This window comes from Streptosporangium longisporum, assembly GCF_039534895.1.
Classification (GTDB): Bacteria; Actinomycetota; Actinomycetes; order Streptosporangiales; family Streptosporangiaceae; genus Streptosporangium; species Streptosporangium longisporum.
The window spans coordinates 1-55,666 of the sequence record NZ_BAAAWD010000032.1; the positions used below are offsets into that span (position 1 = coordinate 1).

The 55,666-nt window shown below is 72.6% G+C and carries 52 protein-coding genes and 1 pseudogene (1 of these 53 cut by a window edge); 30 read left to right on the forward strand and 23 right to left on the reverse strand.

Annotated features, from left to right (window positions below; genetic code table 11):
* Window positions 1-124: 124 nt before the first annotated feature.
* From ABD832_RS40845 to ABD832_RS40860, 4 genes are read left to right on the forward strand one after another with little or no spacing between them, the layout of a single operon-like run.
* The gene (locus ABD832_RS40845; RefSeq protein ID WP_344907939.1) at window positions 125-922 is read left to right on the forward strand and encodes an SDR family NAD(P)-dependent oxidoreductase; all 798 of its coding nucleotides are present in this window, start codon (window positions 125-127) and stop codon (window positions 920-922) included.
* Window positions 923-965: 43 nt separating this feature from the next.
* A complete protein-coding gene (locus tag ABD832_RS40850; RefSeq protein ID WP_344907942.1) occupies window positions 966-2,153 on the forward strand; it encodes a cytochrome P450 in 1,188 nt (395 codons plus the stop codon).
* Window positions 2,154-2,185: 32 nt separating this feature from the next.
* Window positions 2,186-2,386, forward strand: a complete 201-nt coding sequence (locus tag ABD832_RS40855) for a ferredoxin (RefSeq protein WP_344907945.1) — start codon at window positions 2,186-2,188, stop codon at window positions 2,384-2,386.
* A gap of 33 nt (window positions 2,387-2,419) precedes the next feature.
* Window positions 2,420-3,421, forward strand: coding sequence for an NAD-dependent epimerase/dehydratase family protein (locus tag ABD832_RS40860; protein ID WP_344907948.1), 1,002 nt, complete (start codon window positions 2,420-2,422; stop codon window positions 3,419-3,421).
* Window positions 3,422-3,493: 72 nt separating this feature from the next.
* On the opposite strand, the gene ABD832_RS40865 is transcribed toward ABD832_RS40860, so the two are convergent.
* From ABD832_RS40865 to ABD832_RS40875, 3 genes are read right to left on the reverse strand one after another with little or no spacing between them, the layout of a single operon-like run.
* Entirely contained in the window at window positions 3,494-3,697 is a 204-nt protein-coding gene (locus ABD832_RS40865) for a ferredoxin (protein ID WP_344907951.1), read from the reverse strand.
* Window positions 3,694-4,893, reverse strand: coding sequence for a cytochrome P450 (locus ABD832_RS40870; RefSeq protein ID WP_344907956.1), 1,200 nt, complete (start codon window positions 4,891-4,893; stop codon window positions 3,694-3,696). The genes ABD832_RS40865 and ABD832_RS40870 overlap by 4 nt, the downstream gene beginning before the upstream one ends.
* 23 nt (window positions 4,894-4,916) lie before the next feature.
* Window positions 4,917-5,969 (reverse strand): methyltransferase, encoded by a 1,053-nt coding sequence (locus ABD832_RS40875; protein ID WP_344907959.1) that lies wholly within the window; start codon window positions 5,967-5,969, stop codon window positions 4,917-4,919.
* Between the two features lie 206 nt (window positions 5,970-6,175).
* Between ABD832_RS40875 and ABD832_RS40880 the strand changes: the two genes are divergently transcribed.
* Complete coding sequence (locus ABD832_RS40880; RefSeq protein ID WP_344907964.1) at window positions 6,176-6,574, forward strand: SchA/CurD-like domain-containing protein; 399 nt, start codon at window positions 6,176-6,178, stop codon at window positions 6,572-6,574.
* On the opposite strand, the gene ABD832_RS40885 is transcribed toward ABD832_RS40880, so the two are convergent.
* Window positions 6,551-7,558 carry a methyltransferase gene (locus tag ABD832_RS40885; protein WP_344907968.1) on the reverse strand — a complete coding sequence of 336 codons (1,008 nt, stop codon included), beginning with the start codon at window positions 7,556-7,558 and terminating at the stop codon, window positions 6,551-6,553. The genes ABD832_RS40880 and ABD832_RS40885 overlap by 24 nt on opposite strands.
* Before the next feature lie 226 nt (window positions 7,559-7,784).
* On the opposite strand from ABD832_RS40885, the gene ABD832_RS40890 reads away from it, so the two are divergent.
* From ABD832_RS40890 to ABD832_RS40925, 8 genes are all read left to right on the forward strand, one after another.
* Complete coding sequence (locus tag ABD832_RS40890) at window positions 7,785-8,495, forward strand: SDR family NAD(P)-dependent oxidoreductase (RefSeq protein WP_344907971.1); 711 nt, start codon at window positions 7,785-7,787, stop codon at window positions 8,493-8,495.
* A 66-nt stretch (window positions 8,496-8,561) separates the two neighbouring features.
* The gene (locus ABD832_RS40895; RefSeq protein ID WP_344907974.1) at window positions 8,562-9,419 is read left to right on the forward strand and encodes an LLM class flavin-dependent oxidoreductase; all 858 of its coding nucleotides are present in this window, start codon (window positions 8,562-8,564) and stop codon (window positions 9,417-9,419) included.
* A gap of 26 nt (window positions 9,420-9,445) precedes the next feature.
* Window positions 9,446-9,826, forward strand: a complete 381-nt coding sequence (locus tag ABD832_RS40900) for a SchA/CurD-like domain-containing protein (protein ID WP_344907977.1) — start codon at window positions 9,446-9,448, stop codon at window positions 9,824-9,826.
* Window positions 9,823-10,713 (forward strand): NAD(P)-dependent oxidoreductase, encoded by an 891-nt coding sequence (locus tag ABD832_RS40905; RefSeq protein ID WP_344907980.1) that lies wholly within the window; start codon window positions 9,823-9,825, stop codon window positions 10,711-10,713. The genes ABD832_RS40900 and ABD832_RS40905 overlap by 4 nt, the downstream gene beginning before the upstream one ends.
* Window positions 10,710-11,162 carry an anthrone oxygenase family protein gene (locus ABD832_RS40910; protein ID WP_344907983.1) on the forward strand — a complete coding sequence of 151 codons (453 nt, stop codon included), beginning with the start codon at window positions 10,710-10,712 and terminating at the stop codon, window positions 11,160-11,162. Before ABD832_RS40905 ends, ABD832_RS40910 begins: the two co-directional genes overlap by 4 nt.
* 100 nt (window positions 11,163-11,262) lie before the next feature.
* Window positions 11,263-11,523, forward strand: coding sequence for an acyl carrier protein (locus ABD832_RS40915; RefSeq protein ID WP_344907987.1), 261 nt, complete (start codon window positions 11,263-11,265; stop codon window positions 11,521-11,523).
* Between the two features lies 1 nt (window position 11,524).
* Window positions 11,525-11,980 carry an SRPBCC family protein gene (locus ABD832_RS40920; protein WP_344907990.1) on the forward strand — a complete coding sequence of 152 codons (456 nt, stop codon included), beginning with the start codon at window positions 11,525-11,527 and terminating at the stop codon, window positions 11,978-11,980.
* Window positions 11,981-12,032: 52 nt separating this feature from the next.
* Complete coding sequence (locus tag ABD832_RS40925; protein WP_344907993.1) at window positions 12,033-12,494, forward strand: anthrone oxygenase family protein; 462 nt, start codon at window positions 12,033-12,035, stop codon at window positions 12,492-12,494.
* Between the two features lie 33 nt (window positions 12,495-12,527).
* Here ABD832_RS40925 and ABD832_RS40930 read toward each other — a convergent pair whose 3' ends face one another.
* On the reverse strand, window positions 12,528-15,116 hold the full coding sequence (locus ABD832_RS40930; protein ID WP_344907996.1) for an FtsX-like permease family protein: 2,589 nt from the start codon (window positions 15,114-15,116) through the stop codon (window positions 12,528-12,530).
* A 4-nt stretch (window positions 15,117-15,120) separates the two neighbouring features.
* Window positions 15,121-15,876, reverse strand: a complete 756-nt coding sequence (locus ABD832_RS40935; protein ID WP_344908000.1) for an ABC transporter ATP-binding protein — start codon at window positions 15,874-15,876, stop codon at window positions 15,121-15,123.
* A gap of 292 nt (window positions 15,877-16,168) precedes the next feature.
* Here ABD832_RS40935 and ABD832_RS40940 point away from each other — a divergent pair, with 292 nt between their 5' ends.
* The 4 genes from ABD832_RS40940 (at window position 16,169) to ABD832_RS40955 (ending at window position 20,040) form a co-directional block, all read left to right on the forward strand.
* Window positions 16,169-16,684, forward strand: coding sequence for a MarR family winged helix-turn-helix transcriptional regulator (locus tag ABD832_RS40940; protein WP_344908004.1), 516 nt, complete (start codon window positions 16,169-16,171; stop codon window positions 16,682-16,684).
* A gap of 202 nt (window positions 16,685-16,886) precedes the next feature.
* Entirely contained in the window at window positions 16,887-17,720 is an 834-nt protein-coding gene (locus ABD832_RS40945) for a hypothetical protein (protein ID WP_344908008.1), read from the forward strand.
* A gap of 100 nt (window positions 17,721-17,820) precedes the next feature.
* Complete coding sequence (locus ABD832_RS40950; protein ID WP_344908011.1) at window positions 17,821-19,431, forward strand: alkaline phosphatase D family protein; 1,611 nt, start codon at window positions 17,821-17,823, stop codon at window positions 19,429-19,431.
* 42 nt (window positions 19,432-19,473) lie between these two features.
* Window positions 19,474-20,040 carry a hypothetical protein gene (locus ABD832_RS40955; protein ID WP_344908014.1) on the forward strand — a complete coding sequence of 189 codons (567 nt, stop codon included), beginning with the start codon at window positions 19,474-19,476 and terminating at the stop codon, window positions 20,038-20,040.
* 26 nt (window positions 20,041-20,066) lie between these two features.
* Here ABD832_RS40955 and ABD832_RS40960 read toward each other — a convergent pair whose 3' ends face one another.
* Both ABD832_RS40960 and ABD832_RS40965 read right to left on the reverse strand, forming a co-directional pair.
* Entirely contained in the window at window positions 20,067-21,287 is a 1,221-nt protein-coding gene (locus ABD832_RS40960) for an ROK family transcriptional regulator (RefSeq protein WP_344908019.1), read from the reverse strand.
* 84 nt (window positions 21,288-21,371) lie between these two features.
* Window positions 21,372-22,940: an FG-GAP repeat protein gene (locus ABD832_RS40965; protein ID WP_344908023.1), complete on the reverse strand. Its 1,569-nt coding sequence runs from the start codon at window positions 22,938-22,940 to the stop codon at window positions 21,372-21,374.
* A 94-nt stretch (window positions 22,941-23,034) separates the two neighbouring features.
* On the opposite strand from ABD832_RS40965, the gene ABD832_RS40970 reads away from it, so the two are divergent.
* Window positions 23,035-24,264, forward strand: coding sequence for a cytochrome P450 (locus ABD832_RS40970; protein WP_344908026.1), 1,230 nt, complete (start codon window positions 23,035-23,037; stop codon window positions 24,262-24,264).
* A 184-nt stretch (window positions 24,265-24,448) separates the two neighbouring features.
* Here ABD832_RS40970 and ABD832_RS40975 read toward each other — a convergent pair whose 3' ends face one another.
* Window positions 24,449-25,876, reverse strand: coding sequence for an MFS transporter (locus ABD832_RS40975; protein WP_344908030.1), 1,428 nt, complete (start codon window positions 25,874-25,876; stop codon window positions 24,449-24,451).
* A gap of 114 nt (window positions 25,877-25,990) precedes the next feature.
* On the opposite strand from ABD832_RS40975, the gene ABD832_RS40980 reads away from it, so the two are divergent.
* Genes ABD832_RS40980 through ABD832_RS41000 form a run of 5 tightly spaced genes read left to right on the forward strand, consistent with a single transcriptional unit; the run spans window position 25,991 to window position 31,314 of the window.
* On the forward strand, window positions 25,991-26,947 hold the full coding sequence (locus ABD832_RS40980) for an STM4015 family protein (RefSeq protein WP_344908035.1): 957 nt from the start codon (window positions 25,991-25,993) through the stop codon (window positions 26,945-26,947).
* Window positions 26,944-28,248 carry an STM4014 family protein gene (locus tag ABD832_RS40985; RefSeq protein ID WP_344908038.1) on the forward strand — a complete coding sequence of 435 codons (1,305 nt, stop codon included), beginning with the start codon at window positions 26,944-26,946 and terminating at the stop codon, window positions 28,246-28,248. Before ABD832_RS40980 ends, ABD832_RS40985 begins: the two co-directional genes overlap by 4 nt.
* On the forward strand, window positions 28,245-29,051 hold the full coding sequence (locus ABD832_RS40990; RefSeq protein ID WP_344908041.1) for an STM4013/SEN3800 family hydrolase: 807 nt from the start codon (window positions 28,245-28,247) through the stop codon (window positions 29,049-29,051). Before ABD832_RS40985 ends, ABD832_RS40990 begins: the two co-directional genes overlap by 4 nt.
* A complete protein-coding gene (locus ABD832_RS40995) occupies window positions 29,042-30,373 on the forward strand; it encodes an STM4012 family radical SAM protein (RefSeq protein WP_344908044.1) in 1,332 nt (443 codons plus the stop codon). Before ABD832_RS40990 ends, ABD832_RS40995 begins: the two co-directional genes overlap by 10 nt.
* Before the next feature lie 5 nt (window positions 30,374-30,378).
* On the forward strand, window positions 30,379-31,314 hold the full coding sequence (locus ABD832_RS41000; protein ID WP_344908521.1) for an STM4011 family radical SAM protein: 936 nt from the start codon (window positions 30,379-30,381) through the stop codon (window positions 31,312-31,314).
* Window positions 31,315-31,597: 283 nt separating this feature from the next.
* Here the strand turns inward: ABD832_RS41000 and ABD832_RS41005 are convergent, their stop codons facing one another.
* The 4 genes from ABD832_RS41005 to ABD832_RS41020 form a co-directional block, all read right to left on the reverse strand.
* Complete coding sequence (locus tag ABD832_RS41005; protein ID WP_344908049.1) at window positions 31,598-32,671, reverse strand: DUF6745 domain-containing protein; 1,074 nt, start codon at window positions 32,669-32,671, stop codon at window positions 31,598-31,600.
* Between the two features lie 127 nt (window positions 32,672-32,798).
* A complete protein-coding gene (locus ABD832_RS41010) occupies window positions 32,799-33,125 on the reverse strand; it encodes a hypothetical protein (protein ID WP_344908053.1) in 327 nt (108 codons plus the stop codon).
* Between the two features lie 399 nt (window positions 33,126-33,524).
* Window positions 33,525-34,136, reverse strand: coding sequence for a TetR/AcrR family transcriptional regulator (locus tag ABD832_RS41015; protein ID WP_344908056.1), 612 nt, complete (start codon window positions 34,134-34,136; stop codon window positions 33,525-33,527).
* Between the two features lie 45 nt (window positions 34,137-34,181).
* Window positions 34,182-34,835 carry a biliverdin-producing heme oxygenase gene (locus ABD832_RS41020; protein ID WP_344908060.1) on the reverse strand — a complete coding sequence of 218 codons (654 nt, stop codon included), beginning with the start codon at window positions 34,833-34,835 and terminating at the stop codon, window positions 34,182-34,184.
* Between the two features lie 156 nt (window positions 34,836-34,991).
* Here ABD832_RS41020 and ABD832_RS41025 point away from each other — a divergent pair, with 156 nt between their 5' ends.
* The gene (locus ABD832_RS41025; RefSeq protein ID WP_344908063.1) at window positions 34,992-35,420 is read left to right on the forward strand and encodes a hypothetical protein; all 429 of its coding nucleotides are present in this window, start codon (window positions 34,992-34,994) and stop codon (window positions 35,418-35,420) included.
* Window positions 35,421-35,439: 19 nt separating this feature from the next.
* Here ABD832_RS41025 and ABD832_RS41030 read toward each other — a convergent pair whose 3' ends face one another.
* From ABD832_RS41030 to ABD832_RS41045, 4 genes are all read right to left on the reverse strand, one after another.
* Window positions 35,440-36,702 carry an acyltransferase family protein gene (locus ABD832_RS41030; RefSeq protein WP_344908066.1) on the reverse strand — a complete coding sequence of 421 codons (1,263 nt, stop codon included), beginning with the start codon at window positions 36,700-36,702 and terminating at the stop codon, window positions 35,440-35,442.
* On the reverse strand, window positions 36,695-37,435 hold the full coding sequence (locus ABD832_RS41035; protein ID WP_344908069.1) for an alpha/beta hydrolase: 741 nt from the start codon (window positions 37,433-37,435) through the stop codon (window positions 36,695-36,697). The genes ABD832_RS41030 and ABD832_RS41035 overlap by 8 nt, the downstream gene beginning before the upstream one ends.
* A 280-nt stretch (window positions 37,436-37,715) precedes the next feature.
* Window positions 37,716-38,372, reverse strand: coding sequence for a response regulator (locus tag ABD832_RS41040; RefSeq protein ID WP_344908072.1), 657 nt, complete (start codon window positions 38,370-38,372; stop codon window positions 37,716-37,718).
* The gene (locus ABD832_RS41045) at window positions 38,369-39,667 is read right to left on the reverse strand and encodes a sensor histidine kinase (protein WP_344908074.1); all 1,299 of its coding nucleotides are present in this window, start codon (window positions 39,665-39,667) and stop codon (window positions 38,369-38,371) included. Before ABD832_RS41045 ends, ABD832_RS41040 begins: the two co-directional genes overlap by 4 nt.
* A gap of 263 nt (window positions 39,668-39,930) precedes the next feature.
* On the opposite strand from ABD832_RS41045, the gene lon reads away from it, so the two are divergent.
* The 4 genes from lon (at window position 39,931) to ABD832_RS41065 (ending at window position 47,187) form a co-directional block, all read left to right on the forward strand.
* Window positions 39,931-42,318: an endopeptidase La gene (gene lon / locus ABD832_RS41050; protein ID WP_344908077.1), complete on the forward strand. Its 2,388-nt coding sequence runs from the start codon at window positions 39,931-39,933 to the stop codon at window positions 42,316-42,318.
* 257 nt (window positions 42,319-42,575) lie between these two features.
* Window positions 42,576-43,172, forward strand: coding sequence for a hypothetical protein (locus tag ABD832_RS41055; RefSeq protein ID WP_344908081.1), 597 nt, complete (start codon window positions 42,576-42,578; stop codon window positions 43,170-43,172).
* 156 nt (window positions 43,173-43,328) lie between these two features.
* On the forward strand, window positions 43,329-44,870 hold the full coding sequence (locus ABD832_RS41060; protein WP_344908084.1) for an acyl-CoA synthetase: 1,542 nt from the start codon (window positions 43,329-43,331) through the stop codon (window positions 44,868-44,870).
* A gap of 910 nt (window positions 44,871-45,780) precedes the next feature.
* The gene (locus tag ABD832_RS41065; RefSeq protein ID WP_344908087.1) at window positions 45,781-47,187 is read left to right on the forward strand and encodes a S1C family serine protease; all 1,407 of its coding nucleotides are present in this window, start codon (window positions 45,781-45,783) and stop codon (window positions 47,185-47,187) included.
* Between the two features lie 81 nt (window positions 47,188-47,268).
* Here ABD832_RS41065 and cydC read toward each other — a convergent pair whose 3' ends face one another.
* The 4 genes and pseudogenes from cydC to ABD832_RS41085 form a co-directional block, all read right to left on the reverse strand.
* Entirely contained in the window at window positions 47,269-48,972 is a 1,704-nt protein-coding gene (cydC, locus tag ABD832_RS41070; protein WP_344908090.1) for a thiol reductant ABC exporter subunit CydC, read from the reverse strand.
* Window positions 48,969-50,985 (reverse strand): annotated as a pseudogene (gene cydD, locus ABD832_RS41075) (thiol reductant ABC exporter subunit CydD). The gene cydC and the pseudogene cydD overlap by 4 nt, the downstream one beginning before the upstream one ends.
* A gap of 17 nt (window positions 50,986-51,002) precedes the next feature.
* On the reverse strand, window positions 51,003-51,770 hold the full coding sequence (locus ABD832_RS41080) for a cytochrome d ubiquinol oxidase subunit II (RefSeq protein WP_344908093.1): 768 nt from the start codon (window positions 51,768-51,770) through the stop codon (window positions 51,003-51,005).
* An 11-nt stretch (window positions 51,771-51,781) separates the two neighbouring features.
* Window positions 51,782-52,966, reverse strand: coding sequence for a cytochrome ubiquinol oxidase subunit I (locus tag ABD832_RS41085; protein ID WP_344908096.1), 1,185 nt, complete (start codon window positions 52,964-52,966; stop codon window positions 51,782-51,784).
* A gap of 166 nt (window positions 52,967-53,132) precedes the next feature.
* On the opposite strand from ABD832_RS41085, the gene ABD832_RS41090 reads away from it, so the two are divergent.
* Window positions 53,133-53,462 (forward strand): PadR family transcriptional regulator, encoded by a 330-nt coding sequence (locus ABD832_RS41090; protein WP_344908099.1) that lies wholly within the window; start codon window positions 53,133-53,135, stop codon window positions 53,460-53,462.
* A gap of 4 nt (window positions 53,463-53,466) precedes the next feature.
* Here the strand turns inward: ABD832_RS41090 and ABD832_RS41095 are convergent, their stop codons facing one another.
* The gene (locus tag ABD832_RS41095; RefSeq protein WP_344908102.1) at window positions 53,467-54,147 is read right to left on the reverse strand and encodes a TetR/AcrR family transcriptional regulator; all 681 of its coding nucleotides are present in this window, start codon (window positions 54,145-54,147) and stop codon (window positions 53,467-53,469) included.
* Window positions 54,148-54,214: 67 nt separating this feature from the next.
* Here ABD832_RS41095 and ABD832_RS41100 point away from each other — a divergent pair, with 67 nt between their 5' ends.
* Window positions 54,215-54,979, forward strand: a complete 765-nt coding sequence (locus ABD832_RS41100; protein WP_344908105.1) for an SDR family NAD(P)-dependent oxidoreductase — start codon at window positions 54,215-54,217, stop codon at window positions 54,977-54,979.
* 99 nt (window positions 54,980-55,078) lie between these two features.
* Here ABD832_RS41100 and ABD832_RS41105 read toward each other — a convergent pair whose 3' ends face one another.
* Window positions 55,079-55,666 carry the 3' end of a family 43 glycosylhydrolase gene (locus ABD832_RS41105; protein WP_344908109.1) on the reverse strand. It continues 813 nt past the right edge of the window, so only the last 588 of its 1,401 coding nucleotides appear in the window; its start codon lies beyond the right edge, outside the window; the stop codon is at window positions 55,079-55,081.

Sequence of the window (55,666 nt, forward strand, 5' to 3'; positions counted from 1 at the left end):
CCAGGTGGTCCAGAGCGCGACCGTCGGGACCCGTTACTGACGCTGTTCGCGGATCACCTGTTCCAGCCGGACTCAAGCCGACGTCGACGCCCGGCCGCGACGCTTCACCCTGAAGGGAGCCAGTATGGAACTCGGACTCGTCGACAAGGTCGTCCTGGTCACCGGTGGCAGCGGATCCATCGGAGCCGCCATGGCCGAGGCGTTCGCAGCAGAGGGTGCCCGCGTCGCACTGACCTTCCGGAACAACGCCGGACGCGCGGAAGAGCTGGCGCGCGCCATCGGCGATCGAGGCGGCCGGGCACTGGTGGTGAAGTACGACCTCACCGACCCGGCGGCCATCCGCTCCGCCGTGGGCACGGTGATCGACGAGTGGGGACGGCTCGACGTTCTCGTGCTCAGCGCGTCCGCGCAGGACGGGACCCGCACGACCCCCGTGCCCTTCGAGGACATCCCGCCCGAGGAGTGGTCGCCGCTGCTGCGCGCGGACGTCGAGGGCACCTTCCACACCGTGCAGGCCGCCCTGCCGGCCATGCGGCGCCAGGGATGGGGCCGCATCGTCCTCATCTCGGCGAACATCGTCACCCGCGGGGCCACCGGCGACGAGGCGTTCGTGTCGAGCAAGATGGCGCTGCACGGCCTCGGCCGCACCCTGGCCACCGAACTGGCCGGCGACGGGATCCTCGTCAACGTGGTGGCTCCCGGGGCCACGGTGAGCAGGGGCTTCCTGCGCCGCTTCCCGGAGGAGAGGCAGGCGAGCTTCGCCGGCCTCGACGACACGCAGATCAAGCGGATGCTCAACCAGGACCGCCCCGTCGGCAAGGTGTCGACACCCGCGGACGTCGCCAACACCGTGCTGTTCCTGGCGTCGGAGGCCAACGGGAACGTCAGCGGCCAGGTGATCCATGTGGCCGGGGGGCACTGATGCGCCCGCCGGCCGGTCGTTCGGGACACGAGCAGGAGAAGCGATGACGACAGCACCACCCGCCTTTCCCCAGCCCCGCGTCTGCCCTCACCTCCCGCCCCCGGCGTACGCGGAGTTGCGGCAGGGCCCGGCGCTACGCCGGGTGACGACCCACGCCGGGCAGCTCGCCTGGCTGGTGACCAGATACGACCAGGCCCGGACGCTGCTGAAGGACCCGAGGCTGTCCTCCGACCGCAGGCGTCCGGGCTTCCCGGTCATCTCGGTACAGGTGAGGCTGCTGACCGAGCGCAAGCGCCAGGCGCTGATCGGGATGGATCCGCCCGAGCACGACGTCCAGCGGCGGATGTTCCTGCCGGACTTCACGGTGAAGAAGGTGGGCGAGCGGCGGGCCGACATCGAGCGCATCGTGCACGAGGCCCTTGACGACATGACGGAGCACGGCCCGCCGGCCGACCTGTACCGGGACTTCGCCCTGCCCGTGCCCTTCCGGGTCATCTGCCGCCTGCTCGGCGCCCCCTGGGAGGATCGCGACTTCTTCCAGGACGCCATCCGCCGGCTGGTGCGGACCTTCGACACCGCGGAGGGCCGCCAGGCGGGCGCCGAGCTGCTGGCCTACTTCGAGTACCTGGTCACCGAGTGCAAAACAAGACCGGACGCCGCCGGCCTCATCGGACGGCTGGCAGGCACCGGCCGGATCTCCGACGACGACCTCGCGTTGGCGGCCATGTCGCTGCTCATCGCCGGACACGAGACCACCGCGGCCATGATCTCTCTTGGCGCGGTCACCCTGATGGAGAACCCCGAGCAGCTCGCCGCGATCCGGGCCGATCCCGAGGCGATCAAGCCCGCCGTGGAGGAGCTGCTGCGCTTCCAGTCGATCGCCGACAGCGCGAACCTCCGGGTCGCCACCGCCGACATCGAGCTGGACGGAGTGGTGATCAGGGCGGGGGAGGGCGTCCTGGTCCCCGGCTCGCTCGCCAACCGGGACGCGGAGATCTTCGAGGACCCCGACACGTTCGACGTCCGCCGCGACGCCGGCGGTCACATCGCCTTCGGCTACGGCCGCCACCAGTGCCTCGGCCAGAACCTCGCGCGGCTGGAGCTGCAGATCGCGCTGACGGCGTTGTGGCAGCGGATCCCGACGCTGCGCATGACCGTGTCCGCGCAGGAGCTGACCGCGCGCCCGCCGGGCGCGATCCAGGGCATCGACGCGCTGCCGGTCACCTGGTGAGCGCGGGGGAGGCTCCGGAAAGGGGCGCGGAGATGAGTGTCGAGGCGGACCAGCGGGTGTGCGTCGGCGCCGGCCTGTGCGCGCTGACCGCGCCCGGCGTCTTCGACCAGGACGAGAACGGCCTGGTGGTCGTGCTGGAGGGGACGCCCTCGGGGAAGGCACGGGACGAGGCGCTCCGCGCGGAGCGCCTCTGCCCGTCCGGAGCGGTGCGGGTCGGCCGCTCTCACGGATGAACCGGTTCGACTGCCCGGAAAGGTAGGGATCAGATGCGCGTTCTCCTGCTCGGTGGCACGGAATTCGTCGGCCGCGCCGTGGCCGAGGCGGCGGTGGCCAGAGGCTGGGAGGTGACGGTGTTCCACCGGGGACGGCACGCGCCGCCGCCCGGCGTGCGTGTGCTCACGGGCGACCGGAACCTGCCCGACGGCATGGCGTCCCTCGCCGAAGGCGAGTGGGACCTGGCGGTGGACACCTGGAGCGGCCCGCCACGGGTGGTCCGTGACACGTTGCGGCTGCTGGACGGCCGCATCGGCCACTACACCTACGTCTCCAGCCGCGGGATCTACGACTTTCCCGTCCCGGCGCCGCTCACCGAGGAGCGGTCGGTGGTGATCGGCTCACCGGACGACGGCGCCACCGACTACCGGGGCGCCAAGGCGGGCGGGGAGGTGGCCGCGGAGCAGGCGCTCGGCGACCGGGCACTGCGCGTGCGGCCAGGGCTGATCTTCGGCCCCCGGGAGAACTCCGGGCGGGTGCCGTGGTGGCTGCGCCGCGCCGCCCGCGGCGGCCCTCAGCTCGCGCCGGGGCCGCGGACCGCTTCCCTGCAGTACGTCGACGTCCGCGACCTGGCCACCTGGATCCTGGACGCCGCCGGGCAGGGGCTGCACGGCGCCTACAACCTGGTGTGCCCGCCGGGTCACGCCACGATGGAGGGCTTCCTCACCGCCTGCGCCGAGATCACCGGCGCCGGCGCCGAGCTGCGCTGGATCGACCCGGAGCCGATCCTGGCCGCGGGGGTCCGGCCGTGGACCGGCCTGCCGGGGTGGCTGCCGCCCGGTGAGATGTACGAGTTGCTGCACCGGACCGACGTGTCCAGGGCGGTGGCCGCCGGGCTGCGCTGCCGCTCCGTCGAGGAGACCGTGGCCGACACCTGGGCCTGGCTGCGCGAGGTGGAGGGCGAGGTGCCCCAGGGGTCCCAGGAGGGCTACCGCACGGCCCCTGAGCTGGTCGGACTGGATCCGGACGTGGAGGCGAAACTCCTGGCCGGCTGAGCACGGGCCCGGCGCGAGGAGGCCGCCGCCTGCGGATCGGCCGCCGGCGGTCTCCTCGTGCCGGGCATCGGCTCACGCGTCGTCGAGCAGCCGGATCGTCCCTGTCGGGCAGCGCCGGGCCGCCTGGCGGACGAGGTCCGCGAGCGCGGCCGGAGGCTCCGGCTCGTTCACCACGACGACGGTCTCGTCGTCCTGGCCGAACACCTGCGGCACCGCGACCACGCACAGACCGCTGCCGCAGCAGGTGTCACGGTTCACCGTCACGCGCACGCTCACCACTCCACGGGGATCTGGAGCAGCCCGCCGATGAGCGTGCCCTCGCTGCGCCCCAGTTCGTCCGCGGGGACGGCCAGCCGCAGGCCGGGGAACCTGCGCAGCAGCGTCTCCAGGACGATCTGAAGCTCCAGGCGGGCCAGCGAGGCGCCGATGCAGAAGTGCGGCCCCACGCTGAAGGTCAGGTGGTGGTTGAAGGCCCGTGCGACGTCGAACTCGTGCGGACAGGAGAACACGTTCTCGTCCCAGTTGGCCGACTCGAGGGCCGGGATGACGCTGGTCCCCTTCGGCACCGTGACCCCGCCCACCTCGATGTCCTCGGTGACGTAGCGCAGCATCGACAGCGAGCCGTTCAGCAGCTTCCAGCGCAGCACCTCCTCCACGGCGGACGGCACCAGGGACAGGTCCGCGCGCAGCCGGGCGAGCTGGTCGGGATGGGCCAGCACCTTCGCCACCGTGTAGCCGATCTGGCCGGCCGTGGTCTCGTAACCGACCAGCAGGAGCAGGCGGCACCACCAGTGCAGCTCGTACTCGCTCAGGCGGGTGTCGTCGTCCTCGTGGACCTGGGTCAGCGCGCTGATCAGGTCGTCACCGGGGTGTGCCCGCCTGGTCTCGATCAGCCGTCCCATGTAGGCACTGATCTCGGCCATCGCCGCACCGATCTCCGGCCCGGAGTACCTGCCGGTGGACAGGAACCGGTCGGTCCAGCCGCGGAAGCGGTCCTGGTCCTCCGCCGGCACCCCCAGCAGATCGCAGATGACCCGGATGGAGAGCGGGAACGCGACGGCCTCCGACACGTCCGCCGGGCACGGCCCGTTCGCCATCTTCGTCACGAGCTCATCCGCGATCTCCTGTACCTTGGGGCGCAGGTTCTCCACCATCGTGGCCGTGAACGCCTTCATCACCAGCCGCCGGACCCGGGTGTGCTCCGGTGGGTCCGGATCCATCCTCTCGTCCTGGAACATCTTGTTGTTGGAGGTCATGCGGGCCGCGTCCGGGCGGTTGAGGTTGCGGCTGACCCTCAGGTCCGTCAGCACGGACCGCACGTCCTCGTACCGCGTCACCAGCATCGCCCGGTCGCCGCTCGGCAGCACCACGGGGATCACCGGCCGATCGCGCAGGTCCTGCACCTCGGCGGGTACGCCGAGGGCGGACGGACGCGGGAACGGGTACGGTACGGGCTGTTCGCTGCTCATCATGTCGCCTTCCCCTCACGCTCTGCTCATACCGGGCGGGCCTCGATGATGCTGTGGGGCGGCTCCGTCGGGTGGATCGCGACGACCTCGAAGCCCGACTCCTCCACGAGGCCCGTCCAGTCGGCGACGGTCCGCTCGCGGCCCCCGTTGGTCACCGCCATCGAGATGTCCATCAGCTTGATGTAGTGGGGGGCGTTGCCCTCGGGGACCACCCCGTCGACGATCAGCACGCGGGCGTTGGCGTCGTCGCCGATCGCCTGCCGGATCCGGCCGAGCACCTTGCGGCACTCGGCATCCGCCCAGTCGTGCATGACGGCCTTGAGCGTGTACGCGTTCGCGCCGGCCGGCACCTCGTCGAAGAAGCTGCCGCTGACCAGCTCGACCCGGTCGGCGACACCCTGCGCGGCCAGGACGGGCGGCGCCGACGCGATGGCGGTCTCGATGTCGAACAGGATGCCGCGCGAAGCGGGGTAGCGCCGCAGGATCGCCGACAGGAACCGACCCTGGCCGCCGCCGATGTCGGCGATCCTGGCGAACCGCCCGAAGTCGAAGGAGTCGGCGATCTTCGGCGCGCGGCTCTCGTTCAGCGCGGACATGGCCTTGTGGAACGCCGCGGCGAACTCCGGGGCCTCCTGCTCCAGGTACTCGAAGAAGTTCTTGCCGGCCCGCAGCCTGCGGCCGTTCGGCTCGCCCGTGCGTACGGTGTCGAAGGCGTAGCCCCAGCAGTTCCAGACGGTGGTCTCGCCGTAGAAGTAGGCAAGGTACCTGAGCGATCCCGGCACGTCGCTACGCAGGTACTGCGCCTTCGGTGTGAGCTCGAAGCGCTTGTCCTCGCGTTCGGCGAAGACGCCGACGGACGCGGCGGCGCGCAGGAACCGGTGCAGCGTCGGCGCGTGGGTGTGCGTCTCGGCGGCGAGATCGCCGACGCTGCGGGGGCCGTCGGCGAGCAGGTCGGCGACACCGAGGCGGGCGAGCACGTTCAACGTGCCCGCCACCCACTTGCCGGCCAGCATCATGAGCAGTTCCTGCTGCTCCTCACCGGGATCCTGCTCCAGGACATGGTCGGTCGAGGTGGTCATCCCGAATCCTCCTTTGGGTGACTGGTCGCTTCGGCCGCCCTTGAGCCGGTCAGGGTCCTGCCGCTCCCGGCAGGCTCCCACCGACGGCTCAAGGGCGGATCAAACCGGTATGGGGCGGGGACCGCTTCACGGCCGAGCGGTCCCCGAGCTCTTCTCGAGCCCCGCTGCGCATCCTGGGACGACGTTCGCGATCCCGAGGAGTTGCCATGCCGTACACGGCGATCACTTATGACATCAAGAGCGGACACGAGGACGAGGTCGCCGAGGTGTTCAACAACTTCCGCCGGCCTGCGGGGAACGTGGTCCCCGCGGCCGACGGCGCCCAGGCGGGCCGCATCCTCGCCACGGCGGTGTTCATCCGGGACAGCACACTGGTGCGGTTCATCGAGTACGAGGGTGACCTCGACGCGGTGATCCGGTTCATGGCCGTCCAGCCGGGGGTGGCGGAGGTGGAGCACAAGCTCGCCCCTTACCTGAACAAGCCACGCGATACCGGCACGGTCGAGGGGTTCCTGCGGACCTTCAACGCCAGCCGGCTGCGCTGCGTGACCCAGTTCGCGGTCCCCCGGCACCCGGACGCCTCAGCCTCTGCGGCAGATCAGTAGGGTGTCGAAGTCTCCGAGCCGCTTCTCCTCCAGCGCGGTGAAGCCGGCCAGTGCGGCGTGCTGCCGAAGCTCTTCGACCGGATACTCCGAGCCGCCCTCGGTGACCAGCAGCATGTCCAGGCTGATCACCAGGTTCTCCACCTGGGCCGGCCCCTCGTCCAGCATCCGGTCGTAGATCAGCAGCGCGCCGCCGGGGCGGACCGCCGCGCCGGCCTTCTGCACCAGGAAACGGCGGCTGTCGGCGTCGTAGTCGTGCAGCACGTGCCCCAGGATCACGACGTCGGCCTGCGGCAGCGGGTCCTGGAAGAAGTCGCCGCCCTCGAAGCGCAACCTCCCGGTCAGGCCGAGGCCGGCCGTGTGCTCGGTGAAGAACGGCTCCATCTGCGGGAGGTCGAACACGCTGCCGGTCAGCTCGGAGTGCGCCTTGACGATCTGACCGGCGAGGTTACCCCGGCAGCCGCCCACGTCGAGCAGCGTCGAGTGGCCGGAGAAGTCGAACGCCTCGATGAGCTGGGGCCCCAGGATCTGGGTCAGCGCGTCCATCATCTGGATGAAGCGGCCCAGCGCCTGCGGGTTGCGCAGGACGTCCTGGAAGGTGCCGCGCGACTGCGGCAGGCCGGTGCGCAGGGCGTCGGACAGCTTGCCCCACGCCGGATAGAGGTTGTCGCCGGCCCGGCGCATGAACCCGCCGATGTAGGTCGGCCGTTCCCGCACCAGGTACTGGTCGGCGCCGGAGGCGTTGCGGTAGCCGTCGCCCTGCCGCTCGAGCAGGCCGAGGGCGGTCAGTAGGAGCAGGAAGTCGCGCAGTCCGCGGCCGTGCAGCCCGAGCCGCTCCCGGATCTCCTCCTCGGTCGCCGGGTTGTCGTGCAGCTCGGTGAACAGGTCGAGTTCCACCGCGGTGAGCAAGGCCTTGGCCTCGCAGAAGGCGTTGCACAGCCGGATGAGTCCGGTGGGGGTGGTGACGTCCGGAGCGATGCCCGTCATTCGTGACTTCCTTTCTCGCACCCGTGGCCGACGGTCGTGCCGGGTCGCTGGCGACGCTTCCACCGGGGGGTGGAGACAGGCTCGAAGCCGGTTGGAGGCGTGGGCCGGGGTGTCGCTTCTCGACCGGGATTCGAGGGACGGACCAGCCGGTGCCTGCACGATGAGCCGAGCCGTACGTCGCAGCGAGAGGAACGGTCTGGTGGATCAAGGACTACGTGGAAAGCGCGTGCTGGTGACCGGTGGGACCAGGGGCATCGGCCGTGCCACCGTCCTGGCCTTCGCGCGGGCTGGCGCCCACGTTCTGGCATGTCATCACACCGAGGGAGAGGACGCCGACAGCCTCGCCAGGGAGCTGAAGAAGCTCGGTGACCGCAACCAGGTGGTGCGGGCGGACGTGACCGACCCCGCGGACGACCAGCGGCTGGCCGGCACCGTGGAGACCACGCTCGGAGAGCTCGACGTCCTGGTCAACAACGTCGGTGTGGACGGCGCCGCACCTTTCGCGGAGATCTCGGGCGAGGAGTGGCGGCGGCTGCTCGACCACAACGTGACCTCCGCCTACCTGGTCGCACAGGCGATGCTGGGCCTGTTGGCCGAAGGCGCCTCGGTGGTCAACATCGGGGCGTCGGCGGCGCTTCGCGGGCGGGTCAACGGCGTGCACTACTCCGCCTCGAAGGCGGCGCTGATCGGGTTCACACGCGGGCTGTGCAAGGAACTGGGCCCGCGCGGGATCAGGGTCAACCTCGTCGCGCCCGGCCTCACGGAGACCGAGCCGGGGGCGGGGCTGCCACCGCAGGTGGTGGAGCGCGTCGTCGCGATCACGTCGCTGGGACGGCTCTGCCGGCCCGACGACGTGGCCGGTGCGGTGCTGTTCCTGGCCGGGGACACCTCCCGGTACATCAGCGGCGTGACGCTGAACGTGGACGGCGGGATCTGAGCCGTCACCGGCATCGGAGCGGTTGCGGGCGGACGCGGGCCATCGCAGGCGCGGACTGGAGGCTACATGGACATCGGAGTCGGTTTGCCGAGCACCGTCCCCGGGACGGGCGGCCGCGAGCTGGCCGAGTTCGCCCGGCGGGCCGACCGGCTCGGCTTCAGCACGCTGGCCGTGCTGGACCGGCTGGTCTACGACAGCTACGACACCGTGGTGACGCTGGCGGCCGCCGCGGCCGTGACCGAGCGCATCACGCTGGCCCCCACGATTCTGCTGGCCGCCTACCGGCCGAGCGCGGTGCTCCTGGCCAAGCAACTGGCCAGCGTGGACCGGCTGGCCGGCGGCCGGCTGGTGGTGGGCGTCGCCGCGGGCGGACGGGAGGACGACTTCGTCGCGACCGGCGTGCCCTACGGCGGACGCGGGCGACGGCTCGACGAACTGCTGGAGGAGATGGAACGCGTGTGGTCGGGGGAGGGCGCGGTTCCCGGCGTCGGTCCGCGTCCGGACCGCGGACGGATCCCGCTGTGGGTCGGGGGCAATTCGGCCGCTTCCATGAAGAGGGCGGCCAGGTACGGCATCGGCTGGATCTCCGGAAGCACCCCCCTGCACCGGTACGCGGAGGTGGCCGCCCAGGTGCGGCAGGCGTGGACGGACGCGGGCCGGACCGATACGCCGAAGCTGGGCGCCCTCGCCTACGTCGCCCCCGGCGCGGACCGCAGACAGGCAGGCGCCCGCTACCTGCTCGACTACTACGCCTACACGGGCCAGAAGGCTCGCTTCCTGGCCGACGCTGTGATCGCCGACGACGCCCGGCTGCGGGAGACGATCGACGGTTACGCCGCGGCGGGTTGCGACGAGCTCATGTTGATTCCCTGCACGTCCGATGCCGACCAGCTCGATCTGATCGCCGAAGTGGCCTTCGGTTGAGTCTTCGGCGAACCAAGGAGGATGCCATGCCGTACGCGGCCATCACCTACCGGGTCAAGCCCGGGCACGAGGACGAGATAGCCGAGATCTTCGCCGGCTTCCAGCGGGTCGACACCCCGGTGTTCACCGGAGACGACGGCGCCGCGGCCGGCCGGCTGCTCGGCACGGCCGTCTTCGTCAAGGACGACGTGCTGGTGCGGGTCATCCACTACGAGGGCGAGTTCGCCGCCATCGCCCGCCACATGGCCGGCCAGCGCGGGGTGCACCTGATCGAGGAGCGGCTCGCCCCCTACCTGCAGGAGCAGCGGGACACCGGTGACGAGGCCGGGTTCAGCCGGTACTTCCGCGACGCCATGATGCGTTGCGTCTCGCACCTGTCCGTACAGACCCATCCCGCGGAGAGGTGAACGTGCAGCCCACGTCGATCGCCGTGCTCGGGCTGGGCGGCATGGGAGCCGGTATGGCGCGCGCCCTGCTTGCCGCGGGTGCCGCCGTCACCGCCCACAACCGCACGCCGGACAAGGCCGTGCCGGTGGGCGAGGCCGGCGCGACGATCGCCGCCTCGGCGGCCGAGGCGGTGGCCGGCGCCGAGGTCGTGCTGCTCAGCCTCGCCGACGAGGCCGCCGTGGAGCAGGTGCTGTTCGGCGAGCTCGAAGGGCGGCTGCCGCCCGGCGTGATCGTCGTGGACACCTCGACGGTCGCGCCCACATTCGCCGTGGCCGCCGCCGAGCGGCTGGCCGAGGCCGGGGTGCGGCGGGTCGAGGCATGCGTGCTGGGCAACCCCGCCATGGCCGCCAAAGGTGAGTTGCGCGTCTTCGCCGCCGGTGAGGGGCAGGCCGTGGATGACGTGCGCGAGGTGCTTCACGCGATCGGCCAGGACGTCCGCGACCTCGGCCCGACGGGCAACGCCAGCGCGCTGAAGCTGGCGTTCAACCTGATGCTGGGCGTCCACATCCTCGGGCTGGCCGAGGCGGTGCGGTTCGTCGAGACCATGGGCATCGACCGCGGAGTGCTGCTGGACGCCTTCGACAGCAGCGGCTGGCGGTCGCCGGTGCTGTCCTTCCGCGCGCGGTTCATGCGTGAGCGGACATACCGGCCGGCGGCCTTCCGCGCCGCGCTCATGCACAAGGATCTCGCCCTGGCGAACCGGGAGGCGCTGGCGCGCGGGACCGAGTTGCCGGTGACCGGTTGCGCCCTCGACAGGTACGCCGACGTGCTGGCCGGCGGCCGCGGTGACGACGACGCGGCGACCGTGGCCGAGCCGCTCCCGCGCGGAGAGGGGCCGGCGAGGTGATCACGGATCTGCTGTCCGTCGCGGCGCTGGTGGGCAGCGGGATCGTGGCCGGGGTGCTGTTCGCGGTCTCGCTGAGTGTTCTGCCCGCGCTCTTCGCCATGCCGGCCGACCGCTATGTCTACACCCACCAGCTCGTCGGCCGCCGGTGGGATCCCACCATGCCGATCCTCGTGCTCTCGTCGGTGATCGTCGATGTCGTCCTCGCGGTGCTGACGAGAGCCGAACCCGCCGTGCTCTTCGCCACGGCCGCCGTCCTGCTGCTCGGGGTCTCGGTGGTCTCGCACTTCTGCAACGTCCCGATCAACCGGGCGGTCAAGTCCCTCGATCCCGACGAGGTGCCGCCCGACTGGCGCGACCCCCGGCCGCTGTGGCGTCGATGGCATCTGCTGCGCACCGTGCTCGCCGTGCTGGGGGTGACGGTGAACGCCGTCGCCGTGGTGCTCGGCTGAGGGGTCGAGCGTGAATCGAGAAGCTCTCCAGACGGAGAGACGAACCTGAAGCTGTCTGAAATGCCGGATTCCGGCGTTGTCAACAGAATGGAGATCTGGAATGAGCACCTTCGACCTGGACGAGCTGCGGGGCATCCTGCGCCGCATGGGAGGTGTCGACGAGGCGGCCCTCGACGGCGACATCGCGGAGACGGAGTTCAGCCACCTCGGTTGCGACTCGCTGGCCCTGCTGGAGCTGTGCAACCAGGTGGAACGCCGCTACAGCGTCCAGATCAGCGATGACGCGGTGTCGGACATGCCGACGCCGGCCAGGGCGGTCGCGTACATCAACTCGCTGCTGACGGCGAAGGCGGGGACGTGACATGGCCGGGCACACCGACAACGAGATCGTCATCGCCGCGCCGATGCAACTCGTCTGGGACATGACCAACGACATCGAGTCATGGACGGAGCTGTTCAGCGAATACTCCGAGGCCAAGATCCTCTCGGACCGGGACGGCACGATCCTCTTCCGGCTCGCGCTGCACCCCGACGAGAACGGCAAGGTGTGGAGCTGGGTGTCGGCGCGGCGCCCGGACGAGGCAAGCCGGACCGTCCGCTCGCAGCGGGTGGAGACCGGGCCGTTCAAGTACATGTGGATCTACTGGGAGTACGTGCAGGAGGGCGACGGCGTGCGCATGCGCTGGGTGCAGGACTTCGAGATGAAGGCGGAGGCACCGGTCGACGACGCGACGATGCAGGCACGCCTCAACCGCAACACGCCTATCCAGATGCAACTGATCAAGCAGAAGGTGGAGGCCGCCGCGGCCCGTCGCTAGGCGACGGTGCCGGGACATGACTCGGTGGCAGGCTGACCGACCGGAGAGGCTCATGCTGGAGATCGTCGTCTCGCTCGTCCTGCTGGCCAACGGCTTGGCCGCCGGGGTGCTGCTGGGCACCCAGATGGGCGGCTGGCCGCTGCTGGACAGCCTGCCACCGGACCGGTACGTGCACGCACACGCGTTTTTCTCCACCCGTTTCGACCCGTTCATGCCCATCTGCTTGATCATCACCACGCTTGGTGACCTCGCTCTCGGCCTGCTCGCCGGGAGTACGGTGGCCCGTGTGCTGTATCTGACGGCGGCCGCGCTCTGCCTGGGCACGATCACGATCTCGCTGGTCAAGAACGTGCCGGTGAACCGGTGGGTGCGAACGCTGGACCCGGACGACCTTCCCGAGGACTTCGCCGAACGGGATCCGCGGCGGCACTGGGGCACCTGGAACCGCGTCCGCACCGCCCTGTCCACTCTCGCCCTGCTCGTCAATTGCGGCCTCGTCGGCCTGACCCTGTGAGCGCCCGGTCCCGGTGCCCGCGTCCGCGGTGACTCACTCCGCCTTGGCGGCCTCCAGGACGGGCACGCCCGCCGCCCGGCGCGCGGGCAGCGCCGAGGTCGCCAGCGTCGCCACCGCGGCACCCGCCGCGAGCGCCAGGAACAGCCACCACGGCGGGTCCGGACGCAGGAACGAACTGCCGGTCGTCACATGCAGAAGCGCCAGCGTGCCGATCCCGATCGCGAGGCCGAGGATCGTGCCGAGGAGGACCACGGTGGCCGCCTCCCAGCGGACGATCGAGCGGATCTGCCTCGTGGTCGCGCCCACGGCGCCCAGCAGCCCGAACTCACGGGTGCGTTCGACGACGCTCATCGTCACCGTGGTCGCCATCCCGAACAGCGCCAGCAGCAGTGCCATGCCGACGAAGCCGTACGTCGAGCGCAGGGCCCGGGTGAGCGACTGCGACGCCGCGGTCACGTAGGCGTCACGATCGAGGACCCGCACCCCGGACACCCCGGCCACGGCGTGCGCCAGGGCCTGCGGCGAGCCGCCCCGCACGAGCACCGCCAGGGTGGCGGCGTTGGCGTCGAGCCGGTCCATCGTCTCCGAGGCCACCAGCGCCTGATCGGCGAACAGGTGGGACGGGTCGTGGTACGAGCCCGCGACGGTGAGCGTGGTGCGGCCCTGCGCGCCGCGCACGATGATGTCCTCGCCGCGCCGGAGCCCCCGTTCCTTCATGACGGCCGACGACAGCGCGATCTCCCCTGCCCCCAGCGCGGGTGGCCGGCCGCCCAGCCGCAGGACGTCACGCAGCCCCCTCTGCTCGGCACCGCTGACCAGGAAGCGGAACGGCCCGGCCGCCGCTTTTGCCGGCTCGGACGGCACCAGCGTGACCTCGGTCTGTGTCAGGGCGGTCGTCCGGGACACCCCTGGCGCACCCGTGGCCTTCGCCGCGACATCGCGGCTCAGCGGCGCGGGCGCACCCTCGGCGGTCCTGGCGGTCGAGGCGATCGCGTGTTCGGCCGCCATCACCTCCCGTCCCGCCTCACGGAACCGGTCGTTCACCGACATCGTGACCAGCACCAAGGAGGCGACCAGTGCGACACCGAGCATCAGCGACGAGGCGGACGAGGAGACCCGGCGCGGGCTGCGCGTGATGGTGGCGTGCGCCAGGCGTCCGGTCTCCCCGCTGACCAGCGTCCCGATGCGGCCCACCAGCCCGCCCAGCGGCCCGACGAAGAACGGGGCGAGCACGGCCAGCCCGGTCACCGCCAGCATCGACGCGAAAAGGATCATCAGCGTGATGGCGAACGTACGATCCGGGCCGGGGGGATCGCTGACGCGGACCGTCACCGCCACCGCGCACAGGAAGCATGCGGCGACGAAGATCGCGGATGCGGACAGCAGCCGCGGCCAGCGGCGTTCCCGGGGTTCGGTGACCGTGCTGCGCAACGCCTCGATGGGTGAGACGTTCCCGGCGCGATACGCCGCCCGCCAGGCGGCGGCCTGGGTGACCAGGAGCCCGGCCACGACCGGGACGGTCAGCGCGATCCAGCCCACCTGGGGAGCGGAGGCGGACACGTCGAAGCCGTCCCGGGCGAACAGCCAGATGATCAGCTCGGCCAGTGGGAAGCCCGCGGCCACGCCGCCCACCGAGGCGACCGCGCCCAGCACCAGCGCCTCCAGCCGGATCAACCGGCCGATCTGCCGCGGTGTGGCGCCGATCGCGCCCAGCAGTGCGAGACGGCGGGTGCGCTGCCGGACGAGGGTGCCGAAGGTGTTGGCCACCACGAACAACCCGACGAAGATCGCGACGGAGGCGAGCATGCCGACGACACCGGCGATCGAGGCGCCTTCCCCCGAAGCGGCGGTGGTCTGCGCGTTCCGTACGGACTCCGCGGTACGTACCGTGGCGGCGTCATCCAGGTCGCGGGCCAGCTCACCGCGCAGCCGATCGGCGGGCACGCCGGGAGCCGTCTTCAGCCAGACGCTCTGCCAGCTGCCCGCGGGCAGCATCGCGGCGCGCCGCGCGGTCTCGGGCGGAGCCAGCACCAGGTCGCCGGCGGCCACCGCGCCGCGGCCCTGGACAGTGACGATCCCGGCGATCCGCACCTGGCGCGTCTGACGGGGCAGCGTCAGCGTCATGGTGTCGCCGACGCGCAGATCCCCGGCGAGCGACATGTGCCGGACGATCGCCACCTCGCCGTCCGCGGCAGGGGCACGTCCCGCCTCCAGGCGATAGGGGTTCAGCTTCGGATCGGAGACCCAGGAACGGAGCAGCGTACGGCCCTCGGCCGCCGCCATGATCGCCTGCCCGTCGCTCCGGGAGGCCGTCACCGCCGTCGTGGCGTCCCCGGCGGCCGCCGCCACCCCCGGGCGGGAGGCGACCTGATCGAGCCGGATCCGACCGTCGGGTGGCGCGAACGGGTCGCCCGGATCGACCGTCCCGCCCTGCACCAGCACGTCCACGTGGACGTACTCGCTGGCGTCGCTGCCGGCCACCGCCTCCTGTGCGCGCAGTGCGAACTGCAGCGAGCCCGCGATGAGCGCGATCGATCCCAGCGCCGCCAGCAGGGTGGCGATCAGCCGCAACCAGCCCTCGGCGAACGTCCGGCGCGCGATGAGCCACAAGGGGTTTCCCATGGTCTCAGCCCTCGATCCTGCGCATGCGGGCATGCACGGCGTCGATGGTGGGCTCGGCCAGCTCGTCCACGATCACCCCGTCGGCCAGGAACAGCACCCGATCGGCGTATGCGGCGGCCACCGGATCGTGCGTCACCATGACCACCGTCTGCCGGTAGTCGTCGACGGCCGCACGCAGGAAGCCCAGCACCTCCGCGCTGGAACGGGAGTCCAGATTTCCGGTGGGCTCGTCGGCGAACAGCACGTCCGGCCTGGTCAGCAGCGCCCGAGCCACGGCCACCCGCTGCTGCTGGCCGCCGGACATCTCCGCGGGCCGATGGGTCAGCCGCTTGCGCAGCCCCAGCGCGTCCACGACCGTGTCGAACCATCCCTGATCCAGGTCGCGGCCCGCCAGCCCTCCCGTGAGCCGGATGTTCTCCTCCGCGGTCAACATCGGCAGGAGGTTGAACGACTGGAAGACGAAGCCCATCCGATCGCGGCGCAACTCGGTGAGCCGGGTGCGCGACAGGCCGGTGATGTCGACCTCGCCGACGACGATGCTGCCGGACGTCACGGTGTCCAGACCGGCCAGGCAGTGCATGAACGTCGACTTCCCCGACCCCGACGGCCCCATGATCGCGGTGAACTCGTCCTGGACGAACGATGCGGAGACGCCGCGCAACGCGCTCACCGCGCCATCGCCGGAACCGTAGGTCTTGATCACATCCGTCGCCGTCATGACCCGGTCGGAGACACGCTCGCCGGGCGGAGCCTCGATCATCGACGTCCTCCCGCGCGAGGAGAGAGCGCGTGTGGCGTGTCCTCCCGAGCCCCGGCCCGGTGTGTGCGGCGCGCCGGACCGGGGTCACGGCCGCGGCACGGGCTCGCGGCCGTACCGCGCATCGGCGGTGGTGCAGGTGAGATGGCCGGCGCCGCCATGCCGGTCGCGACGATCACCTTGCGCATGCGCCGACGGGGCGACTCGGGCACGCTCTCCTCTGATCGACGATGTATAGGTCCACTAAGAGATAGTCTCACCCTGAGATTTTATCAGGTGGTAGTAGAGTGGGCGCATGCTCCAAGATCTGCTCGAGCGCTTCCTGGCCGGCGACGGCGGCCCGGCCGCCGGTCAGGTGGGGCTCGGCATGCTGCTGGCCGAGGTGCACAACCAGAGCCGGGAACGGCTGAACCAGGTGCTGCGCCCGCTGGGCCTCAACGTCCGCGGATTCGCCCTGCTGCTCGCGCTGCCGATGTACGGCCCCGTCAGCCAGCGGGAGCTGATGGACCGTACGGGCATCGACAAATCCGCGATGGTCCGGCTCATCGACGAGTTGGAGGAGGGTGGGCTGGTCTCCCGCCGGCGGGCGCCGCAGGACCGGCGCGCGTATTGCATCGTGCTGACACCTCATGGCGAGCGAACTCTGGCGGAGGCGCGGCAGGCCACCGAACAGGTGGGGGAGCACATCTTCGGCTGGCTCACCGAGCCCGAGCGCCGGCACCTCGTCGATCTGCTACGCGGCGTGGCCGAACGCGCCGCCCCGCTCCGGCCCGAGGCCTCTGGCGCTACGGCCAGGGTCTGTGAACGCTGAGACCCGGGAAATCCGGGGTCGGACGCGGTTCTGGTGAGCAGGGTGGGCCTTGAACCCACGGCCCACGGATGATGAGTCCGTCAACGGGTTTCGCCGGTGCAGCCGTGGTCTTGTGGCGCGGGGCTCGCTTCCGCCACAGTTGCCGGGGAAATGTCACCGGCACCCGTGAAAGCCGGGCATCGGACGCAGAGGGCGGGGACGCATGGGCACGATCGTCGGTGTGCACGGCATCGGCAAATACCGGTACTACCGCGAGGCGGGCGACTCGGTCACCGGTGCCGCCACGGCGATGCGCGACAAGTGGGACCGCTACCTGCACATGGGCCTGACCGGGGGCAGGCCGTACGCGAAGGAGCGCTACGTCACCGAGATCGCCTACTACGCCCACCTGCTCGGGGAGAGGAAGGACGAGACGGCGCGCGCGGTGCAGAGCATGGACGCCGGGGCCCAGAAGGTCCTCGTCGCCTGGGCCGGGCAGCTCGACGCGGTGGGGGAGGGGGTGACCGGGGCCCTGAACCGGGTGGCCGGCTGGCTGCTGGGCCGCCTTCAGGGCAACGCCGCCGACTTCGCCAGGCTCTTCTGCCCCGAGGTCGCCGCCTACATGGCCGCCGGGAGCCAGGCGCGCGCCAGGTCGCGGGCGGCCGTGGCCGAGGTGATCAGGCGGAACCGTCCCCGGGTGGTGATCGCGCACTCGCTGGGCAGCGTGGTGACCTACGAGACGCTCTGGGCCAACCCCGACCTGAAGGTCGAGCTGCTGATCACCCTCGGCAGCCCGCTGGGCATGCGCAACGTCATCTTCGAGCACCTGGTGCCCGCCCCGGTCGACGGCCGGGGCGAGCGGCCCCGCTCGGTCGGCCGCTGGGTCAACATCGCCGACAAGGACGACATCGCGGCGATCCCGCCGGGCCTGCGGACCTGTTTCACCGGGGTGGACCAGGAGGCCCTGGTCGACCTCGACTGGATCGACTTCCACACCGTGGAGAAGTACCTGGGCTGCGGTGCCCTGAACGCGCACCTCAAGCCGTACCTGAGCTGAAAGGCCCGGCGGGGCCGGGCGTCCGCCTGTGCGGTCCCTGTTCATCCTGTCGTGAGCCGCAGGCCACGACGGGGAAAGGTCGGCCGGTTGCACTGGGGGCGTGGAGCAGAAGCCGTCACGCAGAGCGTTCCTTTCCATCGCCGCCGCCGGTACGGGCGGCCTGTTGCTGACCGGGGCCTCTCTCGCCTCGCCGAGCGCCTCCCTGGCCTCCCGGGCCCTGGCCGCCGACCCGTTCACCCTGGGCGTCGCCTCGGGCGACCCGTCGGCGGACGGCGTGGTGCTGTGGACCAGGCTCGCCCTCGACCCGCTGGGCCTGAACGGCCGCGGGGGGATGCCGAGCCGGGACGTGGACGTGGAGTGGCAGCTCGCCACCGACGAGCGGTTCTCCCGGGTGGTCCGCAGGGGCACCGAGAGCGCCCGCTGGAGGCGGGCGCACAGTGTCCACGTCGAGGTCGACGGCCTGGAGCCCGGCAGGGAGTACTTCTACCGCTTCCGGGCCGAGGGGCGGCTGTCCCCGGCCGGGCGCACCCGCACCACCCCGGCGGCCCCGCCGTCCGGGTCGTCCGGGTCGTCGTCAGGAGCCCCGGCGCTGTCGGCGTCGGCCTCGCTCACCTTCGCGATCGCGGCCTGCGCCCACTACGAGCACGGTTTCTACACCGCGTACCGGAGGCTGGCCGAGCAGGAGCCGGATCTGGTCGTGCACCTGGGCGACTACATGTACGAGTACGGCCCCCGGGGGTACACGGCGCTCGGCGGGAGCGTCCGGCAGCACACCCCGGGCCCGTGCGTGACCCTGGCCGACTACCGGATGCGGCACGCGCAGTACAAGAGCGACACCGACCTGCAGGAGGCGCACGCGGTCGCACCCTGGCTGGTCTCGTTCGACGACCACGAGATCGAGAACAACTGGGCGGCGGACGTGTCCAGCTCCGGCGCCCCGGCCTTCGCCAGGCGCAGGGCCAACGCCTTCCAGGCGTACTACGAGAACATGCCGTTGCGCCGGACCAGCGTGCCCGGCGGGGCGGCGATGCGCGTGCACCGCAGGGTGGACTGGGGGCCGCTGGCCCGCTTCCACCTGCTCGACACCCGGCAGTTCCGCGACGACCAGGCCTGTGAGGACGGGCTGCGGTCCGGCTGCGACGACCGGCTCGCGAGCGGGCGCACCCTGCTCGGCAGGGACCAGCGGGAGTGGCTGCTGGACGGTCTGGCCACCTCACAGGCGCGCTGGAACCTGGTGGGGCAGCAGATCCTGATGGCCCAGCGCGACGTCAAGGTGGGGCCGGGCACCGAGGTCAACATGGACTCCTGGGACGGCTACGCCGCGGAGCGCACCCGCCTGCTGACCGGTTTCCAGAAGTCGGGCGCGGCCAATCCGGTGGTGCTGACCGGTGACGCGCACATGCACCACGCGGCCGACCTGAAGCTCGACTTCGACGACCCCGACTCGCCCCGGGTGGCGGTGGAGCTGGTCGCCTCCTCGATCGCCAGCGACGGCGACGGCTACCGCGACGAGGGCCGGATCGCCGAGACGCTGGCCGAGAACCCGCACATCTCCTACCTGGACCAGCGGCGCGGGTACATCGTCTGCCGCGTCACCGCCGAGAAGCTCGACGCCGACTTCCGCGTCCTGGAGCGCATCAGCAGGAAGGGCGCCCCGGCGAAGACCGGTGCCCGGCTCGCCATCCCGGCAGGACAGGCCTCACTGACCTGATCACCAGAGGAATCCGTCCGGATTTGGTGGATGATGCCGCGTATGAGGCCAACCACCACGAGGCTCGGCGCCGCGATTCTCACCGCGGCGCTGGGCGGCACCCTCCTCGCCCACACGCCCGCCGCGACCGCCGCGACGGCCGGATCCGCCTTTCCGCAGTCCGCCTCCCCGGCGTCCGCCTCCCCGGCGTCCGCCTCCCCGGCGTCCGGAAGGGCGGCGGCCGACTTCGGCTACACCATCTCCTTCCCCCGGCACGTCCGCCGGGGCGGCTCCCTCGTCTACACCGTCAAGATCAAGAACAGGAAGGCCAAGGGCCAGCACTACGTGCTGCTCGCCGGGACCTTCTCCACCCGCTTCCGCAGGATCAAGGTGATCTCCAAGCCGCGGAGCGTCAGCTGTTCCGTCAAGCGCCGCAGCCTGTCCTGCTGGATCACCTCCCTCGACCGGGGCGACGCGACGGCCGTGCGGATCCGCGCCTGGGCCGGTTCGCGCCGGGGCACCGCCGCGGTGAGGTTCGGCGCGATCACCACCTCCGACGCCAAGGCCGACAGGGGCAGGCTCGTCAAGAAGGTCCGGCGCACCATCAAGGCCGACACGCGCATCCGCTGACCCGGTGACCACCCGGATGCCCGGCGTCAAGGGCGTGCCCCGGCCGGGTTCCGGGGGCGCGCGGGAACGGCGGCGCTCGCCGGGGCCCCCGCGGCCCGCAGGAAGTCCTCCACCACGAGCGTGGCGGCGCCCAGCGTGACGGAGTCGACCCCGAGACGGCCCAGCCCGATGGAGACCGTCCTGTACGGCTGCGCCAGGCAGTTGTCCGCGGCGACCTTCCTGATCCTCGGCAGCAGGTGCTCTCCGAGCAGCACCCCGGCCCAGCCGCCGATGATGATCCGTTCGGGGTTGAACATGTTGATCAGGTTGGCCAGGCCGACGCCCAGGTAGGTGACGGTCTCGTCGACGACCGGGGAGCCGCCGGTCACCAGCTCGGCCAGCGCGGCCTGCTCGTCGACGGTCTCGGTCCACACCCCGGCCCGTTCCAGGATGCCCCTGGCCCCGACGTACGCCTCCAGGCAGCCCCGCGCGCCGCAGTGGCAGCGGTGCCCGCCGATCGCGATCTTCGTGTGGCCCCACTCACCGGCGCTGCTGTCGGCGCCCAGGTACGTGGTCCCGTCGGTGATGATGCTCGCCCCGACCCCCGAGCCGATCAGCACCACGACGGCGTGCCGGGCGCGGCGCCCCACGCCGAACCACAGCTCGGCCTGGCCCATCGACCTGGCGCCGTTGTCCACGAAGAGCGGCAGGTCCGTGCCCGCCCGCAGGAGCCTGCCCAGCGGCACCCCGTCCCAGCCCAGCGTCGGGGCGTGGATCAGCGCGTCGGGCCCGGTCTCGACGATCCCGGGAACGCCCACCCCCACGCCCAGCACCCGCTCCGCGGGCACGCCGCTCTCGCCGAGGAGCGCGTCGATCCCGGCCAGCACGTGGCCGACGACCAGGTCCGCGTCGTGCCGGACCGGGCTGAGCGCGTACTCGGCGCGGCCCTGGCGGTTCATGTCCAGGTCGAACAGCTCGGCGCGCACGTGCGTCTCGCCGACGTCGACGCCGATGGTGTAGCCGTGGGTGGTGTTGACGCGCAGCAGCACCCGGGGCCTGCCGCCGTCGGAGTCGACCAGGCCGGCCTCGACGACGACCCCGCTCTCCAGCAGGTCACCGGTCACGTTGCTCACGGTGGCGGGACTGAGCCCGATGGTCTCGCTGAGTTCCTGGCGGCTGGCGGGCCCGTCGAAGTAGAGGGCGCGCAGCACGGTCGCCCGGTTGCCTCGACGGAGATCACGGACGGTTCTCTGCGCTGCGCCGATCATGACCGACATCCTAGATAACGCCCAGGAACGGGAGGGTCTCGTTCCCGGCTCGAAAGTGGTTCCGGGCCGGAACGGTACGGTCTCCTAGCGTCCGGCGGACGCGGACGCGAAGGTGTAGCCGAACAGGGCGTCCTTGGGAGCGGTCGCCAGCGTCCGCGCCGTCGAGGGCCTGATCCCCGGGTAGGGGCCCTTGCGCACGGTGCCGCGCAGCAGCGTCAGCCTGCCGTCGCGCGGGGCTGCGACGACCAGGCCGCGGCCCCCGACCGCGGTCAGGGCCGCGCCGAAGTCCCCGCCCTTGCCGGTGACCAGCAGGTCGCCGTGCCGGGTGAGGCCGCCCGAGCGGGTGCCCGCCAGGATCTGGACGGCGTTCTCGCCCGGTACGCCGATCGCCAGCTCGTCGTCGCCGTCGCCGTTGAGGTCCCCGGCGGCGAGGGCGGCGCCGAAGCGGTCGAAGTAGCGCGGCCGGCCGTTCAGGGAACGCTGCGACCACGCCTCGGAGGTGGCGGCGCGCAGCCCCCCGGAGGAGCCGTAGACGACGTGCACGGTGCCGTCGCCGTAGTCCATGGCCCGCTGGTTCTCCGACAGGCCCTCGCCCGGTACGCCGATCGCCAGGTCGTCGCGGCCGTCGGCGTCGAAGTCGCCGGTGGTCAGGGCCGAGCCGAAGAAGTCCCAGACCTCGGCGCGCCCGCCGATCCCCGGGGTGTCCTGGGTGAGCAGGACGGCCCTGCGGCGCCGGACGTCGAGCACGGTGACCGCACCCTGGCCGTTCTTCAGCATCGTGTCCGCGGGCGCGCCCACCGCGATCTCGGCGCGGCCGTCCCCGTCGAAGTCCCCGGTGGCGAGCACCGCGCCGAACTGGTCGGTCTCGCGCTCGTGCTGCCCGACCCAGCCGGTCCTCTGGGTCACCATGGAGGGCCTGCGGCCGGTGAGCCCGTACACCCCGACGGCGCCGCCGCCCAGCCCGGGGGCGCCGATCGCCAGCTCGTCGTCGCCGTCGCCGTCCAGGTCCCCCGCCGCGAGCGCGGCCCCGAACCGGCCGGGCACCCGCTTGCGGCCCAGGTCCCCGGCGTCGATGGTCTCGCCGGGACGCAGGCCGCCGACGGAGCCGTGGAAGAGCCGTACCGCGCCGTCGCCGTCGGCCCCGGGCCGGGAGCGGTCCTCCTCGGAGACGCCCACGGCCAGGTCGGCGCAGCGGTCGCCGTCGAAGTCGCCGGTCGCCAGTGCCGAGCCGAACGCGTCCCCGGTCTCGCTCCCGTCCGCTCCGCGGTCCGGCCGCTCGTCGTCGTCCGGCGCTCCGCGGTCCGGTTCCCCGTCGTCGTCCGGCTCGGCGCGTTCGGTGTGCCCGGCCCGCTCGACGCCGGCGTCCTGGGTGAGCCTGCGGGCGGTGCGCAGGCCGTACAGGACGGTGACCGATCCGGCGCGGGCGTGCCCGCCCGTCCTGGTGTACGGCGCGGCGACCGCGAGGTCGGCGCGCCCGTCGCCGTCGAAGTCCGACGGCACGCCGGAGCAGGCGCCCGAGGCGTGGGCGGCCGGGGGAGGGGCGGCCGGAGCGGAGGCGGCCGGAGCGGCGGCGGAGGCGACGGCGGGGACGAGGGCGGGGCAGGCGAGCGCCACGGACACCAGGGCGACGGGAGCGAGAAGCACGGCTCTCATGCTCGTGATGGTTTCTGGTGATTCGGTCCCCCGGCCCACCGGGACGTGACGTTCACATGGCCGGTACGCGTAGAGAACATGCCAGGATTGGCGCATGGAAATCGACCTGGCCGACCTGGGGTTCTGGCGGCGGCCGCTCAAGGAGCGGCACGAGGCGTTCGCGCGGCTCCGGCAGCTGGACCGGCCGGTGTTCTTCGAGGAGAAGCGGGTCCCGCTGCTCCGTTCGGGCAAGGGGTTCTACGCGCTGGTCCGGCACGCCGACGTGGTCGAGGCCAGCCGCAACGCCAAGGTGTTCTCCAGCGAGCCGGGTGTGACCAGTCCCGAGCCGCCCGGCTGGGTCAAGCACGTGTTCGGCGAGTCCATGGTCAACATGGACGACCCCCGGCACGCCCGGCTCCGGCGCATCGTCTCGCGCGCGTTCAGCCCGAAGATGCTGGCCGGTCTGCAGGGCGGCATCGACGCCGCGTGCGCGCGGATCGTCGACGACGTCACGGCCTCCGGGCCCGGTGACTTCGTCGGCCAGGTGGCCGCGAAACTCCCCATCCACGTCATCTGCGACATGATGGGCGTCCCCGACGACGTGCGGGCCAGGGTCCACAAGCACGTCGACATCTCCACCGCCTACTCCGGCGTGCGGCCCAGCCTGGCGCAGACCGTCAGGATGGCCGCGCAGAACACCCTCGCGCTGCTCGCCCTGCAGCGCCTGGTGATCGATCTCGGTAAGGAACGTGCCAGACAGCCGCGCGGCGACCTGGTGTCGGCGCTGGTCACCGCGAACGTCGACGGCGAGCGGCTGACCGACCGTGAACTCGGGTCGTTCTTCACGCTGCTGCTGGTGGCGGGGAACGAGACGGCCCGCAACACCATGGCGCACGGCATCAAGCTGCTGACCGACAACCCCGAGCAGCGACGGCTGCTGACCGAGGACTTCGACGCGCGCATCGGCGGCGCCATCGAGGAGATGGTCCGTCACGTCTCCCCGATCATGCAGTTCCGCCGCACCGTCACCCAGGACCACGACCTGCGCGGCCTGCACCTCAAGGCTGGGGACAAGGTCGTGCTCTTCTACGGTTCGGCCAACCGCGACGAGAGCGTCTTCCCCGACCCCGACCGGTTCGACATCACCCGCGACACCAAGCCCCACGTGGGCTTCGGCGGCCCCGGCCCGCACTTCTGCCTGGGTGCCAACCTCGCCCGGCAGGAGATCAGGACCATGTTCCGCGAGCTGTTCACCAGGCTGCCGGAGATCCGGTCGGTCGGCGAGCCCGAGCTGCTGGTGTCCAACTTCGACAACAGCGTCCGCAGCCAGGCGTTCACCTTCTGAGGAGGCCCCTCAGGGAGGCCCCCGCCACCTTGCGGGGCCTCTCGTCCCGTCCGCTCCCGGCACACCCCCGGCCCGTGCCCGCTCCCGGCCCGTGCCCGCTCCCGGCCCGTGCCGGGCGCGGGCCCCGCTCGCGCCCGTCCCGGGCGGCTCACCTACCGGGAGCGGCTCACCCGCCCGGATCGGTTCACCTGCCCGGATCGGGGGCCGTCACCGGGCAGTTCATCCTGTGCTCCGGCCTGACCAGCACGTTCTCCCGGATGGTGAGGAGGGTGATCAGCGCGGACAGGCCCAGCATGGCCGCGCTGACCAGCATCGTCGTGCGGAATCCGGCGGTGAAGATCTCCGGGGAGGTGAAGGCGGTGCCGGTCAGCCCGGTCAGCGGCGGGATCGCGGCCACCGCGAGCAGCCCGCCGGTCCTGGCGACGGCGTTGTTGACGCCGCTGGCCACCCCGGCGTGCCGCTCGGCGGCGGTGGCCAGCACGGTCGCGGTGAGCGGCGCCACCGCCGCGGAGAGCCCCAGGCCGAACAGCGCGGCCGGGAGCAGCACGTCCACCACGTACGACGAGCCGGGGCCGATCCGCGACATCAGCAGCAGGGCCCCCGCGCAGATCACCAGACCGGCCGTCATCGGCAGCCGCGGCCCGACCCGCCTGGCCAGCTCGCCCGCACGCGACGACAGCAGCAGCATCAGGATCGTCACCGGGATCATCGAGGACCCGGCCGCCAGCGGCGAGAAGCCCGACGACACCTGCAACTGGACGACCAGCAGGAAGAAGACCACGCCCATGGCGGCGTACATGACGAACGTGACGACGTTGACCGCGGTGAACACCCGGGAGGCGAAGACGTCGACCGGCACCAGCGCCCGGGGCGAGCGCCTGATCTCCACCCAGACGAAGGCCGCGCCCAGCAGCACGCCCACCGCGATCGGGAGCACCTCCAGGTCGATCAGGCCGTAGGTGATCCCGGCCAGCGCCAGCGCCGCCAGCGCCGCGCCCAGCACGTCGAACCGGCCCTCCGCGCCGGGGTTCCTGCTCTCGGGCACGTGCCGCAGCGCGACCACCACCACGAGCGCGGCCAGCGGCAGGTTGATCAGGAACACCCAGCGCCAGCCGGCCGTCTCCACCAGCCACCCGCCGAGCAGCGGGCCGATGGCCGCGGCCACCCCGCCCAGGCCCGACCACGCCCCGATCGCCCTGGGCCGGTCCTCGGGCGCGAAGGACGCCTGGATGATCGCCAGGGAGCCGGGGGTGAGCAGCGCCCCGCCGACGCCCTGGAGCGCGCGGGCCCCGATCAGTGTCTCCACGTTCGGCGCCAGGCCGCACAGGGCCGACGCCAGGGCGAACCAGACCACCCCGATCAGGAAGATCCGGCGCCTGCCGTAGCGGTCGCCGAGCGAGCCGCCGAGCAGGATCAGGCCCGCCAGGGTGAGGGTGTAGGCGTTGACCGTCCACTGCAGGCCGGCCATGTCGGCGTCGAGGTCGGCGCCGAGGGCGGGCAGGGCCACGTTGACGACCGTGCCGTCCAGCAAGGCGATGCCCGAGCCGAGCACGGTGGTGAGCAGGACCCAGCGTCCCGCCGTGGAGCCGAACCGCAGATGACCGTTGTCCATACCGCTCATCATCGCGGACGCCCGTGAGCACCCCGTCGGCGCACGCGATTCCTGAAGTGTCGTGCATCTCTGGTAGGACGGGTCCTGTCACGTTCAGCCCGACAGGAGCCTGCCATGGACTACAGCGAGTTCGACGACAAGGTCGATGGTCTTCACAAGGGACGGTACGCCGGCCTGCCCATCGAGGGCATGCGTCCCCCGGGCGCCCCCATGCCCGTGGCGGGCGAGACCGCCTGGCGCCTGTCGGTCCACGTCTACGACGCCGAGGAGAGCCTCGCCGACCAGTTCGCGCGCTTCGTCGAGACCGTCGAGACCACCGAGGTCAAGGCGATCATCATCGGCGGGTGGGGCGAGGCGTACGAGGAGGACTCCGCCGAGATCGTCCGCCTGCTGACGGAGAACGCGGCGCGCCTGCCCGCGCTGCGCTCGCTCTTCCTGGGCGCGATGGAGTCGGAGGAGTGCGAGATCTCCTGGATCCGGCAGAGCGACGTCACCCCGCTGCTGGAGGCGTTCCCGCTGCTGGAGCGCCTGGAGGTCCGCGGTGGCAGCGACCTGGTGTTCCGGCCGGTCCGCCACGAGCACCTGAAGGTGCTGCGCTTCGAGGCGGGCGGGCTGCCCGCCGCCGTGGTCAGGGCGGTCGGTGACAGCGACCTGCCCGCCCTGGAGTACCTGGAGCTGTGGCTCGGCACCAGCGAGTACGGCGGCGACGCCACCGTGACGGACCTGGCGGCCATCCTGTCCGGCGAGCGGCTGCCCGCCCTGGTGCACCTGGGGCTGCAGAACAGCGAGATCCAGGACGAGGTCGCCGCCGCGGTCGCCTCGGCCCCCGTGGTGGCACGGCTGGAGTCGCTGGCCCAGTCGATGGGCGTGCTCACCGACGAGGGTGCCGAGGCGCTGCTCTCCGGCCAGCCGCTCACCCACCTGCGGCGCCTGGACCTGCACCACCACTTCATGACCACCGCCATGGTCGAGCGCCTGACCGCGACGTTCTCCGGCTCCGGCGTCGAGCTCGACGTGTCCGAGCAGGAGGAGCCCGACGGCGAGTGGCGCTACATCGCGGTCGCCGAGTGACCGCGCTCGCCGTCGTCGGCACCCCCGGGGAGCGGCGGGTCACCCTGTTCGCCGAGGCCTGCGCCCGGCACGGCCTGACCGAGCCCGCGTCGCTGCCGTGGACGTCCGTGCTGCGCGGCGAGGAGATCCGGCTCGCGCCGGGCACGCTCGTGCGGATCGACTCACCGGGCGAGGACGCCGAGGCCGACGAGCTGCTGCGCGGCCCGGGCGCGCCGTCCCGGGTCGGCGGCGGGGCCCGCTGGTACGCCGCCTTCACCGCGGGAACGGCACGGATCCGCCAGGCCGTCGCCCGGACGCCCGGCGCCGTGCTGCTCGCCGACATCGGCGAGATCGCGGTGATGTTCGACAAGCGGCTCTGCCACGCCAGGCTGTCGGCCGCCGGTGTCCCCGTCCCCCCGGCCCTTCCCGGCCCGATCGAGGGGTACGGGGAGCTGCGCCGGAGGATGGGCGAGGCCGGATGGAGCCGGGTGTTCGTCAAGCCGGCCCACGGCTCCTCGGCGTCCGGGATCATCGCCCTGCAGGCCCGGGGCGCGAAGGTCAAGGCGGTGACCTCGGCGGCCCTGGAGGCCGGTGAGCTGCACAACTCCCTGCGCCTGCGCTCCTACGAGCACGAGGGCGACCTGGCGCTGATCGTCGGCCTGCTGTCCGCGGACGGGCTGCACGTCGAGCGCTGGTTCCCCAAGGCGAGCCTGGCCGGGCGCGCGATCGACCTGCGGGTGGTGGTCGTGGACGGCGTCCCCACCCACGCGGTGGTCCGGGCCGGGCGCGGGCCCATGACCAACCTGCACCTCGGGGGCTCGCGGGGCGATCTCGGCGAGGTCCGGGCCCGGCTCGGTCCCGAGGGCTGGGCGCGAGCGCTGGACGTCTGCGCGCGGGCCGCGGCCTGTTTCCCGGGGAGCCTGGCCGTGGGGGTCGACCTGATGATCGGCGTGGACTGGCGGACCCTCGCGGTGGCCGAGGTCAACGCGTTCGGCGACCTGCTTCCCCGGCTTCAGGGGCTGCCCGGCGGCGCCGCCGAGGGCCTGGACACCTACGACGCCCAGGTCCGGGCGATCCTGGCCCGGTCCGGGACGTCCGGGCGTGAGACGTCCGAAGCGAGGACGTCCGAGCCGGGGACGTCCGAGCGGAAGACGTTCGGGTCCGGGACGTTCGGGTCTGAGACGGCCGGGTGCGGGCCGTCCGGGTTCGGGACGGCCGGGCCGGAAGGGGCCGGGCAGGAGACGTGCGGGCGCGAGGCGGCCCGGCCGGGGTGGGCCCGCGCGGTCCCCGCCCGCAGGGAGGCCACCCCGTGCGGGACATGAACGAGATCGTGGGCAGCCACGACCTGCTGCTGGTCACGCTCGACACGCTCCGCCACGACGTGGCCGAGGAACTGCTCGCGGCCGGACGGCTGCCCACCCTGGCCCGAGCGCTGCCGGGCGGGCGCTGGGAGCGACGGCACAGCCCCGGCAACTTCACCTATGCCGCGCACACGGCGATCCTCGCCGGGTTCCTGCCGACCCCGGCCGCGCCGGGGCCGCATCCGCGGCCGTTCGCCGCGGCGTTCCCCGGTAGCGAGACCACGGCCCCGGGCACCTGGGTCTTCGACGCGCCCGACCTGCCCGGCGGTCTGGCCGCGGCCGGTTACCACACGATCTGTGTCGGAGGGGTCGGGTTCTTCAACAAGCTCACCCCGCTCGGGTCCGCGCTCCCGGCGCTGTTCGCCGAGAGCCACTGGGAGCCGGGGTTCGGGGTCACCGCCCCCACCTCGTTCGAGGCGCAGATCGCCTGCGCCGAGCGGGCGGTGGCCGGGACCGACGGGCCGGTCTTCCTGTTCGTCAACGTCTCGGCGCTGCACCAGCCCAACTGGTTCCACCTGCCGGGCGGCACCCCCGAGCAGGGCGACGGCCCGCGCAGCCACGCCGCCGCGCTGGAGTACGTCGACCGGCACATCGGCAGGCTGTTCGCGCTGATGAGCCGGAGGCGGCCGGGGTACGCGATCGTCTGTTCCGACCACGGCACCGCCTACGGTGAGGATGGATATGTCGGGCACCGGATCGGCCACGAGGTCGTCTGGACGGTGCCCTACGGTGAGTTCACGATGGAGCGGGGGCGATGGCGGTGACGGTGACGTCGGATCCGGGTGCGAGCCCCTACCAGGGGTACGTCTACGCCTATCCCCATAAGACGGCCTACCGGCCGCTCGACCCGCGCCCCTCGCTGGAGCGGGTCTGGGCGGACGAGCCCCTGGGGCACCTCTTCCTCTACCTGCACATCCCGTTCTGCGAGATGCGCTGCGGGTTCTGCAACCTCTTCACCCGCACGGGCGCCCCCGAGGAGCTCGTCGACGCCTACCTCGACGCGCTGGAACGCCAGGCCCGTGCCGTACGGGACGCCCTGGCCGGGCCCCGGTTCGCGGCGGCGGCCATCGGCGGCGGCACGCCGACCTACCTGAGCGCCGCCGAGCTGACCCGGATGTTCGACCTCACCGAGAAGATCACCGGGGCCGACCTGCGGGCCGTCCCGCTGGCGGTGGAGACCTCCCCGGCGACCGCCACGGCCGACCGGCTGGCGGTCCTCGTCGAGCGGGGCACCACCCGGATCTCGATCGGCGTGCAGAGCTTCATCGACGCCGAGGCCCGCGCGGCGGTCAGGCCGCAGAAGCGGCAGGAGGTCGAGACGGCGCTCGGCCGGATCAGGGAGGCCGGGTTCGAGACGCTCAACATCGACCTGATCTACGGCATCGACGGGCAGACCGAGGCCTCCTGGCGGTACTCGCTGGACGCCGCGCTGGCCTGGAGGCCCGAGGAGATCTACCTCTACCCGCTGTACGTCCGCCCGCTGACCGGCCTCGGCCGTCGCGCCCGCGACTGGGACGACCAGCGGCTCGCCCTCTACCGGCAGGGCCGCGACCACCTGCTCGCCGCCGGGTACGAACAGGTCTCGATGCGGATGTTCCGGCTGCCGGGCCGCTCGTCCCCGGCCGAGTACACCTGCCAGAGCGACGGCATGGTCGGGCTCGGCTGCGGCGCCCGGTCCTACACCTCGGACCTGCACTACTCCTACGAGTACGCGGTCGGCGCCGGTGCGGTGCGCGGCATCATCGACGACTACGTGCGCCTGCCCGCGGAGGAGTTCGCGGTCGCCAACGTGGGCTTCACGCTCGACGAGGAGGACCGGCGCCGCCGCCACCTGATCCAGTCGCTGCTGCAGGCCGAGGGCCTGGAACGGGCGGCCTACCGCGACCGCTTCGGCGCCGGGGTGGAGACCCACTTCGGCGAGGAGCTGGAACGCCTGGCCGCCCGGGGCTGGCTGGAGCACCCGGCCGACGGGCGCTCCGGGCGGCTCCGCCTCACCGCCGAAGGGCTGGCCCATTCCGACGCGGTCGGCCCGGCGCTGTTCTCCGGCCGGGTCCGGACGCTGATGGCCGGTTACAAGGAGCGATGAACGCGATGCCCGATCCGGTGGACGTCCCGGCTCCCCGACGATTCGTCCCCGTGCCGTCCGAGGTCGGCCAGGACCCGGGACACCTGACGATCCTGTACCGGGGCCCGCTGGCGAGCTGCGACTACGACTGTCCCTACTGCCCGTTCGCCAAGCGGCGCGACGACCCCGACCGGCTCAGGCTGGACCGGGCCGCGCTGGAACGCTTCACCGCCTGGGTGGCCGGTCGTGACCACCCGGTCTCGGTGCTCTTCACCCCGTGGGGGGAGGGGCTGGTCCGCTCCTGGTACCGCACGGCGATGGTCGGGCTGAGCCACCTCGCGCACGTACGCCGGGTCGCCATCCAGACCAACTTCAGCTGCCGGCCGGACTGGCTGGCCGAGGCCGACCTGGACACGCTCGCCCTGTGGGTGACCTACCACCCCGGCCAGGTCGGCTACGAGCGCTTCCTCGGCCGCTGCCGGGACCTGGTGACCCGGGGAGTCCGCTTCAGCGTCGGCATCGTCGGGCTGCCCGAGCACCTCGATCATGCCCGTCGCCTGCGGGCGGACCTCCCCGCCGAGGTCTACCTCTGGGTGAACGCCGCCGAGGGCGCCCTCTACACCGACGAGGAGGCGGACGCCTGGACGGCCGTCGACCCGCTGTTCCGCCACAGCCGGACGCCGCACCGCAGCGCCGGGCTGCCCTGCCGTACCGGGGAGAGCGTGATCTCCGTCGACGGTGACGGCACGGTGCGGCGCTGCCACTTCGTCCCGGCCACGCTGGGCAACCTCTACGACGGCACGTTCCGGCCGAGCGCCAGGGCGTGCCCGGCGGCGCTGTGCGACTGCCACATCGGGTACGTGCACCTGGAGCCGACCGGCCTCTACGACGTCTTCGCCGGTGGGATCCTGGAACGGATCCCGGCCCGCCTCGAGCGGACGGGCCGATCGATGCCCGGCTGATCGACGCCCCTACGCGACGCCCCGACACCCCGGACGCCCCGCTGCCTGGACGCCTGGACGGCTCAATGCCCCGGCGGTCCGAGGTCTCGACGGCTCGATGGCCGGACGGCTCGACGCGCCGGTGGGTGGACGGCCCGGACGCCCGACGGCCCGGACGACTGACGGCCCGGACGACTGACGGAGCGGTGGACCCGCCTTGGCGGGAGGCCGGTGGGCCACCCGGGCAGGGGACCGGGGCGACCGCGGAGCCGTCCGGCCTTCCGCCCGGGATCGGGCGGTCCTGTCAGGTCTCGCGCTCGGGGTGGTAGTCGGACTCGGAAAGCTGGAAGGTCCATGCCACACCCTCGCGGGCGGTGCGGGTGGCGGGCGGGACGCGCAGCCAGTAGCGGTTGAACGTGCCGTCGGGCTCGGCGGTGGAGTTGACCACCTCCACCATCACCACCGGTTCGTCCTCGCCCAGCTCGATGCGCCACAGGACGCCGGTCTCGTCACGGTGCACGGGGGTGGCGCCGGACTCGGCGAGGTATCGGTCGTAGCCGAAGTGCTCCAGCATGACCCTGCGCAGCTCGGCGTTCTGCTCGGCACGGATGCGCGCGGGGGTCAGGTTCGCGATGGAGGTGCTGAAATCGGCCGGGACCGGCATGCCGTGCCAGGCGTGCAGGGCGAAACCGTCCGGATAGACCAGGGCCGGGCCCTCGCCGCGGTGAAGCCTGTCGGAGTCGTCGCGGTACAGCTCCACCGGCCGCTCGCAGATCAGCGCGACACGTTCGAACGGCCACCACCAGCCCGCCGCCTCGGCCACCTGCACCAGGCCGGCCACCTCGGGACGGCCCAGCGCGTCGAACAGGGAGAGCCACGGCGCGTCGTGCTGGCCGAGCACGGCGTCGAGCGTCGAGGCACGCAGCGCAGCCCCGGCGGCCTCCGACTCCTCCGACGCGGCCACGGCCCGGCGGATCTGGGTGACCAGCCGGTTCACCGGACGCCAGAGACGGTCACCGGTCAGCGACCAGGCCAGCGGCCAGGCCGTGGTGCCGAGCGCGGAGTGCACCTCGGCCCTGGCCTGCTCCCAGGGCTTGGTCCGCACCGCGTCACGGACCGTCCTGCCGGCGCCGAGCGTGACGATCGCCCTGGCGCCCGCCGCGGGGGAGTCGACCCAGATGATCTTCTCGGGCTCGGGCAGCCCGCCGATCCGGTAGGCCAGCCGCACGCCCTCCTCGGCCGCGGGCCGTTCGGCCGGTCCTCGGCGGAAGGCCACCTGCTCCCAGCTGAGCGCGGAGGAGGTCAGGGACTCGGCGGTCTCGGCCGTGAGGAGCCCGGCCGGCCCGGCGGGGGCGGAGGTCTGGGTGATGGCGGTCAACGTGTGCTCCTGGGGTGGGCGGGGCGGTCGAGCGGGATCGGTCAGGGTGAAACGGGCGGATCGACCGGACGGATCGACCGGACGGATCGACCGGACGGGTCGGCCGGGCGTAACCGGGCGGGCGGGATCAGTCGGCGACGACGCGGAAGGCGCCCGGCACGTACTCGCGCTGGCGCTGCACGCGATACCACCCCTTGGGCAGCGGGATCGCGCCGTGCTCCTCGTGCACGACGCGCCCGCCCGAGGGGACGTGCAGGAAGTCGGGATCCATCGGACGCAGGCCGCGCACCAGGGTGCCGGGGCCGACCACCGCGTGCGCGTGACCGGTGGCCTCGCCCAGGGCCAGCACCAGACGCCCCCGGGCGTCACGCGGCACGGACGGCGTGGACAGCGCCGAGGCGGGCACCGCCTCCTCGGGAACGGGGATGATCAGGACGTCTCCCTGGCGATACATCTGGGACTCCTTGCGTCGGGGTTGAGGAGAAACTAGCCGCCCCCACCGACATTTCCCGGCCGCCCCGGCACCCCGCGCCCGCCGTCCCGTGACGTCATCGCCGCGGCCTCGTCACGGGCCTGCCGTCACGTCGGCGCCGTCCTCCCGGTGCCCCCGTTCCCCCATGACCGCTCTCCTCGGCGCCGCTCTCCCAGCGCCGCTTCCCCAGCGCCGCTTCCCCAGTGTCGATTCCCCGCGCCGCTCTCCCCGCGCCGCTCTCCCCGCGCCGCTCTCCCCGCGCCGCTCTCCCCGCGTCGATCGCTCGGCGTCGACGGTGGCCTCGAACGTCACCGCTCCGGAACGCGTCCGGTCGACCCGGCGCCGGAACACGTCCGGTCCACCCGTGTCCCGGCGCGGGCGTCAGGCGGGTTCCGCCGTGTGGCGGCTGAGGCCGCGCAGGACGAAACCCGAGACGATCTCCTCGGCCTCCCGCGGTGTCACCGCGCCGCTGAGCAGCGGCACCCGTTCGGCGCCGATGACGGCGAGGATCATCCGGGCGGTGGCGGTCACGTCGGGGGCGTGGAAGTCACCGGAGGCCACGCCGCTGTCGATGATGCCGGTCAGGATGCGCTGCATCGGCTCGACGTGATCGGCCAGGCGCTGGTAGGCGTCCGGGCCCAGCGCGGCGGACAGGTCGGCGGGGCCGGGGTGGGGGTGGGCGAGCAGCCCGTCGAGCTGGAGCCCGACGAACACCCGCAGGCGTTCGGCGGGAGTGGCCCGCTCGGGCAGTTCCCGTTCGTAGGCCTCGATGAAGTAGTGCGTCACCCGCTCGGTGAAGGCGAGCAGCAGCGCCGCCTTGTCGGGGAAGTAGTTGTACAGCACGGTCCGGGTGATCTGGGCCTCACCGGCCACCTCGGTCATGGAGATGGCGTCGATGCCCTGGTCACGGGAGAGCCGCGAGACCGCCCGCAGGATGCGCTCCCGGGTCTGGGCGCGGTGCTCGCCGACGGTCGCGGCCGAAATCCGGGGCATGGCCCCATGGTCGCACAGCACCGGCGCCGTGGTCAGGCGCCGTGGTCAGGCCGCGTACTCCGGCCGGGTCACCCGGGCGAGCTCGCCCAGGACCTCGGTGTTCAGCAGGTAGGCCAGCCTGGTCTCGCGGATCAGGCGCCGCTTCTCGGCCTCGTCCAGCGGCAGCGCGTCCAGTCTGGCGCGGTAGTCGTTCTTGAAGCGGGGCAGGCTGCCGATCCCGTCGAAGCGGTAGAAGTCGACGCCGCCGCCCGGCCGGTAACCGTAGATCTTCTCCAGCTCGATGCGGATGAACTGCCCGCCCGACAGGTCGCCCATGTAGCGGGTGTAGTGGTGGGCGACGTAGCCACCCGGCCAGGTGGCGACCTGGTTGATGCGGGCCACCAGGGTCAGGGTGGGCTTGGAGGGCTCGATCCTCGACCGCCAGCCCGATCCGTAGATCGTCTCCAGGTCGCGGACCAGCGCCTCCTCCCGGTACAGCTCGGGGATGACGAACGGCGCCGCGACGGGGTCGCCGGCCAGCGAGCGCGAGGCGCTCTCCAGGGCCACGTACGCGAAGTAGTGCTGGGCGACCATCTCGCCGTAGGCCTCGGGGCTGAGGCTGCCGGCCATCAGCGCCTTGAGGTAGCTCTCGTCCTCGGCGGACTCGTGATCACCCCAGGTGGCGTTCCTGAGCACTTCGGAGAACGGCGGCTCGCTCATGATCACTCCGCGACGAGGGAAATTTATGACACAGTGTCACAAAAAGCCCGTCTTCGCGTCAAGCCGATCACGACGACCCCGTACCGACCGGTCTATCCTTCGACGCGGTGACCCGGTGCGGGCGGGCCGGGAACGGCCCTGCGAGGAGGCATGGACATGGGAATCTCGATCTACTACACCGCGCGCCGTGACCGCGAGCTCGACGGGCAGGAGCTGGACCGGGTCGCCGGGATCCTGCTCCAGGAGAACGCGGAACTGTTCGAGCGGCTGAACCGGCGTCTGCCGGCCTGGAAGGAGGAGGGGATCGTCCCCGAGTACGTCGCGGACGCGGGGGAGATCTGCGAGGAGTTCGGCTTCTACGACGTGGACGGGTCCAGGGACCCCGGCGTGGTCCTGGAGGGTTCCACCAAGGTCTCCCACGGAGACTGCGGGATCGAGCCCATGCTTGCGCAGTTGGAGCACTACATGGGCTCCACGCTCGGGCGGCTCAGATCCGCCCTGCCGGGCACCGAGTGGGACGTCCACGTCGACGACCAGACGCTGATCTGGGACGAGGAGAGCCGCGAGTACGCCTTCACCTCCTGAGACCCGTCCCCAGGGCCGCTCACGGCGCGTCCGCGGCTCGCCCCGGCCCCGCCGGCACCGGTCCGCGGGAACCGGCTCCCGGCCGTCCCGGCGATGGCCCTTTCGACACCGGCCCTTCCAGCACGGGCCCTTTCGACAACGGCCGTTTCAGCACCGACCGTCCGAGTGCCGGACGCGGGAGCCAGGCGAGCGCGAGAACCGCCGCGAACACCGGGAGCCAGGCCAGCCGGTAGGCGAGCCAGACCGGTTCGGCGGGAAGGCCCAGCAGGCCGGGGACGTCGCCGAAGCGCAGCGCCGCCACGGCGATCAGCGACGGCGCCGTCTGGTGCCACAGGAAGATCGTCATCGCCGAGAGGTTCACCAGCGCCACCGCGGCCCACACCCGGGGACGGCGCATCAGCCGGGTCAGCGGCTCGCGTACCAGCAGCGCCAGCCCCACCTGGGCCAGCCCGAAGCAGACCGCGGCGAGCGTGGGCGGGCCGAGGTTGGAGACGGCCGCCCCGGTCACCCCCACCATGCTCGCCGGGTAGCCGAAGCCCGCGACCAGCGTCACCGCCCCGGCCGTCCCACCGGCCACCAGCCCCGCCGCCACCCGGCGCGAGGCGAGCATCCCGCCCGCCAGGGCGATCCCGAGCGCGTACGGCACCAGCCAGCCGGCCACCAGGTTCGCCCACCCGACCCAGGCCGGGCCGCCGAGCCCGAACCGGACCAGGTCCGTCCCGAGCACGACCGCGAACGCCGCCACGGCCGTGACGCCCGGATGGACGCGGAGCAGCAGCGGGGTGGCCGCGGTCAGCGCGGCGAAGACGGCCAGGAACCACAGCGGCCCGACCGCGGGGAGCGCCATGGACCGGATCGTCTCCACCGGCGTCCCGCGCAGCGCCATCCCGGCCGCCGTCCCCGCCCAGACCAGGACGAGCGGCACCGCGGGCCCCAGCAGCCTGCGCATCCTGGCACGCAGACGACCGGACCCGCCTTCCCGGCCTTCCCGACCCTCCAGGCCGTGCCGGTCGGCGGCCGGCCTCAGGCTCCGGGCCGCGGCGTACCCGCCCACGAAGAAGAAGACCGCCAGCGTCTGCAGCACCCACGAGGCCGGGGTGAACGCGGGCAGGTGGGCGAGCGGGCTGGACAGGCGCACCTTCCCGCCGGGGCCGTGCACCCAGCTCGTGACCAGCCAGTGCCCGGCGACCACCCCGAGGATCGCCAGCGCGCGCAGCGCGTCCATGCCCCGGTCCCGGCCGGCCGGGGTGGCCGCCTCGATCCGGGAGACGAGGTCAGCCACGGGTCACCTCGCCCGTCCGGCCGAGGGCGATCAGCGTCAGGTTGCGCAGGGACACCCCGCCCGGTGCGAAGTAGTCGCTGTGCCCGGCGGCCCCCGCCGCGAACGTCCGGGCGCCGAAGGTCGGCCCCACCGGGTCGGGGCCGAACCCGAGGGGCCCGATCCGCGTCTTGGGGACCTTCCGCATCCAGTCGCCGCCGCCGCTGCCGGCCCACAGCCGGGCACCGCCCATCCCGGCGGCGGGGGAGACGCCCAGGCCGGGACTGCCGACGACGGCCACGTCCGCGACGCCCGCCCCGGGCGCGGCCTTGGCGCACACGACCGAGCCGTAGCTGTGGCACAGCAGGCTGACCCGCTTGCCCCGGAGCGTCCCGGTGACGTACCGCCGCAGATCGGAGGCTCCCCGCTCGGCCGCGCCTCCGGTCAGCACGGCCAGGCTCACGGTGGCCGGGCTGTCGTACCCGAGCCAGGCCACCACCGCCAGCCGGGCGCCGGGGGCCAGCGCCCGCGCCTCGGCCAGCACCGCCCGGGCGCCGCCCCCGGGGGTGCTGTACGGCTTGGCCCGGCCGCCGTCGAAGGTGGCGGCCGTGGTGTCGGAGCCCGGGACGATGACCGCGACGTGCTCGGCGGTACGCAGGTCGCCGTAGACCCTGATGATCCGGTCACCCGGCGGGGTGGGGACGAGCACGTAGGTGAGGGTGGCGGCGGTGACCACGGCGAGCGCGCGGCTGGGCATCGGGAACTCCTGTCCGGTCGAGGAACCGGACAGCACGCTAGAAATCCCGGCGGGTCACTCACATCGCCCCCAGGGACGCACCCCGAGGGTCACCCCGGAGGGTGAGACGGCCCGGCCACGCGGCCGGGCGGTGCGCAGCGGCCGAGGCGCGAGGCCGGGCGCCGTGAAACAGGCAAAGGCACGGGTCCGGGCGCCGTGAAACAGGCGAGGCGCAGGTCCTGGCGGTGTGCAGCGGGTGGAGGCAGACGGGCCCGGGTGGCGTGCGGCGGGCCGGAGCGGTCTACCCGCCCGGACGGACCAGGCCGGTCTCGTAGGCGTACACGATCGCCTGGGCGCGGTCGCGCAGGTTCAGCTTGGCCAGGATCCGGCCGACGTGGGTCTTGACGGTCTGCTCCGAGAGCACGAGCTCCTCGGCGATCTCCTGGTTGGACCTGCCCCGCGCGATGAGCGCGAGCACCTCGGTCTCGCGTCCGGTGATGTCGTCCAGCCGCCCGCGTGGGCGGTGCGGGCCGACGCGGGCGAACTCCGCGATCAGCCGCCGGGTCACCGAGGGCGCCAGCAGCGCCTCCCCGGAGGCCACCACCCGGACCGCCTCGGCGAGCTGCTGCGCCGAGGCGTCCTTGAGCAGGAACCCGCTGGCCCCGGCCCGCAGCGCCTCGTAGACGTAGTCGTCGAGGTCGAACGTGGTCAGGATCAGGACCTTCGGCGCGGGATCGGTGACCTCCATGATCTTCCGCGTCGCCTCGAGGCCGTCCATGACGGGCATCCGCACGTCCATCAGGACGACGTCGGGCCGCAGCTCGGCCGCCCGCGCCACGGCCTCGCGCCCGTCGGCGGCCTCTCCCACGACCTCGATGTCCGGCTGGGCGCTCAGGAAGACGGTGAAACCCGTCCGCACCATCCCCTGGTCGTCGGCGATGATCACCCGGATCGTCATGCGTTCTCCATGATCGGCAGTATGGCGGTGACCGCGAACCCGTTGCCGACCGGCCCGATCCACAGGCTCCCGCCGAGCATGGACACGCGTTCCCGCATTCCGATCAGGCCGTGTCCCGCCGGTCCCGGCCGGTCGGGGGAGCGGTGCCCGGCGGTGTTCGTCACCTGGACGCGCAGCTCGGCGCCGGAGCGGACGATCGTGATCGAGACGGTGGACCCGGGCGCGTGCCGCATGGCGTTGCTGAGCGACTCCTGGGCGATCCGGTAGGCGGACAGGCTCACCGCCGTGGGCAGGCCGGTCAGGTCGCCGCCGAGGCGGAGCGTCACGGTCAGCCCGGCGGAGCGCGCGGTGCCGACGAGCTCCTCCAGGCGGCCGAGGCCCGGCTGCGGCGCGGTGTCGCCGTTCTCGTCGCCGTCCCTGAGCACGCCCAGCACGCGGCGCATCTCGTTCATGGCCGTGAGCGAGAGCGTGCGGATCTGCCCGAGCCCCTCCTCCAGGCGCGCCGCGTCCCCGGCCGCCTGCAGCGGGACGGCCTCCGCCTGGATGGCGATCACCGACATGTGGTGGGCGACGACGTCGTGCAGCTCCCTGGCGATCCTGGCCCGCTCCTCCAGCACGGCCTGCCCGTCCAGTGCCTGCCTGCTGCGCCGTTCCTCCTGGGCGAGCCTGCCGAGGGCCAGCCGCCGGGCGCGGACGTTGTGACCGAACAGGACGGTCACGGTGAGGACGACGGTGACGACGGCCAGCGAGTCGGAGTGGATCGTCAGGGCGCCCAGGACCGAGATGATCCACACGCCGAGGGTGATCCGCCGATCGCAGCGCACCGCGACCGAGTAGACCACCAGTATGAACATGACCGCGGCGGCCGAGGTGTACGGAATGCCGAGGAACTGCCGGGAGATGTCCGTGCCCAACGGCATCAGCAGCGCGGCCGACCGCCAGGCGGCCAGGGGCCAGCGGTGGCGCAGCGCGAGCGGCAGGGAGAAGGCCGCGGCCGCGAACGCGAGCCCCTGCACGTCCATGGGGGAGTGCGTCTCGGCCGCGAGCTCCTTGAAGCGGACGAACCCCGTCTGGAACAGCAGGAAGGTCAGGGCCAGGTCGGCCAGCAGGACCAGGTCGACGGTCCGGAACGGCAGTACCCCCAGGAAGTGGGGCACCCGCGCGTTGAGCCGGCCGGTCCGGGGCCGGGCCGGATCGGGCACCCCGGTCACCGCCGCCTCGACGAGCGGGCCGATCAGCCGCAGGACGCCCTGGCGGGCCGCACGCGCACGCTGCCGGGGAGGACGGGAGGTCACCCGGCCAGCTTAGGCAGCCCGGCCACGCCCCGCCTCACCCCGCAGGGTGACGCCGCAGGTCACCCCCTGGGGTGAGAGGACCGGCCACCCCGGTGCCTGTCTGGGTGAGAGTGGTGGCTCACCCCTCGCTCCCCGGATCGAGGAGAGGACCCGATGGCCCGTGATTACATCATTACGATCGCTCACAGTGAACACGCTCATCCTCGGGAACATTCTGAGGCTCCCATTAATTGAGCCTGTATAACTCAACCCTTGGAGTTCACATGAGTGAGAGCTTGATCCTCCCGGTCCTGCCGCTCGACGACGAGGTCGTGCTGCCGGGCATGGTGGTCCCGCTTGACCTGTCCGAGCCCGAGGTCCGGGCCGCGATCGACGCGGCGCAGGCTCTCGCTGAGAACAAGCCCGAGGTCCTGCTCGTTCCCCGGATCGACGGCCGGTACGGTTCGGTGGGCGTGCGGGCGATCGTCGAGCAGGTGGGCAGGCTTCCCGGTGGGGAGCCCGCGGCCGTGGTGCGGGGTGCCGACCGGGTGCGGGTGGGCACCGGCACGACCGGCCCGGGTGCGGCCCTGTGGGTGGAGGCCACGGTCATCCCCGTGATCGCGGCCGGTGAGCGGGCCCACGAGCTCGCCAAGGAGTACAAGGCGCTGGCCACCACGATCCTGCAGAAGCGGGGCGCCTGGCAGGTCGTCGACGCCGTCAACCAGATGAGCGACCCCTCGGTGCTGGCCGACAACTCCGGCTACGCCCCCTGGCTGACCACCTCGCGCAAGGCCGAGATCCTGCAGACCGCCGACCCGGCCGACCGCCTCGCGATGCTGGTCGAGTGGTCGCGCGAGCACCTGGCGGAGCTCGACGTGGCCGAGACGATCCGCAAGGACGTCCAGGAGGGCATGGAGAAGCAGCAGCGCGAGTTCCTGCTCCGCCAGCAGCTGGCCGCGGTCCGCAAGGAGCTCGCCGAGCTCAACGGCGACACCTCCGGCTCCGAGGAGGAGGACTACCGCGCCCGCGTCGAGGCCGCCGACCTGCCCGCCAAGGTGCGCGAGGCCGCGCTCAAGGAGGTCGACAAGCTGGAGCGGACCTCCGACCAGTCTCCCGAGACCGGCTGGATCCGCACCTGGCTCGACACCGTCCTGGACATCCCCTGGAACGAGCGGACCGAGGACTCCTACGACATCGCCGCGGCCCGCGCCGTCCTGGACGCCGACCACACCGGCCTCGACGACGTCAAGGACCGCATCATCGAGTACCTGGCCGTCCGCGGGCGCAGGGCCGAGAAGGGCCTGGGCGTGGTCGGCGGGCGCCGCAGCGGCGCCGTGCTCGCGCTGGCCGGTCCCCCCGGGGTCGGCAAGACCTCGCTCGGCGAGTCCGTGGCCCGCGCCATGGGCCGTACGTTCGTCCGCGTCGCCCTCGGCGGCGTCCGCGACGAGGCCGAGATCCGCGGACACCGGCGCACCTACGTCGGCGCGCAGTCCGGCCGGATCGTCCGGGCCATCCGCGAGGCCGGCTCGATGAACCCGGTCGTGCTGCTCGACGAGATCGACAAGGTCGGCTCCGACTACCGGGGCGACCCGACGGCCGCGCTGCTGGAGGTGCTCGACCCGGCGCAGAACCACACCTTCCGCGACCACTACCTGGAGGTCGAGCTCGACCTGAGCGACGTGCTGTTCCTGGCGACCGCCAACGTGCTGGAGTCCGTCCCCGGCCCGCTGCTGGACCGCATGGAGATCGTCACGCTCGACGGCTACACCGAGGACGAGAAGGTCGCCATCGCCCGCGACCACCTGCTCCCGCGCCAGCTCGACAAGGCCGGCCTCACCGCCGAGGACGTCGTCATCGGCGAGGACGCGCTGCGCTCGCTCGCCGGCGAGTACACCCGCGAGGCGGGGGTCCGGTCGCTGGAGCGCTCGATCGCGAGGATCCTGCGCAAGGTGACGGCCAACGTCGCCCTCGGCGAGGGCGAGCTGCCCGTGCGGGTGGGCGACCTCGTGCCCTACCTGGGACGCCCGCGCCACGTGCCGGAGTCCTCGCTTCCCGAGTCCAGCCAGCGTACGGCGGTGCCCGGCGTGGCCACCGGGCTGGCGGTCACCGGGGCGGGCGGCGACGTCCTCTACGTGGAGGCGTCCCTGGCCGACCCCGAGACCGGCGACACCGGCCTGACCCTGACCGGCCAGCTCGGCGACGTCATGAAGGAGTCCGCCAGGATCGCCCTGTCCTACCTGCGCTCGCGCGGCGCGGAGCTGGAGCTGCCGGTCGGGTCCCTCAAGGACCGCTCGGTGCACGTCCACTTCCCGGCCGGAGCCGTTCCCAAGGACGGCCCGTCCGCGGGCGTCACCCTGATCACGGCCCTGGCCTCGCTGCTGTCCGGGCGGCAGGTCCGCGCCGACGTGGCGATGACCGGCGAGGTCTCCCTCACCGGCCGGGTGCTGCCGATCGGCGGGGTCAAGCAGAAGCTGCTGGCCGCCCATCGGGCGGGCATCACCACCGTGCTGATCCCGGCACGCAACGAGCCCGACCTGGACGACGTGCCGCAGGCCGTGCGCGACGAGCTCACCGTGCACACGGTGAGCGACGTGCGCGAGGTCCTGGCCATCGCGCTCACCCCGGCGCAGACGGCCGGGACGACCGGGACGAGCGAGCGCACCGCCGCCTGATCCCGCGGTCGCCGTGACGGCCCGTCCCCCGGGAGATCTCCCGGGGGACGGGCCGTCCGTCGTTCCACCGGGAAGTCCCGCCGCTCCGGCCGGCCGCAATCGGGCCGTCTTTTTATCGATATTTCCTGATTCATCCGGGAAAAAGGTAAGTGATCAATGAAGTGACCTCGGGTTTCAAGCGAAGTGAAAGTAACGGGCAATCGGGACGTCGTACAACAGGGGAGACAAAATCCTCACACCCGAGAGGAACCCCTCACATGCGATTCGCCACCCGAATCATTCTGGGCGCCGGAGCGGCGGCCCTGCTCGCGACGGGCGCCCCGGCGATGGCCAACGCCGAGACCGCCGCCCCCGTCCAGAACGCCGCCGTGACGGCTCCCTACTTCTCCGACACCTGGGGGCCCTACACCTCCGGTGACGAGAGGGCGGAGGCCGAAGGCGAGGTCACCGTGGAGAAGAAGGCCGTCAAGCACTGGTACTGGAAGAAGTACTCCAAGCTCGTCAAGAAGTGCGACTGGCACCACGGCAAGAAGAAGTGCGTCTGGGTGAAGAAGTGGTACAAGAAGCACCAGTGGAAGTGGGTGCACGAATACCACTACACCGTCGACAGCACGCTCACCAACCACAAGTGGTGGGGCAGGTCGAAGCACTCCTGCGCGTGGGAGACCTTCAAGGTCGTGAGCTTCGACGGCTCGACCGACTTCACCCGCTTCAAGAACTGCTCGAAGAAGCCGGCCTCCTACTCCTTCGAGGGCAAGAACGCCGAGCACATCTACGTCAAGGTGAGCCGCGGACACCACGGCCACCCCAACGGCTACCAGAGCGGCTGGAAGCCCGTCTACCACCACGCCTGATCCACGGGCACGCGGAGCCCGGCCCCTGCGCGGGACCGGCCCGTGACCTGACGCCACCGCACCGGTGACGAGCGGAGCCCGGTCCCCTCGCGGGGGCCGGGCTCCGTGACGTGCGGGTCTTCTCAGTGCACCCCGAACCGAGTAATGTTCGGTTTCATGCACCCGGGAGCCATCGCAGCAGTATCGCCGGACAAACCCGCTGTGATCATGGCGGAGTCCGGGAGGGTCGTCACCTACCGCGAGCTGGACGAGCAGTCCAACCGCCTGGCCCACCTCTTCCGCTCCGCCGGGCTGCGGCCGGGCGACCACATCGCCTTCATGCTGGAGAACCACCCGCTGTTCCTGGCCGTCGCCTGGGCCGCGCACCGCTCCGGCCTCTACTACACCGCCATCAGCTCCCGGCTGAAGACCGAAGAGCTCGCCTACATCGTCGACAACTGCGAGGCCCAGGTCTTCATCTCCTCGGCCGCGCTCGCGGACGTGGCCGCCTCCGTCACCGACCTGACCCCCAGGGTCAAGCTCAGGCTCATGCTGGACGGCACCGCCCCGGGCTTCGAGCCGTACGAGAGCGCGGTCGCCGCCCGTCCCGCCACGCCCGTCGAGGACGAGTGCCAGGGCGCGGACATGCTCTACTCCTCCGGGACCACCGGCCGTCCCAAGGGCGTCAAGCCCGCGCTGTCCGCGGTCCCGCTGGACACCCCGGGACCGCTGCTGCAGCTCATCCAGTTCCTGTTCGCACCCTCGGCCGACAGCGTCTACCTCTCCACGGCGCCGCTCTACCACGCCGCCCCGCTGCGCTACTCCATGAGCTTCCAGCGGCTGGGCGCCACGATCGTGGTGATGGAGAGGTTCGACCCCGAGCAGGCGCTCGCGCTCATCGAGCGCCACCGCGTCACCCACTCGCAGTGGGTGCCGACCATGTTCATCAAGATGCTCAAGCTGCCCGACGAGACCCGCGCCCGCTACGACCTGTCGTCGCTGGCCTGCGCCATCCACGCCGCCGCCCCCTGCCCGGTCCCGGTCAAGGAGCGGATGATCGACTGGTGGGGGCCCATCGTCCACGAGTACTACGCCGGGACCGAGGGCAACGGCTTCCTGTACGTCGGCTCGAAGGACTGGCTGGAGCACAAGGGCACGGTCGGCCGCCCGCTGCTCGGCGTCGTCCACATCTGCGACGAGGAGGGCAACGAGCTGCCCCCGCGCGAGCACGGCACGGTCTACTTCTCCGACGGCCCCCAGTTCGTCTACCACGGCGACGAGGCCAAGACGATGTCCTCCCGCGACCCGCTGGGCCGGGGCTGGACGACCCTGGGCGACATCGGCTACGTCGACGAGGAGGGCTTCCTCTACCTCACCGACCGCCGCTCCTACATGATCATCTGTGGCGGGGTCAACGTCTACCCGCAGGAGGCCGAGAACGTCCTGTCCGTCCACCCCAAGGTGGCGGACGTGGCCGTCTTCGGCGTACCCGACGAGGAGCTGGGCGAGCAGGTCAAGGCCGTCGTCCAGCCGGCCTCCATGGACATGGCCGGCCCGGAGCTGGAGGCCGAGCTGATCGAGTACTGCCAGGCCCACCTGGCGGTCTACAAGTGCCCCCGGTCGGTGGACTTCCGCGACGGGCTGCCCCGGCATCCGACGGGAAAGCTCTACAAGCGCCTGCTGCGCGACGAGTACTGGCCCGCCACGCCCTCGTCCTGACCACGTTCCCCGGTACGGGCGGGGACGGATCCCGGTGCTCCCCGGCGGTCCGCTCCGCGGTTCCCACCGGCTCACGCGTGGTCCTTACAGGAGTAAGCGTCCCCGAAAATCCGGTTCCGGACCCGTCCGGAAGGGAAGAGCCGTTCAACCGGGTCCGGCGGAAAGGCGTTCGGGAAGGCGCCCTACCGCCGGGGGCCGGTGCCGTCGGTCGTCTATCCCGGAGGGATCTCGCATGACGCAACCCCAGCCACTCATGTGCAGGACGTGCGGAGCAATGGTGGAACACCCCGGACGTCATCGGGAATGGCACGAGGCCCTCGAACGCCTGGTACCCGGCCTGGGCGCCGAACTGGAGAGAACGCAGGGGAACGGCACGGATCAGGGCTTCACCTTCTAGCGGGACCGACCGGCTTCCCGGCGGGCACCCGGCCGTCGCGTCCGCACCCCCGTCCGCCCCCGTCCGCGCCCCCCGTCCGCGCTCCCGTCCGGCCTCCGGGTCTTCGGGCCTGCGGGTCTTCGGGCCTGCGGGTCTTCGGGCCTGCGGGTCTTCGGCCGTCGCGTCCGCGTCCGGCCTGCGGGCCTTCGGCCGTCGCGCTCCCGTCCGGCCCCGATCGTGACCGGGGCCGGGCGGGAGCGGACGTTCGCGGCCTGCGGCACGGAGGAACCAGGCGGGCCCGCGCCGACGGGCCCGGTCACCGGCTCCGTGCCCGTCCCGGAGGATTTCCCGGCCCGGTCCCCGGCCTCGGACAGGGCTCCGAGCACGGCTGATAAAGCCGTTGTCAGGAGAAGGCGACCATCCCGATCACGCGCTTAACCAGGTCTTACGTGCCGTCGGGCATGCTTTTCCTCAACCGGTGGACACCGGTTTCCACCCCGTCGAACCGGGGGGATGTGGGACGTGGGGGAAGACATGGACCCGACAAGGAACGAGCAGCAGGCCACACCGACCGAGGCGACCCCCCGGAACGACGGATGGACCCAGTTCGGCAAGGAACCACCGCGGGCCGGGGCCTATCGCTCCGGCACCGACGACACCGCGCCGCAGCCGACGCTGATCCACCCGGTGCCCGAGCACCTCGGCGCCGACGCTCCCGGGCACACCGGCGGGCACGGCGGGTACGGGGGACACGGGACGCCCGGGGCATGGGGCGCCCCCGGCGCCCACGGCACGCCCGGTGGGGCGCCCGCGCCGCGGGGGCGGCTGAGCGCGGGACAGAAGGTGGGGGCCGGGCTCGCGCTGGCGGCCATGGCCCTCGGCGGCGGGGTTGCAGGGGCCTTCGCCGCGACGGCCCTGAACGAGCCCGTCGCGGCGGTCTCGTCGTCCGGGCCGGTCGTCAGCCGGGTGGGCAACGTGACGACGGTCGCCGACATCGCCGAGGCCGTCCAGCCGTCCGTGGTGTCCATCGAGGTCAGGACCGCCGCCGGTGGGGGTGAGGGCTCAGGGGTGGTGCTCTCCTCCGACGGCCTGATCCTGACCAACAACCACGTGGTCGCGGCCGGGGGACAGGGCGGCGAGGGGAACCGGGTGACCGTCAGGTTCAGCGACGGCAAGAGCGCCACCGCCGAGATCGTCGGCACCGACCCGGCCACCGACCTCGCGGTCATCAAGGCGCAGGGCGTCTCCGGCCTCACCAAGGCCTCGATCGGCGACAGCGACCGGCTCAAGGTGGGCGACCCCGTCCTGGCCATCGGCAGCCCGCTGGGCCTGTCCGGATCGGTGACCGCGGGGATCGTCAGCGCGCTGAACCGCACGCTGACCGTCGGCGGGGGCCAGGGGCAGCAGCAGCTCCCGCCCGGCTGGGGCGGGCAGGAACAGCAGGGCGGCGGCGCCCCCACCACCATCGGCGGGGCCATCCAGACCGACGCGGCGATCAACCCCGGCAACTCGGGAGGCGCGCTGGTCGACGCCGCCGGGCAGGTGGTGGGCATCAACACGGCCATCGCCACCAACGGCGGCGAGGGCAGCATCGGCGTCGGCTTCGCCATCCCCATCACCACCGCCAACCAGGTCGCCCAGGAACTGATCAAGGACGGCTCGGTCTCGCACGCCTTCCTCGGCGTGAGCGTGACCGACGCCACCGGCGACGCGGGCGGTGCCCTGGTCGGCCAGGTCACCGAGGGCAGCCCCGCGGCCGAGGCGGGCATCAGGCAGGGCGACCTGATCACGAAGATCGACGACACGGTCGTGGACGAGGCCGCCACCGTGGTCGGCGCGGTCCGCGGCCTCAAGCCGGGCCGGCAGGTGACCCTGTCCTACGTCCGGGACGGGCAGCCCGGGACGGTCACGGTGACCCTCGCCGAGAAGACCGGCGAGTAGGGGACACACGGGTTCGTGCGGGTTCACGCGGGGGCGCCGCCGGGGTCACGACGACCCCGGCGGCGCCCGCCGTACCGGCCGTCAGCGTCTCCCGGCGGTCAGCGCCTCCGACCGCCACAGGTCGCGGTAGTAGCCGGGGGAGGAGACCAGCTCCTCGTGCGTGCCCCGCTGCACCACCGACCCGTTCTCCAGCACGACGATCTCGTCCATCGACTCCAGCCCGCGCAACCGGTGGGTGACCAGCAGCGTCGTACGGCCGTGGGTGGCGTCCAGCAGGTCGGCCATGAGCGCGTCCGCCGTCGTCTCGTCCAGGGCCTCGGCTGGCTCGTCCAGCAGCAGCACGGGAGGATCGTGCAGCAACGCCCTGGCCAGTGCCAGGCGCTGGAGCTGGCCCCCGGAGAGCGTCCGGCCGTCCTCGCCGAGCACGGTGTCCCAGCCGGTCCGCTCCACCCACCGGTCCAGGCGGGCCCGCCGTACGGCCTCGGCCAGCCCGGCCTCGTCCGCCTCCGGGCCCGCCAGCCGCAGGTTGTCGCGCACCGACGTCTGGAACACGTACGGGTCCTGGGTCAGGCCGGTCATCACCCGCCGGACGTCGTCACCGGCCAGCTCGCGGACGTCCACCCCGTTCACCCGGATCGTGCCCGACTCGGGTTCGACCAGGCGCATCAGGGCCGACAGCAGGGTGCTCTTGCCGGCGCCGCTGGGGCCGACCAGGGCGACCCGCCTGCCGGGGGTGAGGGTCAGGCCGACCCCGTTCAGGGCCGGGGCGCGACCGCCCTCGTGCCGGACCACCAGGTCCCGCACCTCGACGGTCGGCGGCCCGGGGGGCACCTCGGCCGGAACGTCCGGCTCGGTCACCGCGACCGGGGCCGCGCCGACCTCCCGCAACCGGCGCAGGGCGGCGAGCACCCCGCTCAGCCGCTCCCCGGCCGCCGCCATCGGCAGCACCGGCTCGAAGGAGACCAGCGCGGTCAGCGCGAGGACCGCGGTGACCACGGAACCCGCCCCCGCGCCCTGGGCGGTCAGCACGATCGCGGCGACGGTCAGGCCCTGGACGAGCACGCCGAGGGCCGAGGCCACTGCGTTCGCCCGCGCCTGCCGCCGCTCCAGCCCGGCCAGCCGGGCGTCGGCCTCACCGGCGGCGGCCAGGGCCCGTCCCTCGGCCCCGTAGGCGGCCAGGTCGGGCGCGCCGTGCACCAGATCGGCGACCCGGGCGGCCAGGTCGGCCCGCGCCGGGGCGATCCGCGCCGACCAGCGCCGCGCGGCGGCGGCCGTGCCCGCCGGGATCAGCACCCCGGCCACCAGCAGCCCGGCCAGCAGCACCAGCGCGGCGGCCGGCAGCAGGAAGAACCCGATCGTCACCGCGGCCACGCCGGTGACCAGCGCCGCGGCGGCCGGAAGCAGGCATCGTACGAGCAGGTCCTGTACGGCGTCGGTGTCGTCGACCATCCGGCTGAGCAGGTCGGCGCCCCGCCGGTCCGCCGATCCCGCGGGGATGAGCGCCCGGTAGAGCCGCTCCCTGGTCGTGGCCTGGGCCCGTAGCGCCACGTCGTGCCCGGCCAGCCGCTCGCCGTACCGGAAGACGCCCCGGGTGGTGGCGAACGCCCTGACCCCGACGATCGCCACGCTCAGCGCCGCCAGCGGAGGCTGCTCGGCGGCCCTGGTGATCAGCCAGGCCGCCGACCCGATCAGGCCCAGCCCGGCCAGCTCGGCCGCCGCTCCGGCCGCCGCGGCCAGCAGGGACCGCCCGCCCCGGCCCGTCGCGGTCCGGATGAGATCGATCATGACGAGGACCTCCCCCCGCGCGTCCCGGCCGGGGGTCTCTCGTCCACCGGCCCCCGGGCGGATCGTCCCCCGGCGGATCGTCCTTCGGCCACGGGGCTCTCGCGAGCGGGACCGGCGGGTCCGGTGGCGGGACCCTCCGCGACAGGACCGCCGACGTGGGCCCCGGTGACATCGCCCTCGACGACGGGGCCCTTGACGGCGGGGCTCTCGGTGGCGACCACCCGGCCGTCGGCGATGCGGATCACCCGGTCGGCCAGCTCGATCATCGCGGGCCGGTGGGCGACGATCACGGCGGTACGGCCCTCGGCCAGGTCGCGGGTCGCGCTCACGACCGCGCTCTCGCTGCGGCCGTCCAGCCGCGCGGTCGGCTCGTCCAGCAGGAGCAGCCCGGCCTCAGGGCGGCAGAACGCGCGGGCGAGGGCCACCCGCTGCCGCTGCCCGGCCGAGAGGTTCGCCCCCCCGTTCGCCGACCACGGTGTCGTAGCCCTCCGGAAGCGCCGTGACGAACCCGTCGGCCTGGGCGGCCCGCGCGGCGGCCCTGACCTCGTCGATCGTCACGGCCGGGGCGCCGAGCGCGATGTTCTCGGCCACCGAGGCGGCGAACAGGTGGGGCCGCTGGGGGACGAAGGCCAGCCGGGCGCGCCAGGAGTCGTGGTCGCCGATCTCGGCGCCGTCCACCAGCACCCGCCCCTCGGACGGGGTGACGAAGCCGAGCAGCAGGTGCAGCAGGGTGCTCTTGCCCGCGCCGCTCTCGCCCACCAGAGCCACCCGCTCGCCGGGCGCGATCACCAGGGAGACGTCCTCCAGGGCCGCCTCCGGCCGGTCCGGGTAGCGCACAGTAACGTGCTCCAGCCGGATCTCCGGGGCCGTGCCCCCGCCCGCCCCGGCCCGGCACCCCGGTCCCGCTTCCCGCCCCGGTCCCGCTTCCCGGTCCGGCCCGGTTTCCCGATCCGGCCCGGTGCCCGGCAGCGTCGTGAGCCCGGTGCCCGTCCCGGTGCGCGCGTCCTGCCCGGGATCCCCGTGACCTGCGGACACCCCGGAAGACCCCCCGGTCCCGCCGGCACCGGAAGAGCCGCTCCCGGCCCGGTCGTCCAGGACGGCGAACGCCTCGTCGGCCGCGGCGACCCCCTCCATGGCGGCGTGGAACCGGCCGCCCATGGTGCGCAGCGGCAGGTACGCCTCCGGCGCCAGCAGCAGGACCAGCAGCGCGGTCGACAGGTCCAGCGAGCCGGACAGCAGCCGCAGGCCCACCGGGACGGCGACCAGGGCCAGGGAGAGCGACGCGGCCAGCTCCAGCACCAGCGAGGACAGGAACGCGACCCGGAGCGTGCCCATCGTCGCGCTCCGGTGGGCCTCGGAGACCCGCTGGATCACCTCGGCCTGGTAGCGGGCCCTGCCGAAGGCGCGCAGCGTGGGAAGGCCGCGGACCACGTCCAGGAAGTGCCCGCCCAGCCGGGACAGGGCCCTCCACTGACGCTCGGTCACGGCCCTGGTGTGCATCCCGACCAGCGCCCCGAAGATCGGGATGAGCGGCAGCGTGACCAGCACGATCAGGGCGCTGGGCAGGTCCGCGGCGAACAGCCGGACGAGCACCGCCACCGGCACGACGCCCGCGACCGCCACCGCGGGCAGGTACCCCGACAGGTAGGGGTCGAGGGCGTCCAGGCCGCGGCCGGTCAGCGTCACCAGCTCTCCCGACCGCTGGGAGGCCGGCCGGACCGGGCCGAGCTCCTGCAGCCGCGCCAGCAGGCGGTGCCGCAGGGCCGACTTCACGCCGGTGGCCATCCGCCCGGCCGCGGCGCCCTGCGTCAGGGCGAGCAGAGCCCGGACGCCGACGACGACCGCCAGCAGGATCAGGGCGGAGGCCGTGAACCTCCCGGACAGCACCCCGGCCAGCAGCTCGGCCTGGACCAGGACGAGCAGCCCGGCCAGGACGGCGGCGGCCAGGCAGACCACCAGATGGAGGCGGACGGCCCGCTCGCCCACGGCCAGTCGTACCAGATCCTTGTGCATGTCGACCTTAGAAGATCTCAGAAGAACGACGGAACCCGATCGGCGGCCCGTCGGGGACCGAACGTCCGCCATGTCCATACTTGCGCACCCACCATGACCGGTGCGAAGGGCAGGATGATGACACTCAACACACCCAGCGCCCCGGCCGACGCCGTACGCTCCAGCAGCCAGGGGGCGAACGCGGCCAGCAGCACCGCGGCGGGCGCGGCGGCGGCGGCGCCGGAGGCCAGCAGCGCCCACCCGCTCCGCCGGGCACCGGTCATCCGGCCCGGCAGCCGCCAGGACAGGAACGTCCAGCCGTGGAAGGCGAGCAGGGCGGCCAGCACCAGCCCGCCCGCCAGGCCGGGCAGGACGATCACCGGTTCGTCCAGGCCGCGGGCCATCGCGACCAGGGCCATGCCCCAGCTCAGGGCGAGCCCCCAGGAGCCCGCGCAGACGGCCGCGGTCCAGCCCTCGCGCCACGCGCTCCCGTCGGCGCGGCGCCGGAACCAGAGCCCGGCGTCGCGGACGATCCACGACACCAGAAGGGAGATCACCAGCGGGTACAGGCCGAACAGCACCTCTCCCTCGGCTGCGGGGAAGGCGCCGAACAGCACGCCCGCCACGGCGACCAGCCAGACCTCGCCCGCCAGCACGAACGGTGCCATGGCGGCGACGATCTCGTCCCGGTCCCGCGGGGTGTTCCCGAGGAAGAGGAGAAGCATGCCCGCCCCGATGTCGGGGCCCTCGAGGGCGAAGTAGCCGACCAGCAGGACGGCGAAGACACAGAGCCAGAGGATGTCCACGGTCTCTCCTCCTAGTGGCTGAGCGCGTGCGCGCGCTCGTGGGGGTCGGCCGGGGCCGGTTCGCCCAGGGTGACGGCGGCGGGTCCGCGCCGGACGGTACGGGCGATCAGCACGTAGTCGACGATCGCGAGCAGGAGGAGCACGCCGGTGAAGGCGACGAACGAGCCGGTCACCATGGCGGGGGTGAGCCCCGGGGACATGGCGTCGGCCACGGTCAGCCTGCCGTTGATCATCCAGGGCTGCCGGCCGTTCTCGCGGGCCAGCCAGCCGAGGATCGCCGCGGCGAAGGGCAGCGGGGTGATCGCCATCAGCACGGGCTGCACCCAGCGCCAGCGGGGCAGCCAGTACACCAGCGGCGTCAGCACGAACAGGATGACGAGCTGGAGCGGCTGGCCGATGAGGATCATGAAGCCCAGGCCCAGCCCGGCGGCCCCTCCGTCGTCGAACTTGCCCGGCTGGAAGGCCGAGATCGCGCCGAACTGGGCGTACCCGAAACCGACCGTGATCAGCGAGCCGACCAGCGCGACGACCACGCCGGTGCGGAGCGATCCGGTGAAGAACTCCCGCTCGGAGGTCCGCCGGAACAGCTGATACGCGCTGGCCCCCATCAGCACGAAGCCACCGGCCCACAGGCCCGCGCCCAGCACGTGCGGCAGCGCCATGGTCAGGGCCGGGTTGGCGAGCAACGCGCCGGGGTCGGTCAGCACCAGGTGCCCGTCCCGCGGCACGGCACCGGCCGGGTTCTGCAGGAACGAGTTGGCCATCATGATCCACAGGGCGGAGGCGTAGGCGGTCAGCGCCACCACCCAGATGCACCCCACGTGCAGCCAGGTGGGCAACCGGTGCCAGCCGAAGATCCACAGGCCCAGGAAGGTGGACTCCAGGAAGAAGGCGCCGAGCGTCTCGATCGCGAGCGGCGCCCCGAAGACGTCTCCCGCGTAGTGCGAGAGGCCGCTCCAGTTCAGGCCGAACTGGAACTCCATCACCAGCCCGGTGAAGATGCCGAGCGCGTAGTTGATCACGTAGAGCTGACCCCAGAAACGGGTCGCGCGCTCGTGGTCGGGCCTGCCGGTGACGGCGTAACGGGTGTGCATGATCGCGATCAGGGGGGCCAGGCCCAGCGTCAGGACGACGAACAGGAAGTGAAGACTCCCCGTCACGGCGAACTGCGTCCGGGCCAGGTCGAGCACGTCCACGATCTCACCTCCAATGTCATGTCTGTCTACGTATAGACACTCTACATGTAGGCGGGCTACATGTAGAGTGTCTATATGAGAGGTAGGCTGATCAGGTGAGCGATCGAAGCGCGCGAACCGATGGGCACGACGGCCCGCGGGCCGGCCGGTGGGAAGAGAGGGTCGTATGAACGCCGACGCGCTGCGCGGCCACATGGACGCCCTGCTGCTCTCCGTGCTGGAGCAGGAGCCGCTGCACGGTTACGCGATCATCGAGGCGCTCCAGGCGCGGAGCGGGGGCACGCTGAACGTGCCGACCGGCACCGTCTACCCGGCGCTGCGGCGGCTGGAGCAGGCGGGATACCTGACCGGCGAGTGGGCCACCGTGGGCGGGCGCAAGCGGCGCACCTACCGGCTGACCTCCGCGGGCCGCACCGCCCTGGCCGGGGAACGCTCGGCCTGGCGTGAGTTCACCGGGGCCATCGGCAGCGTCCTGGAGCCCCGCTCGGCCCGCTGACGCCCTATCGGCGTCCCGTGTCCCCGGAGGGCCCCCGGCCGGTGTCCGGGGTGCCGGCGTCCCCTGAGGGATCGGCCATGTCGTCGCCGAAGGCGGCGGCGAGCGCCTTCGTGATCACACCGGGGAGCTCGGTCCGCCCGTCCTCCTCGGCCCAGCGCACCAGCGCCGTGTGCAGGGCGGCCAGGCAGGCGCCGGCCGCCACCTTGGCGCGGAACGCTGCCTCGGGATCGGCGGCCTCGTCCCCCAGGGCGTCGACGATCGCCTGCTGAAGGGCGTAGTGGTTGTCCAGGTGCCGGGCCCGCAGGGCCGGTGTCGAGATCATGAGCCGGAGACGGGCGAGCAGGAACCCCCTGCCCGCCGTCGGGTCGTCCCCGCCGTCCCCGGTCAGCGCCGCGGCCGAGTCGGCGAGCGCGCGGCCGATGCGGCGGACCAGGGGCCGCGTACCGGCGGACGCGACGATCCGCTCGGCGACGAGACGGCCGTTCTGGTCGACGAGGACGAGGTCCTCCTTCGTGGGGAAGTGCCGGTACACGGTCATGGGCGACACGCCCGCGGCCTCGGCGACGTCGGTCACGGTCGTGGCGTCGTACCCGCGCTCGGTGAACAGCCGTACCGCGTGCGCCTGGATCGCGCGCTGGGTCTGGACCCGTCGTTGCGTGCGCAGCGTTGAGTGCCGATCGGACATGTGATAGACACTACCACCATGGTAGTGACTACCAAGTTGGTAGTCACTCACGGAACGAGGTGGCGGCATGGGTGAGCTGACCGGCAGGACGGCCCTGGTGACCGGGGCGTCGCGCGGCATCGGGCGGGCGATCGCGACCCGGCTGGCGGCCAAGGGGGCGACGGTGATCGCGCACTTCGGCACGGACGAGGAGGGTGCGACGGCGACGGTCGACGAGATCGGGCGCGCCGGTGGGACGGCGTTCGCCGTCGGGGCGGAGCTGGGCGTGGACGGCGACGTCGAGACGCTCTTCGCGGGAGTCGAGGCCGGCCTGGCCGGGCGGCCGCTCGACATCCTCGTCAACAACGCCGCGGCGCCGCCCGCCGGACCGCTCGGGGTCACGACCCGGGCGGAGTTCGACCGTCTCTTCGCGGTGAACGTGCGGGCGCCGTACTTCATCGTCCAGCGGGCGCTGCCGCTGCTCCGCGACGGTGGCCGCATCGTCACGATCTCGTCCGTGGCGACCCGGATGGCCAACCCCGCCCAGACGTCCTTCGCCATGACGAAAGGCGCGGTCGAGACGATGAGCATGACCCTGGCCAACGAGCTGGGGGCCCGCGGGATCACGGTGAACGCGGTCGCCCCCGGCGCCACCCGGACGGCGGCCAACGGGCCGGTCTTCGACACCCCGGGCCTGGCCGAGCTCATCGCCGGCGGCACGGCGCTCGGCCGCCTGGGCGGGCCCGACGACGTCGCCGACGTGGTCGCCTTCCTCGCCTCCGACGCCGCGCGCTGGATCACCGGCCAGGTCGTCGACGCGAGCGGCGGCCTGTTCCTCGGACCGCGCGTCTGATCGCCGGCCGTCCGCACCGCCGGTGACCGTCCGGACCCCCGGCGGGCGGGCGGACCGGCGGGCCGGGCGGCGGGGCCGTCGAGGGCGGCGGCGCTCCGTTCAGAGGGTGGGGGTGACCGGGCGGATCGTGCCGTCCGCGGCGAACTCCATCCGGTCGACGGCGACCTCGCGGTTGGTGCCGTTGCCCGCCGGCACGGCGAACCGGTGGTAGACGATGTGCCAGGTGTCGGTGCCGGGTGCCCGGACGACCGAGTGGTGCCCGGTGCCCTTGATCCCGGCCTCCAGCCGCTTCTGCAGCACGACGCCACGCTTGGTCCACGGCCCCAGCGGGCTCGTGCCCGTGGCGTACGCCACCCGGTAGTCCTCGCTGCGGGTGTCGTTCTCCGACCACATGAGGTAGTAGGTCCCGTTGCGCTTGAACACGAACGGCGCCTCGTTGTAGCCCGCGGGGGTGATCACGCGCACCTGCGCGGGATCGAAGGAGGTCATGTCGCCGTTCAGCGGGACGACGCGGGCGGCGCCCTGTCCCCAGTACAGGTAGGAGCGGCCGTCGTCGTCGGTGAAGACCATCGGGTCGATCGCCTGGCCGGAGTACCGGCCGGCGGCGATCAGCGGACGGCCGAGCGCGTCCCGGAACGGGCCCGTGGGCGAGTCGGACACCGCGACCCCCAGCTGCTTGGCGGTGTT

Bases quoted from the DNA above. Each gene is read 5' to 3' on its own strand.
- ABD832_RS40845 (WP_344907939.1), top strand. From the start codon at position 125: ATGGAACTCGGACTCGTCGACAAGGTCGTCCTGGTCACCGGTGGCAGC.
- ABD832_RS40850 (WP_344907942.1), top strand. From the start codon at position 966: ATGACGACAGCACCACCCGCCTTTCCCCAGCCCCGCGTCTGCCCTCAC.
- ABD832_RS40855 (WP_344907945.1), top strand. From the start codon at position 2,186: ATGAGTGTCGAGGCGGACCAGCGGGTGTGCGTCGGCGCCGGCCTGTGC.
- ABD832_RS40860 (WP_344907948.1), top strand. From the start codon at position 2,420: ATGCGCGTTCTCCTGCTCGGTGGCACGGAATTCGTCGGCCGCGCCGTG.
- ABD832_RS40870 (WP_344907956.1), bottom strand. From the start codon at position 4,893: ATGATGAGCAGCGAACAGCCCGTACCGTACCCGTTCCCGCGTCCGTCC.
- ABD832_RS40875 (WP_344907959.1), bottom strand. From the start codon at position 5,969: ATGACCACCTCGACCGACCATGTCCTGGAGCAGGATCCCGGTGAGGAG.
- ABD832_RS40880 (WP_344907964.1), top strand. From the start codon at position 6,176: ATGCCGTACACGGCGATCACTTATGACATCAAGAGCGGACACGAGGAC.
- ABD832_RS40885 (WP_344907968.1), bottom strand. From the start codon at position 7,558: ATGACGGGCATCGCTCCGGACGTCACCACCCCCACCGGACTCATCCGG.
- ABD832_RS40895 (WP_344907974.1), top strand. From the start codon at position 8,562: ATGGACATCGGAGTCGGTTTGCCGAGCACCGTCCCCGGGACGGGCGGC.
- ABD832_RS40900 (WP_344907977.1), top strand. From the start codon at position 9,446: ATGCCGTACGCGGCCATCACCTACCGGGTCAAGCCCGGGCACGAGGAC.
- ABD832_RS40915 (WP_344907987.1), top strand. From the start codon at position 11,263: ATGAGCACCTTCGACCTGGACGAGCTGCGGGGCATCCTGCGCCGCATG.
- ABD832_RS40920 (WP_344907990.1), top strand. From the start codon at position 11,525: ATGGCCGGGCACACCGACAACGAGATCGTCATCGCCGCGCCGATGCAA.
- ABD832_RS40925 (WP_344907993.1), top strand. From the start codon at position 12,033: ATGCTGGAGATCGTCGTCTCGCTCGTCCTGCTGGCCAACGGCTTGGCC.
- ABD832_RS40930 (WP_344907996.1), bottom strand. From the start codon at position 15,116: ATGGGAAACCCCTTGTGGCTCATCGCGCGCCGGACGTTCGCCGAGGGC.
- ABD832_RS40935 (WP_344908000.1), bottom strand. From the start codon at position 15,876: ATGATCGAGGCTCCGCCCGGCGAGCGTGTCTCCGACCGGGTCATGACG.
- ABD832_RS40940 (WP_344908004.1), top strand. From the start codon at position 16,169: ATGCTCCAAGATCTGCTCGAGCGCTTCCTGGCCGGCGACGGCGGCCCG.
- ABD832_RS40945 (WP_344908008.1), top strand. From the start codon at position 16,887: ATGGGCACGATCGTCGGTGTGCACGGCATCGGCAAATACCGGTACTAC.
- ABD832_RS40955 (WP_344908014.1), top strand. From the start codon at position 19,474: ATGAGGCCAACCACCACGAGGCTCGGCGCCGCGATTCTCACCGCGGCG.
- ABD832_RS40960 (WP_344908019.1), bottom strand. From the start codon at position 21,287: ATGATCGGCGCAGCGCAGAGAACCGTCCGTGATCTCCGTCGAGGCAAC.
- ABD832_RS40965 (WP_344908023.1), bottom strand. From the start codon at position 22,940: ATGAGAGCCGTGCTTCTCGCTCCCGTCGCCCTGGTGTCCGTGGCGCTC.
- ABD832_RS40970 (WP_344908026.1), top strand. From the start codon at position 23,035: ATGGAAATCGACCTGGCCGACCTGGGGTTCTGGCGGCGGCCGCTCAAG.
- ABD832_RS40975 (WP_344908030.1), bottom strand. From the start codon at position 25,876: ATGGACAACGGTCATCTGCGGTTCGGCTCCACGGCGGGACGCTGGGTC.
- ABD832_RS40980 (WP_344908035.1), top strand. From the start codon at position 25,991: ATGGACTACAGCGAGTTCGACGACAAGGTCGATGGTCTTCACAAGGGA.
- ABD832_RS40990 (WP_344908041.1), top strand. From the start codon at position 28,245: ATGAACGAGATCGTGGGCAGCCACGACCTGCTGCTGGTCACGCTCGAC.
- ABD832_RS40995 (WP_344908044.1), top strand. From the start codon at position 29,042: ATGGCGGTGACGGTGACGTCGGATCCGGGTGCGAGCCCCTACCAGGGG.
- ABD832_RS41000 (WP_344908521.1), top strand. From the start codon at position 30,379: ATGCCCGATCCGGTGGACGTCCCGGCTCCCCGACGATTCGTCCCCGTG.
- ABD832_RS41010 (WP_344908053.1), bottom strand. From the start codon at position 33,125: ATGTATCGCCAGGGAGACGTCCTGATCATCCCCGTTCCCGAGGAGGCG.
- ABD832_RS41015 (WP_344908056.1), bottom strand. From the start codon at position 34,136: ATGCCCCGGATTTCGGCCGCGACCGTCGGCGAGCACCGCGCCCAGACC.
- ABD832_RS41020 (WP_344908060.1), bottom strand. From the start codon at position 34,835: ATGAGCGAGCCGCCGTTCTCCGAAGTGCTCAGGAACGCCACCTGGGGT.
- ABD832_RS41025 (WP_344908063.1), top strand. From the start codon at position 34,992: ATGGGAATCTCGATCTACTACACCGCGCGCCGTGACCGCGAGCTCGAC.
- ABD832_RS41035 (WP_344908069.1), bottom strand. From the start codon at position 37,435: ATGCCCAGCCGCGCGCTCGCCGTGGTCACCGCCGCCACCCTCACCTAC.
- ABD832_RS41040 (WP_344908072.1), bottom strand. From the start codon at position 38,372: ATGACGATCCGGGTGATCATCGCCGACGACCAGGGGATGGTGCGGACG.
- lon (WP_344908077.1), top strand. From the start codon at position 39,931: ATGAGTGAGAGCTTGATCCTCCCGGTCCTGCCGCTCGACGACGAGGTC.
- ABD832_RS41055 (WP_344908081.1), top strand. From the start codon at position 42,576: ATGCGATTCGCCACCCGAATCATTCTGGGCGCCGGAGCGGCGGCCCTG.
- ABD832_RS41060 (WP_344908084.1), top strand. From the start codon at position 43,329: ATGCACCCGGGAGCCATCGCAGCAGTATCGCCGGACAAACCCGCTGTG.
- ABD832_RS41065 (WP_344908087.1), top strand. From the start codon at position 45,781: ATGGACCCGACAAGGAACGAGCAGCAGGCCACACCGACCGAGGCGACC.
- cydC (WP_344908090.1), bottom strand. From the start codon at position 48,972: ATGATCGATCTCATCCGGACCGCGACGGGCCGGGGCGGGCGGTCCCTG.
- ABD832_RS41090 (WP_344908099.1), top strand. From the start codon at position 53,133: ATGAACGCCGACGCGCTGCGCGGCCACATGGACGCCCTGCTGCTCTCC.
- ABD832_RS41095 (WP_344908102.1), bottom strand. From the start codon at position 54,147: ATGTCCGATCGGCACTCAACGCTGCGCACGCAACGACGGGTCCAGACC.
- ABD832_RS41100 (WP_344908105.1), top strand. From the start codon at position 54,215: ATGGGTGAGCTGACCGGCAGGACGGCCCTGGTGACCGGGGCGTCGCGC.